This is a genomic window from Neoroseomonas rubea (genome assembly GCF_016106015.1).
Taxonomy (GTDB): domain Bacteria; phylum Pseudomonadota; class Alphaproteobacteria; order Acetobacterales; family Acetobacteraceae; genus Neoroseomonas; species Neoroseomonas rubea.
On the sequence record NZ_JACADQ010000008.1, the window covers coordinates 1 to 46,707 of the forward strand.

38 protein-coding genes are annotated in these 46,707 nt (G+C 69.9%); 23 read left to right on the forward strand and 15 right to left on the reverse strand.

What is annotated here, in order from left to right:
* The 6 genes from HW577_RS02085 to HW577_RS02110 form a co-directional block, all read left to right on the forward strand.
* Positions 1 to 1,209 (forward strand): sulfite oxidase (locus tag HW577_RS02085; protein WP_198374396.1); only part of this gene is annotated, 1,209 nt, incomplete at its 5' end.
* Complete coding sequence (locus HW577_RS02090) at positions 1,209 to 1,586, forward strand: hypothetical protein (RefSeq protein WP_198374397.1); 378 nt, start codon at positions 1,209 to 1,211, stop codon at positions 1,584 to 1,586. The genes HW577_RS02085 and HW577_RS02090, both read left to right, overlap by 1 nt.
* 93 nt (positions 1,587 to 1,679) lie before the next feature.
* A complete protein-coding gene (parA, locus tag HW577_RS02095; protein WP_198374398.1) occupies positions 1,680 to 2,303 on the forward strand; it encodes a ParA family partition ATPase in 624 nt (207 codons plus the stop codon).
* Positions 2,304 to 2,312: 9 nt separating this feature from the next.
* The gene (locus HW577_RS02100) at positions 2,313 to 2,774 is read left to right on the forward strand and encodes a hypothetical protein (protein WP_198374399.1); all 462 of its coding nucleotides are present in this window, start codon (positions 2,313 to 2,315) and stop codon (positions 2,772 to 2,774) included.
* A 5-nt stretch (positions 2,775 to 2,779) separates the two neighbouring features.
* Positions 2,780 to 3,208 carry a GNAT family N-acetyltransferase gene (locus tag HW577_RS02105; protein WP_198374400.1) on the forward strand — a complete coding sequence of 143 codons (429 nt, stop codon included), beginning with the start codon at positions 2,780 to 2,782 and terminating at the stop codon, positions 3,206 to 3,208.
* Positions 3,209 to 3,707: 499 nt separating this feature from the next.
* A complete protein-coding gene (locus tag HW577_RS02110; RefSeq protein WP_198374401.1) occupies positions 3,708 to 9,221 on the forward strand; it encodes a peroxidase family protein in 5,514 nt (1,837 codons plus the stop codon).
* Positions 9,222 to 9,269: 48 nt separating this feature from the next.
* Here HW577_RS02110 and HW577_RS02115 read toward each other — a convergent pair whose 3' ends face one another.
* Positions 9,270 to 10,190, reverse strand: a complete 921-nt coding sequence (locus HW577_RS02115; RefSeq protein WP_198374402.1) for a DMT family transporter — start codon at positions 10,188 to 10,190, stop codon at positions 9,270 to 9,272.
* A 37-nt stretch (positions 10,191 to 10,227) separates the two neighbouring features.
* On the opposite strand from HW577_RS02115, the gene HW577_RS02120 reads away from it, so the two are divergent.
* The 4 genes from HW577_RS02120 to metC are packed head-to-tail and all read left to right on the forward strand — an operon-like array spanning position 10,228 to position 13,647.
* Entirely contained in the window at positions 10,228 to 10,869 is a 642-nt protein-coding gene (locus HW577_RS02120; protein WP_198374403.1) for an NUDIX domain-containing protein, read from the forward strand.
* Positions 10,870 to 11,592 (forward strand): alanyl-tRNA editing protein, encoded by a 723-nt coding sequence (locus HW577_RS02125; protein WP_198374404.1) that lies wholly within the window; start codon positions 10,870 to 10,872, stop codon positions 11,590 to 11,592.
* A gap of 5 nt (positions 11,593 to 11,597) precedes the next feature.
* A complete protein-coding gene (locus HW577_RS02130; RefSeq protein WP_198374405.1) occupies positions 11,598 to 12,440 on the forward strand; it encodes a sulfurtransferase in 843 nt (280 codons plus the stop codon).
* Between the two features lies 1 nt (position 12,441).
* Positions 12,442 to 13,647, forward strand: a complete 1,206-nt coding sequence (gene metC / locus HW577_RS02135; protein ID WP_198374406.1) for a cystathionine beta-lyase — start codon at positions 12,442 to 12,444, stop codon at positions 13,645 to 13,647.
* A gap of 44 nt (positions 13,648 to 13,691) precedes the next feature.
* On the opposite strand, the gene HW577_RS02140 is transcribed toward metC, so the two are convergent.
* The 3 genes from HW577_RS02140 to HW577_RS02150 form a co-directional block, all read right to left on the reverse strand.
* Entirely contained in the window at positions 13,692 to 13,928 is a 237-nt protein-coding gene (locus HW577_RS02140; RefSeq protein ID WP_198374407.1) for a YMGG-like glycine zipper-containing protein, read from the reverse strand.
* Between the two features lie 17 nt (positions 13,929 to 13,945).
* Positions 13,946 to 14,359 carry a Rap1a/Tai family immunity protein gene (locus tag HW577_RS02145; protein WP_198374408.1) on the reverse strand — a complete coding sequence of 138 codons (414 nt, stop codon included), beginning with the start codon at positions 14,357 to 14,359 and terminating at the stop codon, positions 13,946 to 13,948.
* A gap of 119 nt (positions 14,360 to 14,478) precedes the next feature.
* Complete coding sequence (locus HW577_RS02150) at positions 14,479 to 14,946, reverse strand: Fur family transcriptional regulator (protein ID WP_198374409.1); 468 nt, start codon at positions 14,944 to 14,946, stop codon at positions 14,479 to 14,481.
* Positions 14,947 to 14,990: 44 nt separating this feature from the next.
* Here HW577_RS02150 and hisI point away from each other — a divergent pair, with 44 nt between their 5' ends.
* The 8 genes from hisI (at position 14,991) to HW577_RS02190 (ending at position 22,258) form a co-directional block, all read left to right on the forward strand.
* Complete coding sequence (gene hisI, locus HW577_RS02155) at positions 14,991 to 15,410, forward strand: phosphoribosyl-AMP cyclohydrolase (RefSeq protein ID WP_198374433.1); 420 nt, start codon at positions 14,991 to 14,993, stop codon at positions 15,408 to 15,410.
* Positions 15,407 to 16,474 carry a CobW family GTP-binding protein gene (locus tag HW577_RS02160; protein WP_198374410.1) on the forward strand — a complete coding sequence of 356 codons (1,068 nt, stop codon included), beginning with the start codon at positions 15,407 to 15,409 and terminating at the stop codon, positions 16,472 to 16,474. The genes hisI and HW577_RS02160 overlap by 4 nt, the downstream gene beginning before the upstream one ends.
* A 31-nt stretch (positions 16,475 to 16,505) precedes the next feature.
* A complete protein-coding gene (locus tag HW577_RS02165) occupies positions 16,506 to 17,444 on the forward strand; it encodes a formylglycine-generating enzyme family protein (protein WP_198374411.1) in 939 nt (312 codons plus the stop codon).
* 44 nt (positions 17,445 to 17,488) lie between these two features.
* Positions 17,489 to 18,088 (forward strand): GNAT family N-acetyltransferase, encoded by a 600-nt coding sequence (locus HW577_RS02170; RefSeq protein WP_198374412.1) that lies wholly within the window; start codon positions 17,489 to 17,491, stop codon positions 18,086 to 18,088.
* Complete coding sequence (locus HW577_RS02175) at positions 18,085 to 18,984, forward strand: carbon-nitrogen hydrolase family protein (protein WP_198374413.1); 900 nt, start codon at positions 18,085 to 18,087, stop codon at positions 18,982 to 18,984. The genes HW577_RS02170 and HW577_RS02175 overlap by 4 nt, the downstream gene beginning before the upstream one ends.
* Positions 18,981 to 20,144 (forward strand): lipid-A-disaccharide synthase, encoded by a 1,164-nt coding sequence (lpxB, locus tag HW577_RS02180; protein WP_198374414.1) that lies wholly within the window; start codon positions 18,981 to 18,983, stop codon positions 20,142 to 20,144. Before HW577_RS02175 ends, lpxB begins: the two co-directional genes overlap by 4 nt.
* A gap of 63 nt (positions 20,145 to 20,207) precedes the next feature.
* Positions 20,208 to 21,089, forward strand: a complete 882-nt coding sequence (gene mmsB, locus HW577_RS02185; protein WP_198374415.1) for a 3-hydroxyisobutyrate dehydrogenase — start codon at positions 20,208 to 20,210, stop codon at positions 21,087 to 21,089.
* Complete coding sequence (locus HW577_RS02190) at positions 21,089 to 22,258, forward strand: iron-containing alcohol dehydrogenase (protein WP_198374416.1); 1,170 nt, start codon at positions 21,089 to 21,091, stop codon at positions 22,256 to 22,258. Before mmsB ends, HW577_RS02190 begins: the two co-directional genes overlap by 1 nt.
* A gap of 64 nt (positions 22,259 to 22,322) precedes the next feature.
* Here the strand turns inward: HW577_RS02190 and secD are convergent, their stop codons facing one another.
* Positions 22,323 to 24,893, reverse strand: a complete 2,571-nt coding sequence (secD, locus tag HW577_RS02195) for a protein translocase subunit SecD (RefSeq protein WP_198374417.1) — start codon at positions 24,891 to 24,893, stop codon at positions 22,323 to 22,325.
* Between the two features lie 112 nt (positions 24,894 to 25,005).
* Here secD and HW577_RS02200 point away from each other — a divergent pair, with 112 nt between their 5' ends.
* The 3 genes from HW577_RS02200 (at position 25,006) to HW577_RS02210 (ending at position 27,915) form a co-directional block, all read left to right on the forward strand.
* Entirely contained in the window at positions 25,006 to 25,959 is a 954-nt protein-coding gene (locus HW577_RS02200) for a Gfo/Idh/MocA family protein (RefSeq protein ID WP_198374418.1), read from the forward strand.
* 15 nt (positions 25,960 to 25,974) lie between these two features.
* Positions 25,975 to 27,042, forward strand: a complete 1,068-nt coding sequence (locus HW577_RS02205; RefSeq protein ID WP_198374419.1) for a ketopantoate reductase family protein — start codon at positions 25,975 to 25,977, stop codon at positions 27,040 to 27,042.
* Positions 27,043 to 27,141: 99 nt separating this feature from the next.
* Positions 27,142 to 27,915, forward strand: a complete 774-nt coding sequence (locus tag HW577_RS02210; RefSeq protein ID WP_198374420.1) for an SDR family NAD(P)-dependent oxidoreductase — start codon at positions 27,142 to 27,144, stop codon at positions 27,913 to 27,915.
* 6 nt (positions 27,916 to 27,921) lie between these two features.
* Here HW577_RS02210 and HW577_RS02215 read toward each other — a convergent pair whose 3' ends face one another.
* The 10 genes from HW577_RS02215 to HW577_RS02260 all read right to left on the reverse strand — a co-directional run bounded on the left by HW577_RS02215 (position 27,922) and on the right by HW577_RS02260 (position 43,454).
* Positions 27,922 to 28,992 (reverse strand): ABC transporter ATP-binding protein, encoded by a 1,071-nt coding sequence (locus HW577_RS02215; RefSeq protein WP_198374421.1) that lies wholly within the window; start codon positions 28,990 to 28,992, stop codon positions 27,922 to 27,924.
* On the reverse strand, positions 28,989 to 29,975 hold the full coding sequence (locus HW577_RS02220; protein WP_198374422.1) for an ABC transporter ATP-binding protein: 987 nt from the start codon (positions 29,973 to 29,975) through the stop codon (positions 28,989 to 28,991). Before HW577_RS02220 ends, HW577_RS02215 begins: the two co-directional genes overlap by 4 nt.
* Positions 29,976 to 30,148: 173 nt before the next feature.
* Positions 30,149 to 31,582 carry an amidohydrolase family protein gene (locus HW577_RS02225; protein ID WP_198374423.1) on the reverse strand — a complete coding sequence of 478 codons (1,434 nt, stop codon included), beginning with the start codon at positions 31,580 to 31,582 and terminating at the stop codon, positions 30,149 to 30,151.
* Between the two features lie 12 nt (positions 31,583 to 31,594).
* Positions 31,595 to 33,193 (reverse strand): ABC transporter substrate-binding protein, encoded by a 1,599-nt coding sequence (locus tag HW577_RS02230; RefSeq protein ID WP_198374424.1) that lies wholly within the window; start codon positions 33,191 to 33,193, stop codon positions 31,595 to 31,597.
* Between the two features lie 17 nt (positions 33,194 to 33,210).
* A complete protein-coding gene (locus tag HW577_RS02235) occupies positions 33,211 to 34,086 on the reverse strand; it encodes an ABC transporter permease (protein ID WP_198374425.1) in 876 nt (291 codons plus the stop codon).
* Positions 34,083 to 35,024: an ABC transporter permease gene (locus tag HW577_RS02240; protein WP_198374426.1), complete on the reverse strand. Its 942-nt coding sequence runs from the start codon at positions 35,022 to 35,024 to the stop codon at positions 34,083 to 34,085. Before HW577_RS02240 ends, HW577_RS02235 begins: the two co-directional genes overlap by 4 nt.
* Complete coding sequence (locus HW577_RS02245; protein WP_198374427.1) at positions 35,018 to 36,637, reverse strand: amidohydrolase; 1,620 nt, start codon at positions 36,635 to 36,637, stop codon at positions 35,018 to 35,020. The genes HW577_RS02240 and HW577_RS02245 overlap by 7 nt, the downstream gene beginning before the upstream one ends.
* A 100-nt stretch (positions 36,638 to 36,737) precedes the next feature.
* On the reverse strand, positions 36,738 to 37,613 hold the full coding sequence (locus tag HW577_RS02250) for a transglutaminase family protein (protein WP_198374428.1): 876 nt from the start codon (positions 37,611 to 37,613) through the stop codon (positions 36,738 to 36,740).
* The gene (locus HW577_RS02255; protein ID WP_198374429.1) at positions 37,610 to 40,087 is read right to left on the reverse strand and encodes a circularly permuted type 2 ATP-grasp protein; all 2,478 of its coding nucleotides are present in this window, start codon (positions 40,085 to 40,087) and stop codon (positions 37,610 to 37,612) included. Before HW577_RS02255 ends, HW577_RS02250 begins: the two co-directional genes overlap by 4 nt.
* Positions 40,080 to 43,454, reverse strand: a complete 3,375-nt coding sequence (locus HW577_RS02260) for a transglutaminase family protein (RefSeq protein WP_198374430.1) — start codon at positions 43,452 to 43,454, stop codon at positions 40,080 to 40,082. Before HW577_RS02260 ends, HW577_RS02255 begins: the two co-directional genes overlap by 8 nt.
* A 150-nt stretch (positions 43,455 to 43,604) precedes the next feature.
* Here HW577_RS02260 and HW577_RS02265 point away from each other — a divergent pair, with 150 nt between their 5' ends.
* Both HW577_RS02265 and HW577_RS02270 read left to right on the forward strand, forming a co-directional pair.
* Positions 43,605 to 44,909, forward strand: coding sequence for a ferredoxin reductase family protein (locus tag HW577_RS02265; protein ID WP_198374431.1), 1,305 nt, complete (start codon positions 43,605 to 43,607; stop codon positions 44,907 to 44,909).
* Between the two features lie 54 nt (positions 44,910 to 44,963).
* Positions 44,964 to 46,670 carry an N-acyl-D-amino-acid deacylase family protein gene (locus tag HW577_RS02270; protein WP_198374432.1) on the forward strand — a complete coding sequence of 569 codons (1,707 nt, stop codon included), beginning with the start codon at positions 44,964 to 44,966 and terminating at the stop codon, positions 46,668 to 46,670.
* Positions 46,671 to 46,707: the final 37 nt, after the last annotated feature.

The following is a 46,707-nucleotide window of genomic DNA, read 5'->3' on the forward strand; positions in this document are numbered from 1 at the left end:
CTGAAGGGGGCGGCGCTCGCCGCCATGGGCGCGGCCGTCGGCGCGGCCATCCCTTTCGCGCGGCACGCGCCGGCAGGCTTCGTGCCGGCCGCGCTCGCGCAGGGCGCGGCCGGGCCGCAATTCCTCCAGATGGAGGGCAAGGCGCGGCTGATCCTGCAGGGCGAGCGTCCGCTCAACGCTGAGACGCCCGAGCACCTGCTCGATGACGACGTCACGCCGGCGGCGAACTTCTTCATCCGCAACAACGGCTCGGTGCCCGAGCCCGCCGCCGATCCGCGCGCGTGGAAGATCACGATCGACGGGGAGGTGAACAGCCCGCTCGAGATCACGCTCGGCGACCTCGAGCAGCGCTTCGAACTGGTAACTCGGCGGCTGCAGATGGAATGCGGCGGCAATGGCCGGTCCGGCTTCACGCCCCAGGCGGCCGGGAACCAGTGGGGCAACGGCGCCGTGTCCAACGCCGAATGGACGGGCGTGCGCCTGCGCGACGTGCTGCGTGCCGCCGGCATGAAGGAAAGCGCGAAATTCACCGGCCATCATGGCGCCGACAGCCACCTCTCGGCCCAGGGCCCCGCGATCAGCCGCGGCATGCCGATCGAGAAGGCGATGGACGAGGACACGCTGATCGCCATCGGCATGAACGGGCAGCCAATCCCGCAGATGCACGGCGCGCCTGTCCGCCTGCTGGTGCCGGGCTGGCCGGGCTCGCTAAGCCAGAAATGGTTCACGCGGATCGAGGTGAAGGCCACGCCGCACACGGGGCGCGGCATGGGCGGCACATCCTACCGCGTGCCCGTCCGGCCGATCGTGCCGGGCAGCCGCAACAACGGCGCGGATTTCGTCGACATGACGAGCATGCCGGTCCGCTCGGTCCTGACCAGCCACGCGCATGGGACGCGCCTGCCCGCCGGGACGCGGAGCCTCGACATCCGCGGCCAGGCCTGGGCGGGCGACCTGGCCGTCGGCGCGGTGCATGTCTCGACCGATTTCGGCGCGACCTGGCAGATGATGGCCGTGGCCGCCCCGCCCAACCGGCATTCCTGGCAGCGCTGGAGCGGGCGGATCGCCCTACCCTCGGACGGCTATTTCGAGATCTGGTATCGCGCGACCGACAGCCAGGGGCGGATGCAACCGCATGCCGCGGCGAACTGGAACCCGCAGGGCTACGGGGCGAACCCGATCAGCCGCGCGGCCATCCTGGTCGGCTGATGCGCGGCCTTGCGATGCTGGGGGCCGGCCTGCTCGTGGCCGGCTCCGTCGCCTTTGCCCAGGATGCCGACCTCGCCCGGCGCCAGGCCGAGGCGGCGGCGGCGATGGCCGAGCGTGTCGAGGAGGAGACGGTGCTCGCCGAGGGCGAGGGCCGCGCCGAGACCTTCGCCTACTGCACCGTCTGCCACAACACGGCGCTGATCCGCCGGTCCGCCTTCAGCCGCGACCGCTGGGACGAGCTGATGGACTGGATGGCGGAAAAGCACGGCATGAACCCGATCGAAGGCGAGTTTCGCCAGGCCATCGTGGATTACCTCGCGGCGCATTACGGGCCGCGGCAGCAGGGGCCGCGCGGGGGAAACCCGTTCCTGAACTGAAGCCTGCCCCGGCATGGCGGGCGTTCGGCGCGCGGCGGGGGCATTGCCCCTGCCCTCTCCTGCTATGCTGCTTCGCCACAACCGGAGTCGCGCATGGCCTTCGTCATCGCCGTCGCGCAGCGCAAGGGCGGCGCGGGAAAATCCACCATCGCCGCGAACCTTGCGGCCGCCTATGCGGAAGCGGGGCAGCGCGTCGCGCTGCTCGACATCGATCCGCAGCGCAGCCTGGCGCGCTGGGACGAGTTGCGCGGCCGCGCGCGGAAGGCCCGCCCTCTGCATTTCGAGGCCCCGTCCGGCTGGCGCGTGCCCGGCATCCTCGACCGGCTGCGGCGGGAGAGCGACGTGGTCCTTGTGGACACCGCGCCGCATGACGACACGGATGCGCGCGTCGCGGTGCGCAGCGCGGACCTGGTGCTGGTGCCGCTGCAACCCTCCGCGGCCGACCTCTGGTCGATGGATGCGACACTCGACCTTGCCAAGAAGGAGGGGCGGCAGGTGATGCTCGTGCTGAACCGCGCGCCGGCCTCGGGGCGGCTGCTCGACCAGGTCCGCGCCGCGATCGCGGAACGCGGGCTGCCTCTGTTGCCGGCCGCGATCGGCAACCGCACCGCCTTTGCCCAGGCCTTCATGGCCGGGCTCGGCGCAGTGGAGGCGGCCCCCAAGGGCGTCGCAGCGGAGGAGATCCGCGCCCTTGCCGCCGCGCTGCGGGGCGCCTAGGGCTGCGACATGGCCAGCCTGATCTATGTGCTCCATCTCATCGCCGCCGTCCTTTGGGTGGGCGGCATGGCGTTCGCGATCATCGTCCTGCGCCCCGCGGCGCATGAGGCGCTGGAGGCGCCGCAGCGGCTCGCCCTGATGCAGGGCGTGTTCCGGCGCTTCTTTCTCGTTCTATGGCATGTTGTACCGATCGTGCTGCTCACCGGCTGGGCGCTGCTCGGCGGGTGGTACTGGGGCTTCGGCGCGAGCGTGTGGCACGTGCATGTGATGCACCTGACGGGGCTGGTCATGACCGGCGTGTTCCTCGCGGTCTTCCTTGGCCCCTGGCGCGGGATGCGCGCGGCACTGGCGGCGGGGGACCGGCCCGCGGCGGCGGCGGCGCTCGACCGGATCCGGCTCGGCGTGACGCTGAACCTCGGGCTCGGGCTGCTGACGGTCGCGGTTGCCGGCTGGGGGCGGTTCGGCGGATGAGCCGCATGCGCGCGAGCGGGGTCGAGATCGTCGAGGACGCCGCTCCGGAATTCGAGGCCGTCGGTGCGATCCAGCGCGGATTGCACGACTTCAACCAAGCGATGGGCGGCCCCTATGACCGGGAGCCGGTGACGCTGCTGGTGCAGGATGCCGAGGGCAAGACGCTCGGCGGGCTGCTCGGGCTGACCTTCTGGGGGTGGCTGTTCGTCGACTGGCTGTGGCTCAACCCTGACCTGCGCGGCCAGGGGGTCGGCGCGGAGCTGCTGGCGCGGGCCGAGGCGATCGCGCGGGAGCGCGGTTGCACCAACGCCTATACCGACACCTTCTCCTTCCAGGCGCCGGGCTTCTGGCAGAAGAACGGATATGCCGAGTTCGGCCGGCTCGAGGGCATGCCTGCCGGCCATGCGCGGGTGTGGTTCCGCAAGGCGCTCTGACGGCACCACGCGGCGCAAGCCTGTCTGGATTGTGAAAGTTCCGAAACGCGAGGGCGCGCTGCGTCAGGCGCGCATACGCACGCGATTCGTTGTGCGCGCGATGATCCGCGCGCCAGCGGCGCGCGTTGCGGAGCGGATGGGTGGGGCCGGGCGAGCGGCAAATTCGAGTGAACGAAAATTAATATTAGGGTTCTGTTAACGCCTTTTCACCCAGGCCGCGGGATTTAACCCACCCAGAACCCCCTGAAATCACCCAATTTTGAGTGATCTCAACTTTTCAGAAAATCCTGAAAATTCGCGATGCAATTGCAGATTGTCCGGGTAACAACCCGAGGTTGGTTGTCCCAATTGTGAGTTTTTTCTGAACTCTCGAACACGGAAGCGAGAAGTGCCGTATCGCTGCGTGTCATCTGTTCCAGTATGAAAGTTCCGAGCGGTTGTGCTCATGGAATTTTTCTACAACTGGTGCGTGTGACTTTGTCGGCCTTGGAGACGTTACATGGTCACGCTCGTCAAACACGATCTCGAATTCATCCTTCGTCAGATCAAGATTGCCGAGGCACATGCCGCGGGAACGGCTCTGACAGACATTCGCGTCGATGCGGCTGGCAATGTTGTTGGCGCAACCGACCCTGGTGCGCTCGCCATCAGCAACACTTTGCTGCCCTATGGCCTCCGTACTGTCGACGGGTCCTACAACAACTTGAACCCGGGCCGGGAACTCTGGGGCGCGTCAAACCAGCCATTCATTAACGTACTGACGACGCAGTACAGGAACGATCTGGACGGCGATTCGATCACCTTCGGTGCTGGCACGCCTGGCGCGGTCACGCTGAACAACGGCAACTACGACCCCAATTCCAATCCGAGCCCGCGCGACACGGTCGTCGATGCCGACCCGCGCATCATCAGCAACCTGGTCATCGACCAGACCATCGAGAACCCGGCCGCGGTCTCCGCCGGCCTCGCGCATGCCGGCCTGACCGGCCAGGCGCTGACGGACGCGCTGGCCGCCGTGATGGCGGCGCCGATGGTGGACCCCGACGGCACGGGCGAGATCAAGGACCGCAAGACTGTCCTCGAGAGCTACGGCGTCGTCGTGAACACGACGGTCAATTCCGGCCAGAACGCCCACACCGTCTACCTGCCGAACGTCGCGCCGGACGAGGGCCTGTCCGCCCCCTACAACTCCTGGTTCACCCTGTTCGGCCAGTTCTTCGACCACGGCCTCGACCTGGTGAAGAAGAACAGCGAGAGCGGCACTGTCTACATCCCGCTCCAGAAGGATGATCCGCTCTATGTCGAGGGCGCGGCCACGAACTTCATGGCGATGACGCGCATCGACCAGACCGAGCCGAACAACCTCACGACGCCCTTCGTCGACCAGAACCAGACCTACACCTCCCACGCCTCGCACCAGTTCTTCCTGCGCGAATACGTGTCGGTGGACGGCAAGCCGGTCGCCACGGGCAAGCTGCTGGAAGGCGCCAAAGGCGGCCTGGCGACCTGGGGTGACATCAAGGCCCAGGCGCGCGAGGTGCTGGGCATCAACCTGACGGATGACTTCGTCGGCAGCGTCCCGCTGGTGAAGACCGACCAGTACGGCAACTTCGTGCCGGGCGCGAACGGGATGCCGCAGGTCGTCATCCTCGTGGAGACGCCGGCCGGCTCGCGCAACTTCGTTGAGGAACTGCGTTCCGGCGCCCCGGGCGCGCCGCTCGACATCTCGGGCGCCGCGCGCATCGCCAACGCCTTCCTCGACGACATCGCGCATGACGCCGTGCCGGTGATCATCGGCGGCGCGCTGGCCGCCGATGCCGACGACATCGCGGGCAACCGGATCACGCTGAAGGACCAGCGCGGCCAGAACCTCGAATACGACAACGAACTGCTGGACGCCCACTTCATCACCGGCGACGGGCGCGGGAACGAGAATATCGGCCTGACCGCCGTGCACCATGTGTTCCATTCCGAGCACAACCACCTGGTCGAGCAGGTGAAGCTGCGTGCGCTGGAATCGGGCGACATCGCCTTCCTGAACGACTGGCTGCTGAGCGACCTGCCGGCCGACACCGTCCTGCCCGCGGCGACCGACACCGCCGCGCTCGAGGCGTTGGCCGGCACGCTGAACTGGGATGGTGAGCGCCTGTTCCAGGCGGCGCGCTTCACGAACGAGATGCAGTACCAGCACCTCGTCTTCGAGGAATTCGCCCGCAAGGTGCAGCCGGACGTCGACGCCTTTGTCTTCAACGCCTCGATGGACATCGACCCGGCGATCTTCGCCGAGTTCGCCCATGTGGTGTACCGCTTCGGCCACTCGATGCTGAACGAGACGGTCGATCTGGTGAGTGCCACCGGCCAGAAGACCTCGATGGACCTGTTCACGGCCTTCCTCAACCCGATCGCCTTCGACAGCAACGGTACGGTCAGCCACGAGGAGGCGGCGGCGGCCGTCGTCCGCGGCATGACGGCGCAGGTCGGCAACGAGATCGACGAGTTCGTCACGGACGTGCTCCGCAACCAGCTGGTCGGCATCCCGCTCGACCTCGCGGTGCTGAACATCGCCCGCGGCCGCGACGCGGGCATCCCGGCCTTCAATGAAGCGAGGCGCCAGTTCCAGGAGATCGCGCAGGGCGACACCCAGCTCAACGCCTACACGAGCTGGTCCGACTTCGCGGTCAACATGAGGAACCCCGCTTCCATCGTGAACTTCATCGCGGCCTATGGCACGCATGAGACCATCACGGGCGAGACGACGGTCGACGGCAAGCGCGCGGCGGCGATGAAGCTGGTCTTCGGTGGCGATGGCGCGCCGGCCGACCGTCTCGACTTCCTCAACGCGCGGGGCGCCTATGCCGGCGGCAGCCTCGGCGGCCTCGAGGACGTCGACCTCTGGGTCGGCGGCCTGGCCGAGAAGAAGATGCCCTTCGGCGGCATGCTCGGCTCGACCTTCTCCTTCATCTTCGAGCTGCAGCTGGAAAACCTGCAGAACGGCGACCGCTTCTACTACCTCTCCCGCGTTCAGGGCCTGAACCTGCTGAACGAGCTGGAGAACAACTCGCTCGCCAAGATGGTGATGAACAACACCACCCTGGGCGATCAGGACTACGCGCTGCCGGGCGACATCTTCTCCACGCCCGACCACACCTTCTACGTCGACCCGGCCAAGCAGGCCGTGTTCGGCACGCCCGAGCCGCTGGTCGATGATCCGACCCTCGCCGCCATGGGCGTCGGCGGTGTCGAGCGCGACACGAACTTCATCCGCTACAATGGCGCCGACCACATCGTCGTCGGCGGCACGGACGGCAACGACACCATTATCTCCGGCGGCGGCGACGACGCGCTCTGGGGCTTCGACGGCAATGACCGGCTCGAGGCGGGCGACGGCGTGGACAAGGTCCATGGCGGCAAGGGCGACGACATCATCACCAACAACGCGACGCCGATCGGCGAAGTGGACATGCTGCATGGTGAGGAAGGCAACGACGTCATCCATGGCGGCCATGGCCTGGCGCTGATCTTCGGCAACCAGGGCCAGGACGCGATCATCACCGGCCCCGACGGCAAGGAGGCCTTCGGCGGCACTGAGAGCGACTTCATCCTCGGCGGCGAGGGCGGCGACTTCCTCCTCGGCAACGAGGGCGACGACTGGATCGAGGGCGGCAACGGCTTCGACGTGATCGCCGGCGACAACTCGGAGCTGTTCTTCAACTCCTCGATCATCGGCCACGACGTGATGTTCGCCGGCCAGAACGAGAACGACTTCGACGCAGAGTCCGGCGACGACATCATGGTCCAGGGCGAAAGCGTCATGCGCAGCGAGGGGATGTGGGGCTACGACTGGGCCAGCCACAAGGGCTTCAGCCGCGGTGCGGATGCCGACCTGACAGTGCCGATCTTCACGACCGACCAGGCGGAGACCCTGCGCAACCGCTTCGACCAGGTTGAGGCCCTGTCCGGCTCCAACTTCGCCGACGTCCTGCGCGGCGACAGCCGGAGCAGCCAGAACGCTCCCGAGGTTCCGGGCGCGGTCGAGAGCCAGATGCTCAACAATGAGCTGACCCAGGCCGGCGTTAACCGCATCGACGGGCTGCGGGAACTGATGGGCAACTTCGTCGCGGCGGCGCCGACCACGGGCGACCTCGAGAAGGTCATCGCCTTCGACCGAGGCAACATCCTGCTCGGCGGCGGCGGCGCGGACACGATCGAAGGCCGCGGCGGCGACGACGTGATCGACGGCGACGCCTGGCTCGACGTGCAGATCAAGGTGGACCTGCCGGGTACGGAGAACGACCTCTTCGTCGACAGCCTGACCCAGATCCAGGCCGCCCTGCTGAGCGGCGCGATCAACCCGGGCCAGCTCAGCATCGTCCGCAGCATCCAGTACGCGCTGCCCTTCACCCTGGATCCGACCCGCGCGATCGACACCGCCGTCTATACGGGCAACCGCGCGGACTACGACTTCAGCATCAACGCCGATGGGTCCTGGACAGTGGCGCATACCCGCGGCACGCAGACGGACGGCACCGACCGGCTGCTGCACATCGAGCGGCTGCAGTTCGCCGACGGCGCCTGGGCGCCGCCGAATGCGACGCTGACGCTGAGCGACCTGACGCCGACGGCGACGCGGATGCTGACCGCGACGCTGGTCGAACCTGACGGCTTCCAGGGCGGCGTCGCGCCGACCATCGTCTGGGAGATCCGCAACGGCAACGGCCCCTGGACGCAGGTGGCCACGGGCGAGACCTTCACGCCGCCGGCGAACATCGGCGGGGTGGGCAACTTCCTGCGGGTCAGCGCAACCTACGTGGACGCGCTGGGCGTGCAGGAAACGGTGTCCGTCACTTCGACCAAGGCGATCGGCGGCGTCTTCAACGACACCGCGGCCTCGAACACGATCATCCTCGGCGATGCGGACAACATCGTCCTCGGCAACGGGGGCAACGACACCGTCATGGGCAACGGCGGCAATGACTCGATGGATGGCGGCGACGGCAACGACCAGCTCTGGGGTGGTGTCGGCGACGACCTGCTGATCGGCGGCGCGGGCAATGACTCGCTCGGCGGCTGGGCCGGGGTGGATACGATGGAAGGCGGGACCGGCAACGACACTTACTATGTCGGCAACGCCGCCAGCATCCTGACCGAGGTCGCCGCCAATGGCGGCACCGACCTGGTGGTGACGAACCTCAGCGCCTTCACGCTCGGGGCCCACTTCGAGAACCTCACCTACAGCAACGGGAACGGCAGCTTCGCCGGCACGGGCAACGAACTCGGGAACCGGATCACCGCCGGAAGCAGCTCGTCGGCCACTTTGTCAGGCCTTGGCGGCAACGACACGCTCGAGGGCGGGAACGGCAACGACTCGCTGCTGGGCGGGGAAGGCAACGACTCGCTGACCGGCGGGACCCTCGGCAATGACACGCTGGACGGTGGCGTCGGCGCGGACGTGATGAGCGGCGGCCAGGGCAACGACACCTACTTCGTCGACAATGCCGGCGACGTCGTCACTGGCGAGATCCTGAACCTTGGCATCTTCGGTTCCTTCAACCTCGGGACCGACACGGTCATCACGACGCTGACGACCTACACGCTTGGTACCTTCATCGAGAACCTGACCTACTCCGGCACGGCAAACTTCACGGGCTCCGGCAACGGTTTGGCGAACGTGATGATCGGAGCTGCAGGGCAGGACTCGCTCTCGGGCGGCGCCGGCAACGACCTGCTCGACGGCGGGGCGGCGAACGATCGTCTCACCGGCGGCACCGGCGCGGACCTGTTCCGCTTCGGCGCCAACTTCGGCGATGACGTCATCACGGACTTCGTCGCCGCAGGCACCGGCCAGGACCGCATCGACGTCCGCGGCCTGGGCCTGACGGTGGCAGATTTCGGCACCGCCATCACGGTGGCCGACAGCGGTGCCGGTGCCGTCATCTCCATGGCCGGTGGAACCGTCACGCTGACGGGCATCACCGCGGCCAACATCACCACGACCGACTTCATCTTCTCCTGACGCGACAGGGCCCCGGGGCAACCCCCCGGGGCCCATCGCCCTGCACGCTCAGCGCTTCACGCCGAGCGTGACTTCCCGGTGCCAGATGTACAGCCCGGCCCCGACCAGCACCCCGATCCCCGCGAAATCCCACCCATCCGGCAGTTCCGCCCAGATGAAGGCGCCCAGCGCGGTGGTCCAGACGATCCCGGCATACTCGAAGGGCGCCAGCAGCGTCGTCTCCCCGCTGCGATAGGCGCTCGTCATCAGCACCTGCGCCAGCGCCGAGACCGACCCGATGGCGAACAGCAACGCCCATTGCAGCGGGCTCGGCCAGACCCAGACGGGCACGGAGGCGATGCCTGCGATGACCGCGGAGCCCGCGGCGAACCAGAAGACGATCGCGACCGAACTCTCCCCGGCCTCCCCCATCCGCCGGATCGTGATCATGGCCAGCGCCCAGCCGACCGAACCCAGCAGGCAGAGAAGGACGGCAAGCCCTTCCCCCCTCAGCCCCTCGGAACCTGGCCGGACCATCAGCAGGACGCCCGCGAAGCCGACCAGCACGGCAAGCCCCCGTCGCCAGCCGACGCGTTCGCCGAGCAACGGAACCGACAGGACCGTCAGGAACAGCGGCATGGTGAAGCCGAGCGCCGTGACCGTCGCGAGCGGCAGGTGCACGTAGCCGTAGAAGGCTCCAACCATGCCCATGAGGCCGAACAGCGTGCGCGCCGCGTGGCTCATCGGGTTGCGCGTGGCGAGCGCCGTCCAGCCGCCGCTCGCCATCACCACGGGCAGCAGCAGCGGGATGGCGAAAAGGTTGCGGAACAGGATCACTTCCGCGACCGGGATCCCGGAGCCGATCGCCTTCGCCGCGGCCGCGGCCAGCGCGAAGGTGGCCGAGGCGATCAGGACCAGAAGGATGCCCCGCCGCTGGGCGCGCGCCCGGGCGGCCGGGTCGGGCTGCGCGATGAGAGGGTCTGGGGTCATGGACGTTTCGGGGGCCGGAGGGTAGGGTCCGACGCGCATGAAGGCCAGACCTCCCAAGGCGAAGCCGATCCCCCCGCACCCGGACGTGACGCTGCTCTCGGACGAGGTTGTCTGGGATGGCCGCTTCCCGCTGCAACGCATCCGCTTCCGAAAGCGCCGCTTCGATGGCGGGGAAAGCGGCGTGCAGACCTGGGAGTTGTGGCGCCGCGGCTTCGCGGTGGCCGTGCTGCCCTGGGATCCCTGGCATGACCGCGTCGCGCTGATCGAGCAGTTCCGCCTGCCCGCGCTGGCGGCGGGGCTCGAGCCGCTGATGGTCGAATGCCCCGCCGGGCTGATGGAGGAGGGCGAGGACCCGATCGAAGCCGCGCGGCGCGAGGTGCTGGAGGAAACCGGCCTGGCGCCGGACCGCTTCGCCTCCCTCGGCCGCTACATCCTGAACCAGGGTGGGTCCGACGAGACGATCAACCTCTTCGTCGCGCGCGTGCGCCTGCCCGAGGAAGGTCTCGCCGGCCATCATGGCCTCGAGAGCGAGCATGAGGATATCCGCCTGACGGTGCTGCCGGCAGAGGAGGCGATCGCGATGCTCGACGACAACCGCATGTGCAACGCGACCGGCGCGCTCTGCCTGTCCGGCTTCGCGCGGCGCCGCGCGGCCCTGATCGAAGACTGGAAGGACTGAATGGCGACGGAACTGGCCTATCGAGACGATGCCTATGCACGTGAGATCGCCGCGCGCGTGATCGCCGCGACGCCCGAGGGCATCGTCCTCGACCGCACCAACTTCTACGCGCGCGCCGGCGGACAGCCCGGCGATCTCGGCGCCCTGCGCTGGGCGGGCGGGGAGATGGCAGTGGCCGACACGCTGAAGGGGCCGGAGGACACGGTGCTGCACCTCCCCGCCCCAGGCGCCGCGCTGCCGCCGGTGGGCGCGGAGGTCACGGCCATACTCGATTGGCCGCGGCGCCACCGGCTGATGCGCATGCACACGACGCTGCACCTGCTGTGCAGCCTGATCCCCGGCGCAGGGGTCACCGGCGGGCAGATCGGCGCCGACAAGTCCCGGCTCGACTTCGACCTGCCGGACCCGCCGACCAAGGACGCGCTGACCGAAGGACTGAACGCGCTGATCGCCGCGAACCATCCGGTCACCGAGCGCTGGATCAGCGAGGAGGAACTCGACGCCAATCCCGGCCTGGTGCGCACCCTGTCGGTGCAGCCGCCGCGCGGGTCGGGCCGCATCCGCCTCGTGCGCATCGGGCCCGAGGAGGCGCCGGTCGACCTCCAGCCCTGCGGCGGGACGCATGTGCGCGCGACGGGCGAGATCGGCCGCGTCGAGGTGGCGAAGATCGAGAACAAGGGCCGCGCGAACCGGCGCGTGTCCATCGTGCTGGTCGGGGAGTGACGCGCATGGAGATGCTGGTCTCGACGGAATGGCTCGCGGGGGAACTCGGCAAGCCCGACCTGCTGGTGTTCGACTGCTCCACCTTCCTGCCGAACGAGCCGGGTAACAAGCACGACGCCTTCCGGGCCGCGCGCATCCCGGGTGCCAGGATGTTCGACATCGACGCCATCGCGGACAAGGAGACCGATCTGCCGCACATGGTGCCGACGCCGGCCGCCTTCGCGCGGATGGCGGGCGCGCTCGGCATCTCCAACGGCCACCGCATCGTCTTCTACGACCAGCACGGGCTGCGCTCCTCGCCGCGCGGCTGGTGGATGATGCGGCTGTTCGGGCATGACCGCGTGGCGGTGCTCGATGGCGGACTGCCGGCCTGGGTGAAGGAAGGCCGCCCGACCGAAAGCGGCGAGGCCCCTGCCCCCGCGCCCGCGACCTTCGTGGCGGACTTCCGCGCCGGGATGCTGGCGGGCATCGGCGACGTGAAGCGGATCGTCGCGGATGGTTCCGCGCTGGTCATCGACGCGCGCGCGAAAGGCCGCTTCGACGGCACGGCGGCGGAACCGCGCGCCGGCCTGCCTTCGGGGCACATGCCCGGCGCGGCCAATGTGCCGGTTACCGAGATGGCCGGCGCCGATGGCCGCATGAAGGACCCGGCGGCGCTGCGCGCGATCTTCGCTGCGGCGGGGGCGACGGGCGGCAGGCCGGTCGTCACCTCCTGCGGATCCGGCGTCACCGCCTGCGTGCTGGCCTTCGGCCTGGTGCGCGCGGGCCTGCCGGAACCCGCCGTCTATGACGGCTCCTGGACCGAATGGGCGTCCCGCCCGGAAACCCCGAAAGAGAAGAGCGCCTGAGATGCCCGACGATTCCGCCAAGCCGCCGCACGCCGAGCATCGTTTCGCGACGCGCATGTCCCATGCCGGCCGCGCCGGCACGCGCGTGCATGGCTTCGTCAACCCGCCGGTGCATCGCGGATCGACGGTGCTGCACCCGGATTGCGAAAGCCGCCGGACCTTCTCGAAGGACCGCTTCAACCGGGTGATGACCTACGGCACGCAGGGTGGCCCAACCCAGTACGCGCTGGAGGACGTGATCTGCGAGATCGAGGGCGGCACGCGCTGCACCCTCGTCGGCACGGGCCTCGCCGCGGTGACGGTGCCGCTAATGGCCTATCTCAAGGCGGGCGACCATTGCCTGATGCCGGACAGCGTCTATGGCCCGGCGCGCAACATCGCCAACGGGCTGCTCGCCAACTACGGCATCGAGACCACATTCTACGACCCGGCGATCGACGAGGCCGGCATCGCCGCGCTGATGAAGCCGAACACGAAGGTGCTCTACACCGAGAGCCCGGGCAGCCACACTTTCGAGCTGCAGGATATCCCGGCGCTCGCCCGCGCCGCGCATGTGCGCGGCGCCAAGGTGCTGATGGACAACACCTGGGGCATCCATCACTTCCAGCCCTTCAAGCACGGCGTCGACGTGTCGATCCAGGCGCTGACGAAATATGTCGGCGGGCATTCGGACGTGCTGCTCGGCTCCATCACGGTGGCCAGCGAGGAAGACCACCTGATCGTCCGCGGCGCGGCGTCCCAGATGGGGCATTTCGCCGCACCCGACGATTGCTGGCTGGCGCTGCGCGGCGCGCGGACCATGCCGGTGCGCCTGCGCCAGCAGGAGGAAAGCGGGCTTGCAGTCGCCCGCTGGTTCGAAGGCCGGCCCGAGGTCCAGCGCGTGCTGCATCCCGCCCTGCCCTCGCATCCGCAGCACGCCCTGTTCAAGCGCGACTTCACCGGCGGCTGCAGCCTGTTCGGCGTGGTGTTCCAGCCGCGCTACGCGGAGGCTGACATCTTCCGCTTCATCGATAGCCTGGCGCTGTTCGGCATCGGCGCCTCCTGGGGCGGCTATGAGAGCCTCGCCCTGCCGACGACCGGCTTCATCACGCGCACCGCGACCAGCGCCGACCTCGGCGGCTACACGGTGCGCATCCATATCGGGCTCGAGGATGTGGCGGACTTGATCGCCGACCTCGAGTGCGGCCTGGCGACCCTGCCGACGTAACGCGGCCGCCGGCCCGGGCGCGTGGCCCGGGCCGGGGGCGTCCTTCAGCGGCTCTGGTTCGAGCGGCCGATCGCGTAGCCGGAGGCGCCGCCGACACCGGCACCGATCAGCGCGCCCCAGCCTGCATTGCCGGAGAGCGACCCGAGCGCCGCGCCGCCGAGCGCGCCGATCCCGGCACCGGTCGCGGTGGCACGCTGCGTGTCGCTCATCCCGGCGCAACCGGCGAGGCCGAGGCCCAGCGCCAGCACGGCGCCCAGGCGAAGGGTCTTGTGCTTCGTCATCATCGTTCTCCTTCCTCTCAGCGCCGGCGCGCAGCCGGCCGCGGGCAGGGATAGGTCGCGGCGGCGTAGCGCAGCGCGCCCTCGACCGCGCGGGTCCCCGCATGCTGCTGGTTCGCCGCGACCCAGGCGACGAAGCCGGATGCCACCTGTTCGAGCGACGGCGACGGGTTCGGCATGCAGAAGGCCGGGGGCGCGGCGCGCGGCCCGGTCGTGTACATCGCATGCGCCTGGCCAACGGTGACGAGCACCGCATAGCAGACGGAACGGGACGCAAGGGCGTTCGCATCCCCTTCCGACGGGCCGCAGGCCCGCGCAAGTTCGGCGGTGGTGAACAGCGGCGGTGCTGTTCCCTGCGCCGAGGCGGGCGCTGCCATCGCCGCAAGCGCAAACATGCCCGCACCGAACAGGCGCGGGATCGATCCTAGACTCATGGCAGGTCTCCTTCCCCGAGGGACTCGCCGACGCTGCGCGGCGGTCCGCTCAAGCATCCGTGAATGGACATGCAACATCAAGGAGGAAGGGAAGATGCGCGGGCCGGCGGAATGGCGCGTCAGGCCGCGGCACACCGCGCACAGACCCCTTCGACCTCGACCGTCGCCTCCGCCACGCTGAAGCCCGCGCGCGCCGCCGCCGCCTCGATCGCGTGGGTGACGGCAGCGTCGCCGATCTCGAGCGTCGTACCGCAGCGCCGGCAGATCAGGAACTGGTGCGGATGGTCGTGCTCATGCGCATGGCCGTGGCCCGCATCGCTGCAGCCGATATAGGCGTTGAGCCGCTCGACCTTGTGGATCAACCCGTGCTCGAGCAGGAAGTCGAGCGCGCGATAGACGGTCGGCGGCGCCGCACCCGGCCGGCTCGCCTTCAGGCGATCGAGCAGCGCATAGGCGCCGACGGGGGCCTCGGCCTCGAGCACGAGCTCAAGCACCTGCCGGCGCAGGGGCGTGAGTTGCGCGCCGCGGCGCAGGCACGCGGCTTCAGCCTCCGCCAGCGCCTTCTGCCGTGCCGCGCCATCCGCCATTGCCGAACCTCGATTCCGCCAGAGACGGACACTATAACATGAGCATGCCGGATAATGCCTCGCCGCCGACCGACGCCGCCATCGCCGCCTTCATGGCCGCCCTGCGGTTCGATGCCGCCGGCCTCGTGCCCTGCATCGCGCAGCAGCACGATACCGGCGAGGTGCTGATGGTCGCCTGGATGAACGCGGAGGCGGTCGCCGAGACGCTCGCGACGGGCCGGGTCTGCTATTTCTCCCGCTCGCGCAGCGGTCTTTGGCGCAAGGGGGAGAGTTCGGGGCAGGTGCAGCGCCTCATCGACCTGCGCCTCGACTGCGATGGCGACACGCTGCTCGCGCTGGTGGACCAGCACGGCGTCGCCTGCCACACCGGCCGGCGTTCCTGCTTCTACCGGGCGCTGCGCGACGACGCGCTCGCGAGCATCGCCGAGCCCGCGGTGGACCCGAAGGCGCTCTACGGCGGATGATCCGGCGGAAGATCCCGGTCACGGTGCTGACCGGCTTCCTTGGCACCGGCAAGACGACGCTTCTCAACCGCCTGTTGAAGCACCCGGCGATGGCCGGCACCGCGGTGCTCATCAACGAGTTCGGGGAGGTCGGGCTAGACCATCTTCTCGTGGAGCGGCTCGACGGAGATACGGTGCTGCTGCAGGCCGGCTGCATCTGCTGCACCGTGCGCGGCGACCTGGTGCGCGCGCTCGGCGACCTCGCCCTGCGGGCCGAGGCGGGGCAGGACATCCGCCGCGTGGTGATCGAGACGACAGGCCTCGCTGATCCTGCACCGATCCTCCAGACGCTGATCTCCCACCCGCTCATGCTGACCGCGTACGAACTCGACGGCGTGGTCACGCTGGTCGATGCCGTGGCGGGCGGCGTCACGCTGGATGGGGAAGCCGAGGCGGTGAAGCAGGCCGCGATGGCCGACCGGCTCGTGCTGACCAAGACCGACCTCACGGACAAGGATGCGATCGCGCGGCTGGAGGCGCGTCTGCGCATCCTCAATCCCGTCGCACCGCTGCTGCGCGCCGTGGCGGGCGATGTTGCGCCGGAGGCGCTGCTTGGTGCCGGCCCCTTCGCAACGGAGGGCCGCATCCCCGCCGTTGCCGCCTGGCTCGCAGCGGAGGCGCATGCGGACGCGCCGCCATCCGACACGCATCGCCATACCGGCGGGATCGAGGCCTTCGCCCTCATTTTCGACGATCCCCTGCCCTGGGAGGGTCTCGCGACATGGCTCGAGATGCTGACGGTGACGCGCGGCGACAGCCTTCTGCGCGTGAAGGGCCTGCTGAACATCGCTGGAGAAGCACGGCCCGTCATCGTCCATGGCGTGCAGCACAGCTTCCATCCTCCCGCGCGGCTTGCGGCCTGGCCGGAGGGCCACGATCGCAGGTCGCGCTTGGTCTTCATCACCCGCAACCTGCCGCGCGACATTGTGGCCGAAGGCCTGCACGCTTTTCTTGACGCCGCCCGGCAGACCGGCGATTTCAGGCGGGGGGTGAGCGTTCCGTTCCCGGCCTCCGGGGCGGGATGATTGTTTTTCGCGTGATGTGCCGGAGTCGTCGATGCGCCGCACCCTCCTGATCGCGTTCCTGCTGCTGGGCGCCAGCCCGGCCCTGGCCCAGGTGGGCCAGCGCAGCATTCGCGACTGTCCCGATTGTCCCGAGATGCTTCCCCTTCCCGCCGGCACCTACACGATGGGCGTTCCGCGAGGGGAGGAGGAGCGCGAGGGCGTGCCTTTCGACCTGCGCGGCCGGTCCGAACCGCAGCGCCGCGTGACGATCGCCGCCGGCCTCGCGATCGCTCGCAATACGGTAACGCGCGCCGAGTACGCCGCCTTCGTAGCGGCGACCGGGCACCCGACCACGGAGGGATGCTGGTCCTTCGTGAACAGCGGCACGTCCTACGAATACCAGGAACGTCCAGGCCTGACCTGGCGTGCGCCAGGCTTCCAGCAGGCCGACAATCATCCTGTCGTCTGCGTGAGTTGGGACGACGCCAACGCCTATGCCGCCTGGATCTCCGGGCGTACCGGCCGGACCTACCGGCTGCCGTCCGAAGCCGAGTGGGAATACGCGGCGCGCGCCGGGACCACCACCTCCCGATACTGGGGCGAAGCGCAGGTCGCGGCCTGTGAGTTCGGCAATGTCGCCGACCTGTCCCTTGCCATGGCTCTCAACCTCGATCGCAGGCCGCAATTCACCTTCCGCTGCAACGACCGGCATGTCTACACGGCCCCGGTCGGCAGCTTCCGGCCGAACGCATTCGGCCTGAACGACATGCTGGGCAATGTCTGGCAATGGACCGCCGACTGCCTGAACCCGACGCTTGACGGCCAACTCGGCGACGGCGCCGCGCGCACCACGGGGGATTGCACGAGCCGCGGCATGCGCGGCGGCTCCTGGAGCCACCTGCCCTGGTATGTGCGCGCCGGCAACCGTGCCCGCGGCCAGGCGGCCGATCGCTACAGCTTCGGCGGCTTCCGGCTGGTGCGGGAGCGCTGATCCCCCCTTCCCCGGGTTCCGGCGCACCCCTATTGGATCGCGCCATGGACCCTGCCCCGCTCCGCTTCGAGACGCTTCGCGGCGACGCTCTGCGCGCCTGGCTGCCGCGGCTGGCCGGCCTGCGCATCGCCGTCTTCCGCGATTGGCCTTATCTGTATGACGGGGAGGAAGCCTATGAGCAGCGCTACCTCGCCGCCTATGCCGAGAGCCCGGGCGCCGCGGTGATCGCCGCGATCGAGGGCGAGCGCGTGGTGGGCTGCGCCACCTGCCAGCCGATGACGGAAGCGACGGCACGCGTGCCGGCCGCCTTCCGGGACCGGGGCATCGATCCTGCGCGCTTCTGCTACTTCGGGGAAAGCGTGTTGCTGCGCGAGTTTCGAGGCCGCGGCGCAGGCGTCCGCTTTTTCGAACTGCGCGAAGCGCATGCGCGAGGAATTGGCCTCCAGGCGGCAGCCTTCTGCGCCGTGACGCGCAACGACAACGATCCGCGCCGCCCGCGCGACTATGTCCCGCTCGACGCCTTCTGGCGCAAGCGCGGCTACGAAAGGCGCGCCGATATCTCCGTCGTCTTCGACTGGAAGGAGGTCGGCGACGACCGGGAGACGCCGCACGCCCTGGGCTTCTGGGTCAAGGATCCGCTGTGAGCGCGCCGGAGGCCCGGACGTTGCGCCTCGGCCTGCTGCAGTACGGCGTCGGCCGGCCGGCCGGCGTCGCGGACTTTGCGCGCGCGCTGGAAGCGCGGCTCGAGGAAGGCCGCGCGGGGGCCGACCTGCTCGTGCTGCCCGAATATGCCTGCGTCGAACTCGGCGCGGGGCTCGTCGGCGACCAGGCGACGGACGAGGCGACCGAACTCGCCGCCATGATCGCCGCCGCGCCGGCGATCCTCGACGCCATGCGCGATGCCGCGCGGCGCCTCGGTGTCTGGCTGCTGCCCGGCACCCTGCCGATGCGGCGCGCGGACGGCACCGTCGTGAACCGCGCGCCGCTGATCGCCCCGGACGGGCGGATGGCGATGCAGGAGAAGCGCGCCATGACGCGCTTCGAGAGCGAGCGCTGGGGTGTGCTGCGCGGCGAGGATCCGAAGGTCTTCGACACGCCCTGGGGGCGGATCGGCATTTCCATCTGCTACGATGTGGAGTTCCCGAAGCATGTGCGCGTGCAGGTGCAGGAAGGGGCGTGGCTGATCCTGGCGCCGTCCTGCACCGACACCGTCGCGGGCTTCAACCGCGTGCGCATCGGCGCGCAGGCGCGCGCGATGGAGAACCAGTGCTATGTCGCCATCACGCCGACCGTGGGCCTCGCGCCCTGGTCCGCGGCGCTCGATGTGAACCGCGGCCATGCGGCGGTCTTCGGGCCGGTCGATCGGGGCTTCCCCGAGGATGGCGTGCTGGCGCGCGGGGCGCTCGATCAGCCGGGCTGGGTGTTCTGCACGCTCGATCCGACGCGGCTCGACGCGGTGAGGAAGGATGGGCAGGTGCTGAACCATCGGGACTGGCCATCCGCCCGCTTCGCGCGGCCGGCACCGGCCGTCTTCGCATGACGCTCGTCTACATCGTCGCCGGGGAGGCCTCGGGCGACGTGCTCGGCGCGCGGCTGATCGCCGCGCTGCGCGCGCGGCGTCCCGATCTACACTTCGCCGCCATCGGCGGGCCGCGCATGGCCGAACAGGGCGTCCCCAGCCTGTTCGACTACCGGGAACTCGCGCTGATGGGGCTGCTGGAAGTCCTGCCCAAGATCTTCCGCCTCAAGCGCCTGCTCGCGGATGCCGCGGCGGATGTCGCGACGCGCCGGCCGGCCGTACTCGTCACCATCGACAGCCCGGGCTTCACGCTGCGGCTCGCGGAGATGGTGAAGCCGATCGGCGTTCCGATCGTGCACTACGTCGCGCCGCAGGTTTGGGCCTGGCGGCCGGGGCGGGTGATGAAGCTGCGGCGCAAGGTGGACCGCATCCTGTGCCTGCTGCCCTTCGAGCCGATCTTCTTCGAGGCCGCCGGCATTCCCGTGACCTTCGTCGGTCATCCCGTGCTGGAAAGCGGCGCGGACCGCGGCGATGCCGCGCGCTTCCGCGCGGCGCACGGGCTAACCGAAGCGGACCGCCCCGTCATCGTCATGCCGGGCAGCCGGCGGATGGAAGCGTCGCGCCTGCTGCCGGTGTTCGGCGCGGCGCTGCACATCGCTGCGGCGCGCCTGCCGGGCCTGCGGCCAGTCCTGCCCGTCGCGCCCATCGTGGCCGACGCGGTGCGTGCCGCCGCGCGCGACTGGACCGTCGCCCCGATCCTGGTCGATGGCCAGGACGCGAAGCACGACGCCTTCGCCGCCGTCGCGCAGTCCGGCGGCGCCGGCCTGATCAAGTCCGGCACCTCGTCGCTGGAAATGGCGGTCGCCGGCATCCCCCACGTGGTGGCCTATCGCGTGAACCCGATCACGGCGGCGATCGTGCGGCGGCTGGTCAAGGTGCCACACGCCTCGCTCGTGAACCTGCTCGCGGAGCGCGAGGTGGTGCCGGAACGGCTGCAGGAAGCCTGCACGCCGGAGGCGCTGGCCGAAGGGCTGCTCGCGCCCATGCTGGACCCTGCCATCGCCGCCGCGCAGCGCGCTGGCTTCGCCGAGGCGCTGGCCCATCTGCGCGCGCCGGAGGGCCTGCCATCGGCGGCCGCGGCGGAAGCGGTGCTGCGCATGCTGGAACCGGCGCCGGCCTGACCGCCTTCCCCACCGCGCGCGGCCGACCTACCCTTCGCCCAACGCGGAGGGAAGGAACGGCAGATGGCACGGATCGGCTTCGTCGGCCTGGGCAATATGGGCGCGCCGATGGCGCGCAACCTGATCAAGGCAGGACATGAGGTCGCGGGCTTCGACCTCGCCCCCGGGGCGATCGAAGGCGTGCCCGGCGCGCGCCGCGCCGCGACGGCGGCCGAAGCGGCGACGGGAGCCGAAATCGTCATTACCATGCTGCCCGCGAGCCAGCATGTGCGCGACGCCTGGCTCGGCGTCGGCGGCATGATGGCGGCCGCAGCCCCGGACGCGCTGCTGATCGACTGTTCCACCATCGACGTGACATCGGCGCGCGAGGTCGCGGCAGCCTCCAGCGGGCGGGATTTCCTCGACGCGCCGGTCTCGGGCGGCGTGATGGGCGCGGAAGCGGGCACCCTCACCTTCATGGTCGGCGGCAGCGACGCCGCCTTCGCCCGTGCCAGGCCGGTGCTGGAGGCGATGGGTCGCACCATCGTCCATTGCGGTGGCCCCGGCGCGGGCCAGGCGGCGAAGCTGTGCAACAACATGATGCTGGCCGCGACCATGGCCGTGACCTGCGAGGCCTTCGTGCTCGCCGAGAAGCTCGGTCTGTCGCACCAGGCGCTGTTCGACGTCACCTCGAAGTCGAGCGCGCAATCCTGGGCGCTGACCACCTATTGCCCGGTGCCAGGGCCCGTTCCGGGAAGCCCGGCGAACCGGGACTACAAGCCGGGCTTCTCGGCCGCGCTGATGGCGAAGGATCTGGGCCTCGCGCAGCAATCGGCGAAGGATGCGGGGGTGGCGACACCCTTCGGGGCGCATGCGCTCGACCTCTATCGTCGCTTCGTCGAAGGCGGTGGCGCGGCCAGGGATTTTTCGGGCGTGATCGAGATGATCCGCGAAGGGAAAGCGTGATGACCACCAGCTTCGTCTCCCCCCGCCTGCTGATGATCGGCGGCGGCGCCGTCGGCAAGCTCGCCGAGGTTCTGGGGCAGCTTAGCCTGTCGAAGCCGCTGGTCGTGACGGATCCCTGGATGGTCTCCTCCGGCACCGTCGAGAAGGCGCTGGCGCCGCTGCGCGCGGCCGGGCTTTCGCCATCCGTGTTCAGCGAGACGGTGCCCGACCCGACCGACACGGTGATCGAGGCCGGCGTCGCCGCGATGAAGGCCGGTGACTACGACTGCCTGGTGGGCTTCGGCGGCGGCAGCCCGATGGACACGGCCAAGGCCATGGCGATCCTCGGCGCCGCGCCGGCCGGGGCGAAGATGCGGGACTTCAAGGTCCCCGCGCAGGCGAACCGCGCCGCCCTGCCCGTCATCTGCATCCCCACCACCGCGGGCACGGGCAGCGAGGCGACGCGCTTCACCGTCATCACCGACACGGAGCGCGACGAGAAGATGCTGATCGCCGGGCTCGGCGCACTGCCGCTCGCCGCCGTGGTGGATTTCGAGCTGACCTTCAGCGTGCCGCCGCGCACCACCGCCGACACGGGCATCGACAGCCTGACGCATGCGCTGGAAGCCTTCGTATCCAAGCGCGCCAATGACGAGGCGGATGAATACGCGCTGCGCGCCATGCGGCTGATCGCGCCGAACCTGCGCACCGTCTACCGCGAGCCATCCAACGCCGTCGCACGCGCGGCGATGATGAAGGGCGCGACACTCGCCGGCATCGCCTTCAGCAATTCCTCGGTCGCGCTGGTGCACGGCATGTCGCGGCCGATCGGCGCGCATTTCCACGTGCCGCACGGGCTGTCCAACGCCATGCTGCTGCCAGCCGTCACCGAGTTCAGCCTCAACGCCGCACTGCCCCGATATGCGGAGGCGGCGCGCGCGATGGGCGTGGCGACGGCAGCCGAAGGCGACCAGTCCGCGGCGGCGAAACTTCTGCAGGAACTGCGCGACCTGAACCGCGACCTCGCCGTGCCGACGCCAGCTGGCTACGGCATCGATCCGGCGAAGTGGGATGGGCTGCTCGAGACCATGGCGGGGCAGGCGCTGGCGAGCGGAAGCCCGGGCAACAATCCGGCAGTGCCGAGCGCCGAGGAGATCATCGCGCTCTACCGGCGCGCCTGGAACGGATAGGCGGAGGGGGCGTCGCCCCCTCCGAAACCTCCCCCACCAAAGGCCGAAAGGCCTTTGGAAACCATCACCTGGACGCGGGCTTGGCGGCGGGGGCGGCGGCATCCTCGTCGCCGCGGCGCAGGCGGTTGCGGCCGCTGTAGAGCACGATCGGCGCGGCGATGAACACCGACGAACCCGCCGAAATCACGATGCCCACCACCATCACCCAGGCGAAGCCCGCCAGCGTGTCGCCGCCGAACAAGGCGAGCGGCAGCGCCGAGAGCAGCAGCGTCATCGAGGTGCCGAGCGAGCGGTTCATCGTCTCGTTGATCGAGCGATCCACCAGCTCGTCCAGCGGCATTGTCTTGAACTTGCGCAGGTTCTCCCGCATCCGGTCGAACACGACGACCTTGTCGTTCGCGCTGAAGCCGATGACCGTGAGGATGCCGGCGATCGTCGTCAGGTTAAACTCGATCTGGAACAGCACCATGAAGCCGATGGTCTTGGTGACGTCCAGGATCAGCGTTGTGATGGCCGCGACGCCGAACTGCCATTCGAAGCGGAACCAGATGTAGAGCAGCATCGCGAGGAACGACAGGCCGAGCGCCATCATCCCGCCGATGAAGAGCTCGTCGGACACGCGGTTGCCGACCGCCTCCACCCGCAGGATGCGCGTGCCCGGCGCCACCTGTTCCAGCGCCCCGCGCACCGCGTTCACTGCCCGCTGTACCGCGCCCTCATCGCCCTGCGCCGGCAGTCGCAACGCGAAGGTGGATGGATCGCCGAACTGCAGCAGCGTCGCATCGCCGAGATTCAGGCCGCCCACCGCCGCGCGCAGCGCGCCGATGTCACCGGGGCCCGGCGTACGTACCTCCATCTCGATGCCGCCCTTGAAGTCGATGCCCTTCTCGAGCCCCGGCCAGAAGGCGATCGCGACGGAAGCGGATGAGAGGAGCGCAGAGACGACGAGGCCGATCCGCGCACCCTTCATGAAGGGGATATGCGTGTCGTCGGGGAAGATCCGGAACAGCGGACGCCGCAGACGCTCGATCAGCGACAGGCCCGGCCGCTGGAAGACGGGCAATTCCTTAGGCCGCGTCCGCCGGTACCACCAGGAGGCGAAGAGCCGCGTCAGCACCGTCGCCGTCCACATCTGCACGATGGTGCCGACCGCGACCGTGACCGCGAAGCCCTTCACCGGGCCCGAGCCGAAACCGTAAAGGCAGGCCATGGCGATGAGGTTCGTCAGGTTCGAGTCCAGGATCGTGCCGGACGCCTTGGTGAAGCCCGCCTCCAGCGCATTGATCGGACTTCGTCCGTTGCGCACTTCCTCGCGTATGCGCTCGTTGATCAGGATATTAGCGTCGAGCGCGGTGCCGAGGGTGAGCACGATGCCGGCGATGCCGGGCAGCGTCAGCGTCGCCTCGATCAGCGTCATGAAGGCGATCAGCAGGACGAGGTTCACGAACAGCGCGATGTTCGCGAACCAGCCAAGCAGGCCGTAGGCCAGCCCCATGTAGAGAAAAACGAACAGCGTACCGACCGCGAGCGCGATCGTGCCCGCGCGGATCGCGTCCGCGCCGAGTTCCGGTCCGACGGTCCGTTCCTCCACCACCGTCAGCGGCGCCGGCAGCGCGCCGGCGCGCAGCAGCACCGCCAGGTCGTTGGCGGAGCGCACGGTGAAGGACCCGCTGATCTGCCCCTGCCCGCCCGTGATCGGCTCCCGGATCACGGGGGCGGTGATCACCTTTTCGTCCAGGACGATGGCGAAGGGCCGGCCGACATTGGCGCGGGTGATGTCCGCGAAGCGCCGCGTGCCGACGCTGTCGAAGGTGAAGTTCACCACCCATTCGCCCGTGCGGCTGTCCTGGCCCGCGCGGGCGTTGGTCAGGTTGGCGCCATCGACTTCGACGCGACGGCGCACGGCGAAGCGCTCCCCTTCCCGTTCTCCGGGCAGGAACATCACGCCGGGCGGCGGGGTGGCGGCGAGCGACGCGGCCTCATCCACCAGGTGGAAGGTCATGCGCGCGGTGCGGCCGAGCAGGTTCTTGATGCGGTCCGGGTCCTCGACGCCGGGAAGCGTCACCAGGATCCGCTGTTGCCCCTGGCGGGCGATCAGGGCTTCCGCCACACCCGTCTCGTCCACGCGGCGGCGGACGATCTCGATCGACTGCTCGACGGCACCGCTTGCCTTGGCGCGGAGGCCGGCCTCGGTCAGCGTCGCCCAGACCTGCCCGTCGGCGCCGCTCGTCACCTCGATATCCGGGACGCTCTGCCCGGTCGGCAATTGCACGGGGTTGGCGAGTTCGCGCAGCGCCGTGACCGCCGCGGGCACCTGCGACGCATCCGTCACGCGCAGCCCCATGCGCCGGTTCGGCGCATCCGCCGCGAGATTCACGTAGCGCACATTCGCGGTGCGGAGCCGCGTGCGCGCCCCGTCCACCATCGAATCGAGCCGTTCCCGGACGACCGTGTTCAGGTCCACTTCCAGCAGCAGGTACGACCCGCCGCGGAGGTCGAGGCCGAGGCTGATCTGGCGCAGTGGGAACCATTCCGGGAAGACCGCGCGCGGCATCAGGTTCGGCAGGCTCACCACGAAGCCGACGAAGCAGACCAACAGGATCGCGACCGTCTTCCAGCGCGCGAAATGCAGCATGAGCGGGTGTGACCCCCCCTGTTCCAGACGGCGGACAATGGCGAGCCCCCCCTGCCGATGCAACCCCGCCGGTCCGGTTTCCGGCACGGCCGTTCCGGTCTAGGACCACCCCATGAACGTATCGGACGGACGACTCGCCCTCGGCATCCTCGGCGTCGGCCATTTCGGCCGTTTCCATGCCTTGAAGGCCTCGGCCAACCCACGGGTGCGGCTTGTTGGCCTGCATGATGCCGATCCGGCCCGGGCGGCTTCGGTCGCGGCAGAGACCGGCACGACCCCAATGGCGCCGGAGGCGCTGATCGGCGCTGCCGATGCCCTGATCGTCGCCGCCCCGACCCGGTTTCATTTCGGCCTCGGCAGCGCCGCGCTCGCGGCCGGGCGGCATGTCTTCGTGGAAAAGCCGATCGCCGCGACCCTGGATGAGGCGGATGCGCTGATCGCCGCGGCCGCCGCGGGGCGCCGCGTGCTGCAGGTCGGGCATATCGAGCGCTTCTCGGCCGCCTTCCGCGCAGTGACGGAAGCCCCCTCCGGCGGGCGCGCCCTGTCCTGGGATGCGGTCCGTGCGGCGCCCTTCCGGCCGCGCAGCCTCGACGTCTCGGTCGTGCTGGACCTGATGATCCACGACCTCGACCTGGTGATGGACCTGGCGGGCGGGGAGCCGGACGCGGTCGAGGCGGTCGGCGCCGCCGTGGTGTCGCAGCACCCTGACTTCGCCGTGGCGCGCCTGCGCTTCCCCGGCGGGCGGGCCGCGGTTCTGACCGCGTCGCGCGTGTCGCTCGCCATGGAGCGCCGGCTGCGCGTCCTCGGCACCGAGGGCGAGATGAGCGTGAACTTCCTCGAACGCTCGCTGGCCGTGATGCGCCGCGGCGGGGCGGAACCCGTCGCGACCATGCCGGGTTCCGGCATCGACCGCGCCACCTGGACCGACCATGACAGCCTGGAAGCCGAGCAGGCCGCATTCGTCGCCGCCTGCCTGGACGGCGCGCCCGTGCTGGTGGACGGTGCGGCCGGGCGGCGGGCGCTGAAGGTCGCGCTTGCCGTGGAGGCCGCGATCCGCGGCGACTGAGGGGGAAACGCAGCAATGGACAAGCCACGCATCGCCATCGTGGGCGCGGGCGCGGTCGGGGGCTATGCGGGGGCCTACATGGCCCAGGCCGGCCACGACGTGACCTTCATCGACCCCTGGCCCGAGCATGTGGAGGCGATGCGCGCGAAGGGGTTGACCGTCGCGCATCTCAAGGACGTGCCGGAGTTCACCGTGCCGGTCCGCGCGATCCACATCACCGAGTTGCAGTCCTTCGCCAAGGAACGCCCGGTCGACATCGCCTTCGTCTGCATGAAGTCCTACGACACCGCCTGGGCGACGACGATGATCGCGCAGTATCTGTCGCCTGGCGGCTACGTCGTCTCCCTGCAGAACTGCATCAACGAGGAAACGATCGCGGGCATCGTCGGCTGGGGGCGCGTGCTGGGCGCGATCGCATCGCTGATCACGGTGGAGCTGACGGGGCCGGGGCTGGTGAAGCGCGCCGCCGGCAAATCCGGCGCGTCGCACACGGTCTACCGCGTGGGCGAGCCGCATGGGCGAATTTCCCCGCGCGCGGCGTTCGTCACCTCCCTCCTCGCCCTGTCCGATTCCGCCCTGACCACGACGAATCTCTGGGGCGAGCGCTGGTCGAAACTGGTGGCGAACGTGATGGGCAACGGCATCGCCGCGGCGACGGGGCTGGTCGCGAAGGAAGCAACGGCGGACGATGCGATCCGCGCCTTCTCCGCGCGGTTGGGAAGCGAGGCGATCCGCGTCGGCCAGGCGCTGGGCTACGACCTCGAGGAGATCCTCCACCTCGACGCGGAGGTCATCGCCCGCGCCGGCGAGGGCGATGCGGAAGCGCGCGCGGCCTATGACGCCCAGCGGCTGGCGGACACGCAAAAGCCCGGCGGCGGCGCCCATCGTGCCTCCATGGGCCAGGACATGGTGAAGGGGCGCCGCACCGAGATCGAGTTCCTGAACGGCTTCGTCGTGGCGAAGGGCAAGGAGGTCGGCATCGAGGCGCGCGCCAATGCGGCGCTGACCGAGATCGTGAAGCGCGTGGAGCGCGGCGAGGCGAAGCCCTCGCCGGACCTGATCCGAGGATTGCGGTTGAACTAGCCATGCGACCGCCCGTCATCGAGGGCGGAGGGATAAAGAAGGGAGGGGGCGCGGGGGAGGTTCCCCTCCCCCGGCTCTCATCGACAAGGAGAGGACCGCATGCGCAACCCTATGGCCCTGACCGGCCGCACGGTCATCGTCACCGGCACCGGCCAGGGTATCGGCCGCGCCATCTCCGAACTCGTGCTCGAGCTCGGCGCCAACCTGGTCATGATCGAGCGCAACCCGGAGACCTTCGCCGCCGTCTCCGCGGCGCTTGCCGGCGACCGGACGCTGGCGCTGATGGGCGACGTGACGGACGAGGCCATCTGCGGGCGCATCGTGGATGACGCTGTCGCGCGCTTCGGCGCGGTGCATGGCCTGGTGAACAACGCCGGCATCACGCGGCCCGCGATGATCGAGAAGATGACCCTGCCGCAATGGCAGGCGGTGATCGACGTGAATCTGACCGCCTGCCATCTGATGCAGCAGGCGGTCGGACGGCACATGATCGCCCGCGCCCGTAAGGGCGAGGCAACGCCAGGTGCGATCGTCAACATCTCCTCCACTGCGGGCAAGCGGGGCTCGATCGGGCAGGTGAACTACTCGGCGGCGAAGGCGGGGCTGTATGGCATCACCATGACGGCGGCGCGGGAATGGGCGCGCTACGGCATCCGCGTGAACAGCGTAGGCTTCGGCACGGTGGAGACGCCGATGACGCAGACGATCCGGTCGGACCGGTTCCGGGAGCAGACGCTGGCGCGCATTCCATTGGGCCGCGTGGCGCAGCCGGCGGAGGTCGCGCCGCTGATCTGCTTCCTGCTCTCCGACGCGGCGTCCTTCATCACCGGCCAGAACTGGCTCGAGGATGGCGGCAGCCACATGCAGCCCTGAGGCCCGTCAGGCCGCGTTCCGGGCCTTTGCGTCGGCATAGAGGGCGAGCCTGCGTGCGGCGACATCGGAGAGGCCGCCGCTGAAGTCGAGGCCGGCCGGCGGCAGGGTTTCCGTGAAGTGGCAGGCGACGTCGTGGCCGGGCGCGAGGGTGCGCAACGCGGGTGCCTCCGTCCGGCAGCGTTCCTGCGCGAAGGGGCAGCGCGTGTGGAAGCGGCAGCCCGGCGGCGGGTTCATCGGCGAGGGCACGTCGCCGCCGAGCGGCTTCACCTGCCCGCGCCGCTGCGGATCCGGATGCGGGATCGCCGCGAGCAGCGCGCGCGTATATGGGTGCCGCGGTGCCGCGAACAGGTCGCGCTTCGGCCCTGTTTCCACGATCTGGCCGAGATACATCACCGCCACCCGGTCCGCGACGTGCTTCACCACGGCCAGGTCGTGCGCGATGAACAGATAGGACAGGCCGAGGCGCCGCTGAAGGTCCTTCAGCAGGTTCACCACCTGCGCCTGGATCGAGACGTCCAGCGCCGAGACCGGCTCGTCACACACCACGAGGTCCGGCTGCACCGACAGCGCGCGCGCGATGCCGATGCGCTGGCGCTGCCCGCCCGAGAATTCGTGCGGGTAGCGTTCCGCGTGGAAGGCGCGCAGGCCAACAAGGGAGAGCAGTTCCGCCACCCGCGCGCGGCGGGACGCGGCATTGCCGATGCCGTGCACCTGCATCGGCTCGGCGATCGTCTCGGCCACGGTCAAGCGCGGGTTCAGGCTGGCATAGGGGTCCTGGAAGACGATCTGCATGCGCCGGCGCATGGCGCGCATCGCGGCGCCAGAGACGCGCGTCACGTCCTTGCCCTCGAAGCGGATCGCGCCGGCGCTGGGCTCGATCAACCGCAGCACGAGGCGCGCCGTCGTGGACTTGCCGCAACCGGATTCACCCACCAGCGCCAGCGTTTCCCCGCGGTCCAGCGAGAAGGAGACGCCATCGACCGCGCGCACCGTGCCGACCTGCTTCGCGAGGATCAGCCCCTTGCGGACGGGGTAGTGCTTGGCGAGGCCCGTGACCTCGAGCAGCGGTCCGCTCATGCGACGAAGGCCTCGACCGGCGCGCGGATGCAGGCGGCCTGGTGGCCGGGTGCAACCTCCCGCAGCGGCGGCGGTTCCTTGAGGCACGGTTCCGACGCGAAGGGGCAGCGTGGGTGGAAGCGGCAACCCTTCGGCAGGGCGAAGGGCGGCGGCACGCTGCCCTCGATGGCGAGCAGGTTCTCGCGTTCCTCATCGAGGCGTGGGATCGAGCCGAGCAGGCCGAGCGTATAGGGATGCATCGGGTCGGCAAAGATCGCGCCCGCCGCACCGCGCTCCACGACGCGCCCGGCATACATCACCGCGACCTCATCCGCCATTTCGGCGACCACGCCGAGGTCGTGCGTGATGAGGATGATCGACATCCCCGTCTCCTGCTGGAGGTCGCGCAGCAGGTCCAGGATCTGCGCCTGCACCGTCACGTCGAGCGCGGTGGTGGGCTCGTCCGCGATCAGCAGCTTCGGCTGGCAGGCGAGCGCCATCGCGATCATCACGCGCTGGCGCATGCCGCCGGAAAGCTGGTGCGGGTATTCCTCGAAGCGGCGCTCCGGCGCGGGGATGCGCACACGCGTCAGCGCCTCGATCGCGCGGTTGCGGAGTTCCGCGTTCGAGGCGCGCGTATCATGCGCGCGCATCGCCTCGGTGATCTGGAAGCCGACCGTATGCACAGGATTCAGACTGGTCATCGGCTCCTGGAAGATCATCGCGACCTGGCTGCCGCGCACGTCGCGCATCTCGGCGTTGGACAGCGCCAGCAGGTCGCGCCCTTCCAGAAGCACGCGCCCCGCCGCCACGCGTCCAGGATGGGTGACGAGGCGCATGACGGACAAGGAGAGCACGGACTTGCCGCAGCCGGACTCGCCGACGATGCCAAGGGTGCGGCCGCGGGGGACGGAAAGGTCGACCCCGTCCACGGCGGCGATCTCACCGCCATGTGTGCGGAAGACAGTGCGCAGGGCTTCGATGCGCAGGAGGTCGTCGGACATCGATCAGGACATCCCGGAGGGGCCTTGCCCCTCCAGACCACCCCACCAAACGCCGAAGGGCCTTTGGAAACCGACACTCTGGCGCTTGGCGCGGTGATGGTGTGCAGAGGTCTTTCGGCCTCTGGCGGGGAGGGTCCGGGAGGGGCGGCGCCCCTCCCGTCGCAACACGACGCTCACGACCAATGGAAGGTCGGCGGCGCGATCTTCTCCGGCGAACGATGCGCCCAGTCGCGCTGCTGCACGCCCGCGGCGACGCGCTTCTGCGCTTCATGCAGGTGCTCGGCCGCCTGGCGATAGTCCATGGTCAGAACCTCGCCGTCCTCCACCACCTTGTTGCCGTCGACATAGAGCGCCTTCAGCGCACGGTCGCCCGCCGAATAGATCAGGCTGCGGATCGGGTCATAGGCCGGGCGGATCATCGGATGGGTGATGTCGACCAGCGAGAAATCCGCCTTGCATCCGACGGCGAGCCGCCCGATGTCATCGCGTCCGAGCGCCATCGCACCGCCGATCGTCGCGGCGTTGAACAGGTCCGTCGTGCGCAGCGTGCGCGGATTGCCCGCCTGGGTCCGCGCGATGTGCGCGGCAAGCCGCATCTCATCGAGCATGTTGTGCGGATAGGTGTCCGTCCCGATCCCCATGTTCACGCCGCTGCGGATGTAGCGACCCAGGTCCTTCATCGCGATGCCGCGGCGCGCGAAGACGGTCGGGCAATGTGCGACGGTCGTGCCGGTCTCGGCCAGGCGCTTCAGGTCCGTCTCGGTATGCCAGCGGGTGGAGGGATGGTCGTCGAGGAAGATGCCGTGCCCGATGATGCTGCGCTCACCCAGCAGCCCCATGGAATCGAGCCAGCCGATCGGCGTCGTGCCGTGTCGGCGCGTGATCTCGTGGAACTCCACGACCGACTGGGCGGCATGGATCTGCCAGGACAGGCCGCGCTTCTTCGCCTCGGCATGGCTGTCCTTCAGCAGGCCGGCCGAGCAGGTGTCGATCTGCGCCGGCACCACCATGCCGAAGAGGCGGCCGCATTCGTGCTGCTCGGCGCGCTCGATGAGGCGGAGGGCTTCCTCCATCGCCTTCTCGCCGGCCTTCTCGTCCCACTCGTATTCCACGACGTGGCCGTTCTTCGTGAACCAGCGCGCGGAGCGGAACATCGGCGCGATGCAAACGCGCATGCCGGCCTCGGCGAGGAGGTCGAGCCAGCCCGGATGCGCCATGGAGAGGTCGGCGAGCGTCGTGACGCCCGAAAGCAGAAGCTCGGAGAGTGCGACGCGCACGCAATGCGGCACCGCTTCCGCATCCGCCCGGAAGATCGGCATGTACTCGTACAGCGACGAATTGTAGAGGCCGGGCGAACCGATCTCGTCGAGGAAGCCCTTGTTCAGCGGCTCGCTCGACGGGTGCGAATGGATGTTCACGAGCCCGGGCATGACCATCAGCCCGCGCCCTTCGATCACCGTCTCGGCCGCGCCTTCATAGCCGCGGCCGAGGAAGGTGATCGTGCCGCCGTCGAAGGCGACATCCGTGTCGGGCATGTAGCTGTGGGACTTCGCCGTCGCATCCCAGCCGACGACGAGCTCCGCGTTCTTGATGAGGGTGATGGCCATGCCGGTCTCTCCTTACCGCGTCAGCCGGATATCGAGGCCCTTGTAGAGGGCGACCCCGTAGATGCCGTGCGCGCGCACGCCTTCCACCCGCTGGGAGGAAGCGACCCAGAGCTGCTCGCGCGCGACGGGCAGCCACACATTGGCCTCGGCGATGATGCGCTGGGCGCGCGCGATGGCGGCGGCGCGCACCGCGGGGTCGACCGCCGTCTGCGCTTCCCGCAGCGCGGCGTCCGTCGCCGGGTCGGACCAGTTCATCCGGTTCGGCGTCGGGCGGTTGGCGCTGTTGAAGTACAGCGAGAAGGCGTCCGTCGCGGTCACATAGGGGTAGGACATGACGAAGGCGTCGAATTCCTGCGTCGCGAGCCGTCCCCAGCCGACCGTCGCATCCCAAAGCTGGATGCGCATCTCGAGCCCGACGCGGCGGAGGTCCGCCTGCACCGCCTGGAGATACTGCTGCGCCGCCTGCGTCTGCAGCCCGTAGACGAGGAAGGTGGCGCGCTGCCCGTCCTTCACGCGAATGCCGTCCGGGCCCATCCGCCAGCCGGCCTCGTCCAGCACGCGGCGTGCCGCGTCCGGGTCGAAACGCGGCACCAGGCGCGCAGCCTCGGCATCGAAGCCCGTCGTTGCCGGATTGAGGTACGCGTCCGCCGGCACCGCCGTGCCGAACCAGGTCGCCCGCACCAGCGCGTCGCGGTTCACCGCCATGTTGATGGCCCGGCGCACCTGCGGGTCGTTGACCACGGGCTTGTCCACCTTGAAGCCCATGAAGTGATCCCAGAAGTAGTTCGCCTGCTGGGACATCCGCACATTGGGCGTGCGCTGCAGCGTCTGAACCGCGATCGCCGGGATGTACTGCGTCACGTCCCCCTGCCCCGTCTGCAGCGCGGCGAGCCGCGTCTGGCTTTCCGGCGCGATGCGCCAGACCACGCGGTCCACCTGCGGGGCTGGGTTCTGGTACATCCCCGCAGGCCCCCAGCGGTAGTTGGGGTGGCGCTGGAGCACGAGTTCCTGCCGCGGCGTCCAGGACACCCAGCAGAAGGGCCCGGTGCCGTTGAAGCCCTGGACGCCGAAATTCTGGCCGAGGCGCTCGACCGTGTTGCGGTCCACGATCGAGGCGAAGAACAGCGTGAGCTGGTAGAGTAGCTCACCGAAGGGCTCGTTCAGCTCGTATTCGACGGTGTGCGAATCCCGGGCGCGCACTTCCCGCACAGGTCCCGCGCGCCAGCGGACGGGGCTGCGGGTCGCCGGGTCGATCCACCGATTGATGGAATAGACCACATCCTCCGCGGTGAATGGCTTGCCGTCGCAGAAGGTCACATCGCGGCGGAGGTGGAAGGTGTAGGTCTTGCCGTCCGGGCTGACTTCCCAGCGCTCGGCGAGCAGCGGGCGGATGGTCTGCATGTCGAAGTCGAGTGCGACGAGCGTGTCGCTCATCATGTAGACGACCTCGCCCGCCGAGCGCGCGGTCGAGCGCGGCGGGTCGTAGTTGTCGGAGTCGATCTCCCGCAGCACCACCAGCGTGTTGCGCGGATTGGTCGCCTGGGCCAGCGCGTCGGCCGCCGGCAGCGTCCCGGCCAGCGTCAGCAACGCGGCCGCGAGCATCTTCCTCATGGTTCCGGTTCTCCCGTTCATACGCGAAGCCTGGGGTCGAGTGCGTCCCGCAAGGCGTCCCCGAGGACGTTGAAGGCGAGCACGACGATGAAGATCAGGATGCAGGGGACGACGGCGATGTGGGGCGCGAAGAAGAGAAAGTTGCGCCCCTCGCTCGCCATGGCGCCGAGTTCCGGCGTCGGCGGCTGTGCCCCGAGCCCGAGGAAGGACAGCGCCGAGCCGAGCAGTATGACCTGCCCGAAGCGCAGCGTCGCGAAGACGAAGATGGCGGACAGGCAGTTCGGCGCCAGATGCCGCCAGATCAACCGCGCATCCGTCATTCCCGTGGCGCGTGCTGCCTCGATGAAGTCCAGCCGCATGACCACCAGCGCGCTACCGCGCACGATGCGCGCCATCAGCGGCACCGTCGCGACCGACAGCGCCAGCACGACGGAGAAGATGCCCGGCCCGAAGATCGCCGCGATGGCGAGCCCCACCAGGATCGCCGGGAAGGAGAGCAGCATGTCGACCAGCCGCATGATCGGGCCGCCGAGCCAGCGTTCGTAGAATGCGGCCAGGAAGCCCAGCAGCGCGCCGAAGGAGCCACCAAGCGCCACCGCCGCGAGCCCCATCATCAGCGAGACGCGCAGGCCGTAGAGCAGCCGCGTGACCATGTCCCGCCCCTGCGCATCGGCGCCGAGCGGCAGGCCCTCGCTGCCCGGTGGCTGCATCGCCTTGCTCAGGTCGTTGTCGTAGGGGTCGGTGGGCGCGAGCCACGGGGCGAGGACCGCGGCGGCGATGATCAGCACGACCAGCACCAGCGAGAAGGCCGCCGCCGGTTCCCGCAACAGCCTCGCCAGGATGCCAGGCCGCGGTGGCGCTATCGGTTCGTTCGTCTCCGCCGTCGCACTCATGCGCCGCGCACCCGCGGGTCGAGCGCCGCGTAGAGCATGTCCACCGTCAGGTTGACGACGATGAAGCCGAGCGACAGGACGATGATTGTCCCCTGCGCCATCGGGAAGTCGCTCGACAGGATCGCACCCACCGCGAGCCGCCCGACGCCGGGCCAGGAGAACACCGTCTCCGTCACCACGGCGCCGCCGAGCAGGAAGCCGATCTGCAAGCCGATCAGCGTGACCACCGGCACCAGCGCGTTGCGCAACGCGTGGCGAAGTACGACGAGCCGTTCCGTCAGCCCCTTGGCGCGCGCCGTGCGCACATGGTCCGCCGAAAGCACATCAAGCACCGCCGTCCGCGTCATCCGCGCCACGGGGCCGACGAAGACGCCGCCGAGCGTAACCGCCGGCAGGATGATCGAGCGGATACCGTCCATGGTCCACAACGGACCGCCGCGTCCGGTAAAGGGCAGCAACTGCCACTGGAAGCCCACGAACCAGATCAGCACCAGGCCCAGGAAGAAGACCGGCACGGAGACGCCCGCGACCGACAGCGCCATGATCAGCCGGTCGATTACCGACCCGCGCCAATAGCCCGCCAGCGTGCCCATCAGGATGCCGAGCGGAATCGACCATACGAGGCTCGCCGCCATCAGTTCGAGCGTCGGACCGATCGTCGCCCCGAGTTCCTGACTGACCGGCACGTTGTTGATGATGGAGGCGCCGAGATCACCCTGCACCAGCCGCCACATGTACAGGCCGAACTGGACGTAGAGCGGCTCATCCAGCCCGAGGTCGGCGCGGATCGCGGCGATCACGTCGGGTGTGGCGGTCGGGCCGGCGCGGACTGTGGCGGGATCCGTCGGCACCACCTGCATCAGCAGGAAGCCGATCAGGATCACGCCGAACATGACCGGCACCGCCAGCAGCAACCGATGGATCGCGTGCCTCAGCACAAGGCACCATGGCGGTCGAAGAGGGCCACGCCCTCGCGCAGCGTCAGGTCGGCTTCCGTGCGCAGGACCTCATCGGGCGCGATGGCGAAGACATCGCGCGACAGGACGGCGATGTCGGCCTGCATGCCGGGCTCCAGCGTGCCGCGCCGATCCTCGGCGAACTGGGTGTAGGCGCCGCACCAAGTGTAGCAATGCACGGCTTCCTCGGCCGTGAGCGCCTGCTCCGGCCCCATCACCGTGCCGCGGTTCGTCTTCCGCGTCAGCATGGTGAAGAGGTTGACGAAGGGATCGACGGTCGAGACCGGGCAGTCGGACGATGCGGCCGGATGATGCCCTTCCTCTAGCCAGGTCTTCATCGGATAGGCGTGCTCGGAGCGTTCCCGCCCGAGGTTCTTCACGTAGAGGTTACCGAATTCGTACATGAAGACTGGCTGCGGCACGGGCAGGATGCCGCGCGCCTTCATCCGCCGCCGCTGGTCGCGCGTGACGAAACCACAATGCTCGATCCGGTGCCGCCGCCCGGCGAAGGGATGCGCGGCGCTGTCCGCCGCCTCCATGCCGAGCAGCACCTGCTCGATCGCCGCATCGCCGATGGCGTGGATGTCGAGCTGCCAGCCCTGCTCGTGATACAGCTTGAGCAGCGCGTGGATCGTTTCGTCCGGGAAGGTGAAGACGCCCGTGCCGCCGCCCGCGCTGGCGAGGTAGGGCTCGAAGAAGGCCGCGGTGAGCCCGCCCGCGCTGCCATCGGCGAACACCTTCACGGCACCCCATCGCAGGCTGTCATCGCCCTGCATCGGCCGCATGCCGCGTGCCCAGGCGTCCTGCGCGATACCTTCCGGATTGCCCGCCAGCACTTGCCACATGCGCAGCGGAAGCCGGTCCGCCGCCTTCGCGGCCTCATAGGCATCGACCTCCGCCATCCCCGCCGTCATGCCGACATTCATGTCGGTGGCGGAGGCGAAGCCGAGCGAGGCGAGATGCGTGCAGGCCGCCTCGATAGCGCCGATCATCGTGGCATGGTCAGGCGGCGGGATCACGTCCCGCACTAGGCGCATCGCGCGCTCCTGGAACAGGCCGGTGAGCTGCCCGCCCTTGCGCTCAATCACGCCGCCCTCTGGGTCCGGCGTATTGTGCCCGACGCCGGCGAGCCGCATCGCCATGCTGTTCGCCACCGCCATGTGGCCGCAGGTGCGCACGATGGCGACGGGATTGTCCGGCGCGGCGCGATCGAGTTCGGCGGCCAGCGGGTGCCGCTCGACATCGAGCTCGGCATGATCATAGCCGCGGCCGAGGATCCAAGCGCCCTTCGGCGCAGCCTGCGCGGCCGTCCCGATCCGGCGCAGCACCTCGTCCAGCGTGCGCACTTCCTCCGCGCGCAGGTTCACCTGCGACAGGCCGAGCCCATGGGGCAGCAGGTGCATATGCGCTTCGTTGAAGGCCGGGATTGCCACGCGCCCGCCGAGATCCACGCGGCGCGTGGCCTGCCCCGCCGCGTCCAGCGCCTCGGCGCCGAGCGCCAGCACGCGGCCATCCTTGACCGCCAACGCATCGGTGAAGCCATGTGCAAGGCCGCGAAAGATGCGGCCGCCCGAAAGCAGGAGATCGGCGGACATGGCGAAACTGTCACGGTGCGACGGCGCCGCGTCAACCCGCCGCGCGATGCCGTTGCGTGCCTGGGCGCAGGCCTTGCCGTGCCTGCGGGCAGCCCTGCCCTCAGGCGGGCACGAGGCCTGCGGCTTCCTCGAGATCTACGCCGACCCACAGACCGTGCTCGCCGCCGCCGAGGATCACGCCGCGCAGCGGGCTGACATCCCCGAAATCGCGCCCCCAGGCCAGCACCACATGCTCGTCACGCACGACGATGTCATTGGTCGGATCAAGTCCGATCCAGCCGTACTCCGGGCCGAGCCAGGCCTCGACCCATGCATGCGACTGGTCGGCCCCCCGCCGCGCCACGCCGCCGGGTGGCGGGCGCGTGCGGACATAGCCCGAGACGTAGCGTGCAGGCAGGCCGAGACCCCGCAGCCCGCTGATCATCACATGCGCGAAGTCCTGGCAGACGCCGACGCGGCCTTCCAGCACCTCCGCCACCTGCGTGTGCGGTCCCGTCACGCCGGACTGGTAGGTGAAGTCGCGCCGGATGCGCGACATCAGTTCGAGCAGCCCCGCGAGAACCGGGCGCCCTGGTGCGAAGGATGCCGCAGCATAGCCCGTCGCGGCCGACACCCGCGGCGCCAATGCGCTCGGGAAGGCGAACTCCGCCGCGGGCGATAGCCGCGCGATGTCGCGCACCGCCTCCCATGACGGGGTCTCGGCAGGCGGCGGCGGATCGGGAAAGCGCACCTCGACCAGCGCCTCGGCAATCACCTCGAAGCGCGCATGCGGCACGTCGAGGAAGACCCGCGTCGCGCGATTGCCGAAATGGTCGGGCGCCGACGTCATGTGTGACGGCGTCGGCGTGACGTGCAGGGCGGTCCCGCTGACGCGCTGGTGCGAAAGGTCGCGCGGCGTCAGCAGCAGCAGATGCGCCGCAAGGTCGACGGCGTTCGCGTAGGCATAGGTGGTGACGTGGCGCAGCCGATAGATCACGCCGCCCCCCGGAGAGCCGGTGCGGCCCCCTCGATGCCGAGCGTCTGCGCGGCCGGCAGCAACGCGAAGTAGCGGCGCGTGACGGCATCGGACAGGGCCGCGATGCGCCCGGCCATGTCCTCGAGGCGCGGCGGCAGACCGGCGGAGGCGATGGCCTGGTCGGGGCTCGCAAGCACATGGGCCACGAGCGCGTCAGCCTCGGCGAGCAGCGCCGCCGCTTCCTCCGGCAATGCGCGATCCTCGGTGCCAGCGACTTCCGCGAGACCCCGGCGGATCGCAGCCAGTTGGAAGGCGAGCGCGCGCGGGTTGCTCTCATCCGCCAATACGAGGTCGAGCGCCGGCGCGGGTTGCAGGATCGTGAGGTAGCGGCTGCGATAGGTGATGATGCTGTCGCAGAGTTCGAGGATCAGCCGCAGCCCGCCCTCGATACGGCCTGGCGGCTGGTCGAGCGCGAAGCCGACCTCATGCGCGATCGCCTGCGCGCGCTCGATCCGCCGGCCGAGATCGAGGAACAGCCAGGCGCCCCCGCGCACCATGCTTTCGGCCGCGACGCCGGCGACCGCGGTCGCGAAGCGCAGGACGGAGATCATGGCGCGGCTGATCGCCTCCAGCCCGTCTCCCGCCTGCGCCATTTCTGCCCGTGCGGTGCGGAGTGTCAGGGTGAAGGTGGCGTGCATGTCGGCGGTCAGCCTGTCACGCACCATCGCCGTCAGCGTCGCGATGCGGTCGGCGAGCGCGAGCATGGTGCCGCCCTCGCGCATCCCGGCCGCGATGACGCCGGGCAGCGCCTGCGCGGCGGCGGACCCCATCGCCTCCTCCGCGCCGGCGAAGCCGGCCTGGGCGAGGCAGCGGGCGAGTGCCGCGACCTCCGCCGCTTCCCGCGGCAGGATCACGCCGCGGGAGATGCGCGCCTGCGTCGCGCGGACGAGCCGCGCGGCGCGCTCGAGCCGTTCCGTGTAGCGGCCGAGCCAGAACAGGTTGTCCGCGACGCGGGACGGCAGCGCACCGGGCTGGCGGCGGATCGGCAGCGGCGGGAACTGCATCGCGGCGGGGCCGATGATGTCCTCCCCTTCCTCCGCCAGCACCCAGACATCCTTCGACAGGCCGCGCGGGGGCAGCGCGCCGCCGAGGCTCTCCGCATCGCCGATTCGTGCGAGGCCGCCGGGCAGCACGCGCCATCCCGCCCCGTCGAAGATCGCGAAGACGCGAAGGGCGAGCGGCCGCGGTTCCAGCACGTCGCCGGCGACACAGGGGACGAGAGACGCGACCGGCAGACGTGTCGCGGCATGCGCTCCGGGCCGGCTTTCGGCCGAGATCGCATGTGCCCAGGAATCGAGCGGCAGGGGCGCGGGCGCCGCGCCATCGGTCGCGCTGCGCACGCGCCAGCCTTCTTCCTGCGCGACGCGCGCGCGCGCGACGGGATCCCCGAGCCAGAGCGTCTCGACGGAAGGCAGCAGCAGGTCCTCGCCCAGCAGCCTCTGCGCCAGCGCAGGCAGGAAGGCGGCGAGCCCCGGTGCCTCGGCAAGCCCCGCGCCGGGCGCGTTCAGGATGCGCACCGCCCCGCCTCGCGCCGCATCCAGTAGGCCGGGCACACCCGACGTGCCGGCCTCCGTGGTCTCGAGCGGGTCGAGCATCATGCCTTCGAGGCGCGAGAGAAGTACGTCCACCCGCTGCAGCCCCTGCAGCGTCTTGAGGTGGAGCGTGCCGCCGCGCACCGAGAGATCGCCGCATTCGACCAGCGCGCAGGAGAGTTCGCGCGAGAGCAGCATGTCCTCGAACCAGCGCGGGTGATGCGTGCCGCGCGTCAGCAGCGCGATCGCCGGGTCGCTGCGTTCCGGTGGCGCGAGCCGCTGCAGCGCGTCCTGCCACACATCGAAGAAGGGCCGCATCGAGCGCACCTGCGCGCCGCGGAAGGCCTCGGGCATGACGCGGCCGAGCAGCCGCCGGTTCTCCCGCGCCATGCCCAGGCCGGCCGGCGCCGTGGTCCGGTCCGCCAGCACGCGCCAGCGCCCGTCAGGGCCGCGCAGCAGGTCGGCGGCGTAAAGGTGCAGCATGGGCGTGGCCGGCGCCATGCCCTCCCGATGGCAGGGGCGCATGAAGGCCGGGTTCGGGAACACCAGGTCGGGCGGCACCAGCCCGTCGGCGAGCAGCGTCTGCGGGCCGTACAAGTCGCCGAGCACCGCTTCGAGCAGCCGGGCGCGCTGCGCGATGGCGGCCTCCAGCGCCGCGAACTCGCCCGCCGGAAGGACGAGCGGCAACGGGTCGCAGCGCCAGGCGGCCTCCTTGCGCGCACCCGGCAGCACGCCCGCCATGCCCTCATCCTCGAAGGCGCGATCGAGCCGGCGCGCGCGCTCGGCCAGCATGCCCTCCCCCATACCGCCGAGGATGCCGAGCAGGTGCCGCCAATGCGGCCTGACGCCGCCGCGGCCGTCCACCATCTCGTCCAGCGGTGCGGGCCCGGGCGCGTCAGGCATGGCGTCTGAGGTCGAGCGTGATGGGTGTCTCGAGACCAGGCTGAGGCTCCCGCGGCGCCATCCGCCCCGGCGTGTGGCCGAAGGGGAAGACGCGCGCGCGCCGCCGCGCCTCGGCCTCGTTCGCGTTCACCGGGTAGCGATCGTAGCTGCGACCGCCCGGATGGGCGACGTGATAGGTCATGCCGCCGAGGCTGCGCCCCGTCCAGCGGTCGAACACGTCGAGCACGAGCGGCGTCTGGGGACGGATGGTGGGATGCAGCGAGGATGGCGGGTTCCACGCCTTGAAGCGGATGCCCGCGACGTATTCTCCCGCCCGCTCGGTGGCGCTGAGCGGTACGCCGACGCCATTGACCGCGAGCATGTGGCGGTCGGCCACCCAATTGCTCACCCGCGCCTGGACGCGTTCCGCGCTGCTGTCCACGTAGCGCGCGGTGCCTCCCGCGGCGTTCTCCTCGGCCAGCACATGCCAGGGTTCCAGCGCGTGGCGCAGCTCCAGCTGCACGTCGCGCACCGCGACTTCCCCAATCAGCGGGAAGCGGAAGGCGAAATGCGTGGCGAACCAGTCCGCATCGAGCGGCGCGCCGAGCTGGCGCAGCTCCTCGATTGCATCGGCGAAATCCCGCTCGCAGAAATGCGGCAGCATGAACTGGTCGTTCAGCCGCGTGCCCCAGCGCACCAGCCGCCGTTCGTAGGGCCGTTCCCAGAAGGCCGCGACGGCGGCGCGCATCAGCAGCATCTGCGCGGTCGACATCTCGGCATGCGGGGGCATCTCGAATGCGCGGAATTCGACCAGGCCGCGCCGGCCGCTCGCACTGCCGGCATCGTACATTTTGTCGATGCAGAATTCCGTGCGGTGCGTGTTGCCCGTCATGTCCGCGAGGATGTTGCGGAACAGCCGGTCGGTCATCCAGGGCGGCGTCTCCTGCCACGGCCGGATCTTCGAGAAGGCGATCTCGAGCTCATGGATCGCGTCCATGCGGGCTTCGTCGACGCGCGGATGCTGGCTCGTCGGCCCGATGAACAGGCCGCTGAACAGGTAGGATAGGCTCGGGTGATTATGCCAGAAGCCAACCAGCGACTTGAGCAGGTCCGGCCGCTTCAGAAAGGGGCTTTCGGCCGGCGTCGCGCCGCCCATCACCACATGGTTGCCACCGCCGGTGCCGACATGGCGGCCGTCGGTCATGAACTTCTCGGCCGCCAGCCCTTCCTGGCGAGCAGCCTCGTACAATTGCTCGGTGCGCTCCACGACCTCGTGCCAGCTGGTGGCCGGGTGGATGTTCACCTCGATCACACCAGGGTCGGGCGTGACGGAAAAATGCAGCAGCCGCGGATCGGCTGGCGGCAGGTAGCCCTCCAGCACCACCTTGCGTCCGGTCTCGGCCGCCGTCGCCTCGACTGCGGCAGTCAGGTCGAGCCAATCCTCGACCCCGAACAGCGGCGGGTAGAAGACGTGGATCCTCCCCTCCCGCGCCTCGACCGCCAGCGCGGTGCGCACCACGCCGGGGTCGGAGGCGCCGACCACGGGCAGCTCCTGCGGTTGCGGACGAAAATCCTCGATGCCGCTGATCGTGCCCTCGCCCGGGCGTGGCCGCATCAGGGCACGCTGGGACAGGGCCTCCGGGGCCATCTGCGCGCGCAGCGCGCGTTGCGCCATCAGCGCGGCATGCGGCGGCAGGTCGTCGCGCCAGGCGAAGGGATCGGCCTCGTGCTCGGTGACGCGGCGCGCATCCTCCTCGCTCATCCAGGGCAGGCTGGCGAGCGGCAGGCGCAGGCCGAGCGGGCTATCGCCGGGGATCAGGAACAGATGCTCGCCGCGCAGGAACCAGCGGCCGGACTGCCAGCGCCGCGCGCCATCCTGCATGACGCGGCGCAGCGGAAGCACTGCGCCGACCTCCGCCGAGAGCCCCTGGCCGAACACCTTCGCGAGCCGGGCGCGCTCGAGCGGGTCGGCCAGCCGACTGTCCTCGGCGACGACGTTCGCCGGCAGGCGCTGTTCCCGCCAGAGATAGTAGTGGATGTCCTCATGCGCGCCCTGCACGAACGCCGGATCGATCTGCAGGCGTTCCGCCAGCGTCCGCGCGAAGCGGATGGCGTCCGCGGCTGTGGCTTCGTCCCGGTCGTCGTCGGAGGCGAGCAGCGCGGGGTCCCTCCAGACCGGCTCCCCATCCGCCCTCCAATGGGAGTAGAGCGCCCAACGCGGCAACTGCTCGCCCGGATACTGCTTGCCCATGGCGAACTGCAGCGCGGCGCCGGGCGACCACAGCGCCACGAGGCGGCGCAGCAGCCGCCCCGCATAGGCACGCTTGGTCGGGCCGAGCGCGTCGATGTTCCATTCCGGCGCGTCGCGGTCCGAGGCCGCGACAAAGGTCGGCTCGCCGCCCATGGTCAGCCGCAGGCCCAGCGCCTTGAGCTTGCGGTCCACTTCCTCCCCTGCCGTGCGGATCGCCCGCCACTGTACCGCGGTGTAGGGCTTCGTCACGCGCGGCGTCTCTCTGATGCGCGCGACGTGCATCTCGAAGGCGAACTCGGTATCGACCTTCTCGAGCCCGCCCGAGATCGGCGCAGCCGATTGCGGCTCTGGCGTCGCGGCGAGCGGGATGTGCCCCTCGCCCGTCATCAGGCCGGACGTCGCGTCGAGGCCGATCCATCCGGCACCGGGGAGGTAGACCTCCGCCCAGGCATGAAGGTCGGTGAAATCGGCGCTCGGGCCCTCCGGGCCGTCGATCGGCTTCTGGTCGGCCACCAGCTGGATCAGATAGCCGGAGACGAAGCGCGCCGCGTAGCCGAGCCGCCGCAGCAGCTGCACCAGCAGCCAGGCGGAATCGCGGCACGATCCGCGGCCTTCGTCGAGCGTTCGGTCGGGTGACCAGACGCCGGGCTCCATGCGCACGACATAGGCGATGCGCCGCTGCACCAGTTGGTTGATGGCGACCAGCATGTCCACCGTGCGCTGTTCGCCGCGGGGAACCTCGGCGAGCAGCGCCTCGAGCCGCGGGCCGGAGGGATCGATGCGCCGGAACGGCGCAAGTTCCTGCTCGAGCCCCGGATCATAGGCGAAAGGCCAGGTCTCGGCCTCGGGCTCGAGAAAGAAATCGAACGGATTGATCGTCGCCATGTCGGCGACGAGGTCGACCGTCACGTCGAAATGCGTCACCCGCTCGGGAAAGACGATGCGGGCGAGAAAGTTCCCCTGCGGATCCTGCTGCCAGTTGAGGAAGTGCGGCTTGGGCTCGATCTTGAGCGCGTAGGACAGCACCGGCGTGCGGCTGTGCGGCGCCGGTCGCAGGCGGACGGTCTGCGGGCCGAGGCTTGCGGGCCGCTCGTACCGATAGGTCGTGCGGTGCGTCAGGGCGACGTGGATGGACATGGCCGAGCCTGGAACAGTGAAGGTTGCTTTCCCATGGATGCAATCCGCGGTCCACCGGAAGCATGGCTGGGACGCCGTTGCGCTGGGTCAAGGCCGGGACGCCCCCCGGCAGCCTAAGGGATGGATGCGTCTGCCCGGGGAGGATGTTTCGTGCCAGCGACGATCCTGCTGGGGACCTATGCGCTGCTGGTGGCGCTGCCCGTGGCGCTCGGCTGGGGATTGGTGGGGCCCGCCCGGCCCTGGCCGGACGAGATCTCCTCCGCCCTTGCCATGGCCGGCTTCGCCGCGCTGCTGCTGGAATTCCTGCTGTCCGGCCGCTTCCGCGGCATCAGCGGCGGGATCGGTATCGACCGCACCATGCGCTGGCACCAGATCTTCGCGCGGGTGCTGACGGTCGGGCTGCTGCTCCACCCGTTCCTCTACACCGTGCCGATCGGGGCGCAGTTTCTCCGCCCCGAGGATGCCACCCAGGCGGGCGTGCTCCGCCTCGATGCCTATACGCTGGTCACGGGCTGGGCAGCCTGGCTGCTCCTGGGGCTGCTGACGATCACAGCGATCGGGCGCGACTCGATGCCCTGGCGGTACGAGACCTGGCGGCTGCTGCACGGGCTCGGCGCCGCGGCGGTGGCCCTGCTCGGCATGCGGCACACGCTCTGGGCAGGGCGCTATAGCACGGACCCGGTCCTCACGACCTATTGGGGGGCGATGTTCGCCCTGGCGACCGGGAGTCTGCTGCTGGTCTATCTCGGCCGGCCGCTGCGGCACATGCGCAGCCCCTGGCGGGTCGCGTCGGTAACCCGGGCCGCGGAGTGCATCTGGTCGGTCGTGCTGGAACCGGTCGGGCATGCGGGCCTGCGCTTCCGGGCGGGGCAGTTCGCCTGGATCCGCCTCGGCGCCTCGCCCTTCTCGTTGCGCGAACACCCCTTCTCCATCGCTTCCGCCCCCCGGCCCGACGGAATGCTCGAGTTCCTGGTCAAGGAGGCCGGCGACTTCACCCGCGCGGTGGGCAGCATCGCGCCCGGCACGCGGGCCTTCGTGGACGGGCCACACGGGCATCTCTGGATCGAGGGGCGAGCGGAGCCCGGCCTCTGCCTCATCGCGGGCGGGGTCGGCGTGGCGCCGTTGCTGTCCATGCTGCGGGCGAAGGTGGATGCGCGGCCGGTCCTGCTTCTGTACGGCAACCGTCATGCCGGGCAGATCCTGGGCAGCGAAGACCTCGCGGCGAGCGGCGCGGAGGTCGTGCATGTGCTGCAGGAACCGCCGCCCGGCTGGCAGGGCGCGACGGGGCTGATGGACCGTGCCTTCATCCGCACCCGATGCGAGGCCCCCGCCAAGGCGGGCTGGCTGTTCGTGCTGTGCGGCCCCCCGCCCATGATGCGGGAGGTCCGGGCCGGCCTCGCCGCCCTTGGCGTGCCCGCCGGCCGCATCCTGGAGGAACGCTTCGTCTATGATTGACGGGCGCGGCGGGGCGCATAGGCTCGGGCTCTCTCCGGGAGGGAAGGACGCGCCATGGCAGATATCGTGATCCGCGGCGGCACCGTGGTGGACGGCACGGGTGCGGCGCCAGTCGAAGCCGATGTCGCGATTGCCGACGGCCGCATCACCGAGGTCGGCCGCGTCGTCGCCTGCGGGCGGGAGGAGATCGACGCCCGCGGCCGCATCGTCAGCCCCGGCTTCGTCGACATCCACACCCATTACGACGGCCAGGCGGTTTGGGACTCGCATCTGGCACCCTCCGCCTGGCATGGCGTGACGACGGCGGTGATGGGCAATTGCGGCGTCGGCTTCGCGCCCTGCCGCGCCGCCGACCGCGACAAGCTCATCGAGCTCATGGAAGGGGTGGAGGACATCCCCGGCCCCATCCTGCATGAGGGCCTGGACTGGCGCTGGGAGACCTTCCCCGAATACCTCGACGCGCTGGACGCGAAGCCGCGCGACATCGACATCTGCGCCCTTCTGCCGCATGGCGCGGTGCGCGTCCATGTGATGGGCGAACGCGGCCTGGCGCTCGAGAACGCCAACCAGGGCGACATCGCGGCGATGCGCGCCATCACGGCAGAAGCGCTGCGCGCCGGCGCCTTCGGCGTCTCGACCTCCCGCACCATTTCGCACCGCACGCTGAAGGGCGACCCGACGCCGACGCTGCGCGCACAGGAGGAGGAGTTGCGTGGCCTCGCCGAGGGGCTGCGGGATGCTGGCGGCGGGCTGCTGGAACTTGTCTCCGACTGGAACACGCCGGACCCGGCGACGGAGTTCGCCATCGTCCGGCGCGTGGTGCAGGCAACGGGGCAGCGCGTGCTGTTCTCGCTGACCGCGCGGCACGACCGGACCGAGGCCTGGAAGGAACTGCTTGCCATGTCCGACGCGGCGGCGGCCGAGGGCCTGCCGATACGCCCGGTCTTCCCGCCCCGGCCGATCGGCATCCTGCTCGGGCTGCAGGGCAGCCAGAATCCCTTCTCCGGCTGCGCATCGTACAAGTCCATCGCGCATCTGGCCGCCCCGCAGCGGGCCGAGGCGATGCGCGACCCGGCGCTGCGTGCGCGCATTCTGTCCGAGGACCGCGTCACCGGATCGAACTTCCCGCTCATCACGCGCCTGTCCTTCGAGCGCATGTTCCCCTTCGGCGATCCGCCCGACTACGCGCCGCCGAAGGAGGCATCGATCGCCGCTATCGCCGCACGCGAAGGGCGCAGCGCGGAGGAGGTCGCCTACGACCTGCTGGTGGCCGATGACGGGGCCGGCTTCATCTTCGCGCCGCTGACGAACTTCCACGACTACACGCTGTCGGCCAGCGCGGAGTGCCTGCGGCATCCGAACGCGATTGCCGGCCTGTCGGATGGTGGGGCGCATGTCGGCTTCATCTCGGACGGGTCCTTCCCGACCTTCCTCCTCGCCTATTGGGCGCGCGACGCGAAGGAACAGGTCTTCGCGCTGCCAGAGATCGTGCGGCGCCTGACCTCGGACACCGCGCGCGCGGCCGGGCTCGCCGACCGCGGGGTGCTGCGGGCGGGCATGAAGGCGGATGTGAACGTCTTCGACATGGCGTCGCTGGGGCTCGACGCGCCGCGGATGGTGGCCGACCTGCCGGCTGGCGGGCGGCGGCTGCTGCAGCGGCCGCGCGGCTATGTCGCCACCATCGTCGCGGGGCAGGTGACCTATCGGGATGGGACCGCGACCGGCGCGCTGCCGGGCCGGCTGGTGCGCCGCGCCGCCTGATCCGTGCGCGCACTGCCGCCGAGCCTCTACGCCGAGG

Coding starts and splice junctions, on each gene's coding strand:
- HW577_RS02090 (WP_198374397.1), top strand. CDS start 1,209: ATGCGCGGCCTTGCGATGCTGGGGGCCGGCCTGCTCGTGGCCGGCTCC.
- parA (WP_198374398.1), top strand. CDS start 1,680: ATGGCCTTCGTCATCGCCGTCGCGCAGCGCAAGGGCGGCGCGGGAAAA.
- HW577_RS02100 (WP_198374399.1), top strand. CDS start 2,313: ATGGCCAGCCTGATCTATGTGCTCCATCTCATCGCCGCCGTCCTTTGG.
- HW577_RS02105 (WP_198374400.1), top strand. CDS start 2,780: ATGCGCGCGAGCGGGGTCGAGATCGTCGAGGACGCCGCTCCGGAATTC.
- HW577_RS02110 (WP_198374401.1), top strand. CDS start 3,708: ATGGTCACGCTCGTCAAACACGATCTCGAATTCATCCTTCGTCAGATC.
- HW577_RS02115 (WP_198374402.1), bottom strand. CDS start 10,190: ATGACCCCAGACCCTCTCATCGCGCAGCCCGACCCGGCCGCCCGGGCG.
- HW577_RS02120 (WP_198374403.1), top strand. CDS start 10,228: ATGAAGGCCAGACCTCCCAAGGCGAAGCCGATCCCCCCGCACCCGGAC.
- HW577_RS02125 (WP_198374404.1), top strand. CDS start 10,870: ATGGCGACGGAACTGGCCTATCGAGACGATGCCTATGCACGTGAGATC.
- HW577_RS02130 (WP_198374405.1), top strand. CDS start 11,598: ATGGAGATGCTGGTCTCGACGGAATGGCTCGCGGGGGAACTCGGCAAG.
- metC (WP_198374406.1), top strand. CDS start 12,442: ATGCCCGACGATTCCGCCAAGCCGCCGCACGCCGAGCATCGTTTCGCG.
- HW577_RS02140 (WP_198374407.1), bottom strand. CDS start 13,928: ATGACGAAGCACAAGACCCTTCGCCTGGGCGCCGTGCTGGCGCTGGGC.
- HW577_RS02145 (WP_198374408.1), bottom strand. CDS start 14,359: ATGAGTCTAGGATCGATCCCGCGCCTGTTCGGTGCGGGCATGTTTGCG.
- HW577_RS02150 (WP_198374409.1), bottom strand. CDS start 14,946: ATGGCGGATGGCGCGGCACGGCAGAAGGCGCTGGCGGAGGCTGAAGCC.
- hisI (WP_198374433.1), top strand. CDS start 14,991: ATGCCGGATAATGCCTCGCCGCCGACCGACGCCGCCATCGCCGCCTTC.
- HW577_RS02160 (WP_198374410.1), top strand. CDS start 15,407: ATGATCCGGCGGAAGATCCCGGTCACGGTGCTGACCGGCTTCCTTGGC.
- HW577_RS02165 (WP_198374411.1), top strand. CDS start 16,506: ATGCGCCGCACCCTCCTGATCGCGTTCCTGCTGCTGGGCGCCAGCCCG.
- HW577_RS02170 (WP_198374412.1), top strand. CDS start 17,489: ATGGACCCTGCCCCGCTCCGCTTCGAGACGCTTCGCGGCGACGCTCTG.
- lpxB (WP_198374414.1), top strand. CDS start 18,981: ATGACGCTCGTCTACATCGTCGCCGGGGAGGCCTCGGGCGACGTGCTC.
- mmsB (WP_198374415.1), top strand. CDS start 20,208: ATGGCACGGATCGGCTTCGTCGGCCTGGGCAATATGGGCGCGCCGATG.
- HW577_RS02190 (WP_198374416.1), top strand. CDS start 21,089: ATGACCACCAGCTTCGTCTCCCCCCGCCTGCTGATGATCGGCGGCGGC.
- secD (WP_198374417.1), bottom strand. CDS start 24,893: ATGCTGCATTTCGCGCGCTGGAAGACGGTCGCGATCCTGTTGGTCTGC.
- HW577_RS02200 (WP_198374418.1), top strand. CDS start 25,006: ATGAACGTATCGGACGGACGACTCGCCCTCGGCATCCTCGGCGTCGGC.
- HW577_RS02205 (WP_198374419.1), top strand. CDS start 25,975: ATGGACAAGCCACGCATCGCCATCGTGGGCGCGGGCGCGGTCGGGGGC.
- HW577_RS02210 (WP_198374420.1), top strand. CDS start 27,142: ATGCGCAACCCTATGGCCCTGACCGGCCGCACGGTCATCGTCACCGGC.
- HW577_RS02215 (WP_198374421.1), bottom strand. CDS start 28,992: ATGAGCGGACCGCTGCTCGAGGTCACGGGCCTCGCCAAGCACTACCCC.
- HW577_RS02220 (WP_198374422.1), bottom strand. CDS start 29,975: ATGTCCGACGACCTCCTGCGCATCGAAGCCCTGCGCACTGTCTTCCGC.
- HW577_RS02225 (WP_198374423.1), bottom strand. CDS start 31,582: ATGGCCATCACCCTCATCAAGAACGCGGAGCTCGTCGTCGGCTGGGAT.
- HW577_RS02230 (WP_198374424.1), bottom strand. CDS start 33,193: ATGAGGAAGATGCTCGCGGCCGCGTTGCTGACGCTGGCCGGGACGCTG.
- HW577_RS02235 (WP_198374425.1), bottom strand. CDS start 34,086: ATGAGTGCGACGGCGGAGACGAACGAACCGATAGCGCCACCGCGGCCT.
- HW577_RS02245 (WP_198374427.1), bottom strand. CDS start 36,637: ATGTCCGCCGATCTCCTGCTTTCGGGCGGCCGCATCTTTCGCGGCCTT.
- HW577_RS02255 (WP_198374429.1), bottom strand. CDS start 40,087: ATGCCTGACGCGCCCGGGCCCGCACCGCTGGACGAGATGGTGGACGGC.
- HW577_RS02260 (WP_198374430.1), bottom strand. CDS start 43,454: ATGTCCATCCACGTCGCCCTGACGCACCGCACGACCTATCGGTACGAG.
- HW577_RS02270 (WP_198374432.1), top strand. CDS start 44,964: ATGGCAGATATCGTGATCCGCGGCGGCACCGTGGTGGACGGCACGGGT.